Origin of the sequence: Nocardiopsis sp. N85, from assembly GCF_028882275.1 — a bacterium.
Taxonomy (GTDB): domain Bacteria; phylum Actinomycetota; class Actinomycetes; order Streptosporangiales; family Streptosporangiaceae; genus Nocardiopsis; species Nocardiopsis lambiniae.
The window spans coordinates 1-57,148 of the sequence record NZ_JARBUT010000031.1 but is presented as its reverse complement, the minus strand read 5'-3'; the positions used below and the strand labels follow the sequence as shown (position 1 = coordinate 57,148).

Annotated in this window: 48 protein-coding genes, 3 pseudogenes and 2 riboswitches; of the genes and pseudogenes, 38 read left to right on the top strand and 13 right to left on the bottom strand. The window is 72.5% G+C overall.

The window, feature by feature from the left end:
* Positions 1-199: 199 nt before the first annotated feature.
* Positions 200-1,603 carry an RHS repeat-associated core domain-containing protein gene (locus PWG71_RS27860; RefSeq protein ID WP_274813036.1) on the top strand — a complete coding sequence of 468 codons (1,404 nt, stop codon included), beginning with the start codon at positions 200-202 and terminating at the stop codon, positions 1,601-1,603.
* 35 nt (positions 1,604-1,638) lie between these two features.
* A complete protein-coding gene (locus PWG71_RS27855; protein ID WP_274813035.1) occupies positions 1,639-2,148 on the top strand; it encodes a hypothetical protein in 510 nt (169 codons plus the stop codon).
* Positions 2,149-2,352: 204 nt separating this feature from the next.
* On the opposite strand, the gene PWG71_RS27850 is transcribed toward PWG71_RS27855, so the two are convergent.
* Together PWG71_RS27850 and PWG71_RS27845 are read right to left on the bottom strand one after the other, a co-directional pair.
* Positions 2,353-3,450, bottom strand: coding sequence for an IS1380 family transposase (locus PWG71_RS27850; RefSeq protein WP_274813034.1), 1,098 nt, complete (start codon positions 3,448-3,450; stop codon positions 2,353-2,355).
* Complete coding sequence (locus tag PWG71_RS27845; protein WP_274813033.1) at positions 3,386-3,814, bottom strand: hypothetical protein; 429 nt, start codon at positions 3,812-3,814, stop codon at positions 3,386-3,388. Before PWG71_RS27845 ends, PWG71_RS27850 begins: the two co-directional genes overlap by 65 nt.
* A gap of 472 nt (positions 3,815-4,286) precedes the next feature.
* On the opposite strand from PWG71_RS27845, the pseudogene PWG71_RS28900 reads away from it, so the two are divergent.
* Positions 4,287-4,658 (top strand): annotated as a pseudogene (locus PWG71_RS28900) (transposase family protein); the annotation flags it as partial.
* Positions 4,659-4,949 (top strand): annotated as a pseudogene (locus tag PWG71_RS28895) (integrase core domain-containing protein); the annotation flags it as partial.
* A 710-nt stretch (positions 4,950-5,659) separates the two neighbouring features.
* On the opposite strand, the gene PWG71_RS27835 reads toward PWG71_RS28895, so the two are convergent.
* From PWG71_RS27835 to paaK, 4 genes are all read right to left on the bottom strand, one after another.
* Complete coding sequence (locus PWG71_RS27835) at positions 5,660-6,061, bottom strand: RidA family protein (RefSeq protein WP_274813030.1); 402 nt, start codon at positions 6,059-6,061, stop codon at positions 5,660-5,662.
* A gap of 19 nt (positions 6,062-6,080) precedes the next feature.
* Positions 6,081-7,322 (bottom strand): MFS transporter, encoded by a 1,242-nt coding sequence (locus PWG71_RS27830; protein ID WP_274813029.1) that lies wholly within the window; start codon positions 7,320-7,322, stop codon positions 6,081-6,083.
* A 93-nt stretch (positions 7,323-7,415) separates the two neighbouring features.
* Entirely contained in the window at positions 7,416-7,889 is a 474-nt protein-coding gene (locus PWG71_RS27825) for an RrF2 family transcriptional regulator (RefSeq protein WP_274813028.1), read from the bottom strand.
* A gap of 274 nt (positions 7,890-8,163) precedes the next feature.
* Positions 8,164-9,525 (bottom strand): phenylacetate--CoA ligase PaaK, encoded by a 1,362-nt coding sequence (gene paaK / locus PWG71_RS27820; RefSeq protein WP_274813026.1) that lies wholly within the window; start codon positions 9,523-9,525, stop codon positions 8,164-8,166.
* 248 nt (positions 9,526-9,773) lie between these two features.
* Between paaK and PWG71_RS27815 the strand changes: the two genes are divergently transcribed.
* The 10 genes from PWG71_RS27815 to paaI all read left to right on the top strand — a co-directional run bounded on the left by PWG71_RS27815 (position 9,774) and on the right by paaI (position 17,901).
* Positions 9,774-11,009: a thiolase family protein gene (locus PWG71_RS27815; RefSeq protein ID WP_274813025.1), complete on the top strand. Its 1,236-nt coding sequence runs from the start codon at positions 9,774-9,776 to the stop codon at positions 11,007-11,009.
* An 11-nt stretch (positions 11,010-11,020) separates the two neighbouring features.
* The gene (locus tag PWG71_RS27810; protein WP_274813024.1) at positions 11,021-11,779 is read left to right on the top strand and encodes an enoyl-CoA hydratase/isomerase family protein; all 759 of its coding nucleotides are present in this window, start codon (positions 11,021-11,023) and stop codon (positions 11,777-11,779) included.
* Positions 11,776-12,675 carry a 3-hydroxyacyl-CoA dehydrogenase family protein gene (locus PWG71_RS27805; protein WP_274813023.1) on the top strand — a complete coding sequence of 300 codons (900 nt, stop codon included), beginning with the start codon at positions 11,776-11,778 and terminating at the stop codon, positions 12,673-12,675. The genes PWG71_RS27810 and PWG71_RS27805 overlap by 4 nt, the downstream gene beginning before the upstream one ends.
* Positions 12,676-12,679: 4 nt before the next feature.
* Entirely contained in the window at positions 12,680-13,468 is a 789-nt protein-coding gene (locus tag PWG71_RS27800) for an enoyl-CoA hydratase/isomerase family protein (RefSeq protein WP_274813022.1), read from the top strand.
* A gap of 152 nt (positions 13,469-13,620) precedes the next feature.
* Positions 13,621-14,613, top strand: coding sequence for a 1,2-phenylacetyl-CoA epoxidase subunit PaaA (gene paaA, locus PWG71_RS27795; RefSeq protein ID WP_274813020.1), 993 nt, complete (start codon positions 13,621-13,623; stop codon positions 14,611-14,613).
* Complete coding sequence (gene paaB / locus PWG71_RS27790; protein WP_274813019.1) at positions 14,610-14,942, top strand: 1,2-phenylacetyl-CoA epoxidase subunit PaaB; 333 nt, start codon at positions 14,610-14,612, stop codon at positions 14,940-14,942. The genes paaA and paaB overlap by 4 nt, the downstream gene beginning before the upstream one ends.
* Before the next feature lie 40 nt (positions 14,943-14,982).
* A complete protein-coding gene (paaC, locus tag PWG71_RS27785; RefSeq protein WP_274813018.1) occupies positions 14,983-15,861 on the top strand; it encodes a 1,2-phenylacetyl-CoA epoxidase subunit PaaC in 879 nt (292 codons plus the stop codon).
* On the top strand, positions 15,855-16,376 hold the full coding sequence (gene paaD / locus PWG71_RS27780; protein ID WP_446725109.1) for a 1,2-phenylacetyl-CoA epoxidase subunit PaaD: 522 nt from the start codon (positions 15,855-15,857) through the stop codon (positions 16,374-16,376). Before paaC ends, paaD begins: the two co-directional genes overlap by 7 nt.
* Positions 16,377-16,378: 2 nt before the next feature.
* Positions 16,379-17,479: a 1,2-phenylacetyl-CoA epoxidase subunit PaaE gene (gene paaE, locus PWG71_RS27775; RefSeq protein ID WP_274813016.1), complete on the top strand. Its 1,101-nt coding sequence runs from the start codon at positions 16,379-16,381 to the stop codon at positions 17,477-17,479.
* Positions 17,476-17,901 (top strand): hydroxyphenylacetyl-CoA thioesterase PaaI, encoded by a 426-nt coding sequence (gene paaI, locus PWG71_RS27770; protein ID WP_274813015.1) that lies wholly within the window; start codon positions 17,476-17,478, stop codon positions 17,899-17,901. The genes paaE and paaI overlap by 4 nt, the downstream gene beginning before the upstream one ends.
* Before the next feature lie 108 nt (positions 17,902-18,009).
* On the opposite strand, the gene PWG71_RS27765 is transcribed toward paaI, so the two are convergent.
* On the bottom strand, positions 18,010-19,668 hold the full coding sequence (locus tag PWG71_RS27765; RefSeq protein ID WP_274813014.1) for a catalase: 1,659 nt from the start codon (positions 19,666-19,668) through the stop codon (positions 18,010-18,012).
* Positions 19,669-20,670: 1,002 nt separating this feature from the next.
* Between PWG71_RS27765 and lhgO the strand changes: the two genes are divergently transcribed.
* The 3 genes and pseudogenes from lhgO to PWG71_RS27750 form a co-directional block, all read left to right on the top strand.
* A complete protein-coding gene (gene lhgO, locus PWG71_RS27760; protein ID WP_274813012.1) occupies positions 20,671-21,885 on the top strand; it encodes an L-2-hydroxyglutarate oxidase in 1,215 nt (404 codons plus the stop codon).
* 266 nt (positions 21,886-22,151) lie between these two features.
* Positions 22,152-24,452, top strand: a complete 2,301-nt coding sequence (locus PWG71_RS27755) for a serine/threonine-protein kinase (protein ID WP_274813011.1) — start codon at positions 22,152-22,154, stop codon at positions 24,450-24,452.
* A gap of 449 nt (positions 24,453-24,901) precedes the next feature.
* Positions 24,902-25,240, top strand: a pseudogene (locus PWG71_RS27750) (ADP-ribosylation/crystallin J1); the annotation flags it as partial.
* 331 nt (positions 25,241-25,571) lie between these two features.
* On the opposite strand, the gene PWG71_RS27745 reads toward PWG71_RS27750, so the two are convergent.
* A complete protein-coding gene (locus PWG71_RS27745; protein WP_274813010.1) occupies positions 25,572-25,748 on the bottom strand; it encodes a hypothetical protein in 177 nt (58 codons plus the stop codon).
* Between the two features lie 275 nt (positions 25,749-26,023).
* On the opposite strand from PWG71_RS27745, the gene PWG71_RS27740 reads away from it, so the two are divergent.
* The 4 genes from PWG71_RS27740 to PWG71_RS27725 all read left to right on the top strand — a co-directional run bounded on the left by PWG71_RS27740 (position 26,024) and on the right by PWG71_RS27725 (position 30,587).
* Positions 26,024-27,127 carry an LLM class flavin-dependent oxidoreductase gene (locus PWG71_RS27740; protein WP_274813009.1) on the top strand — a complete coding sequence of 368 codons (1,104 nt, stop codon included), beginning with the start codon at positions 26,024-26,026 and terminating at the stop codon, positions 27,125-27,127.
* A complete protein-coding gene (locus PWG71_RS27735) occupies positions 27,124-27,744 on the top strand; it encodes an FMN reductase (protein ID WP_274813008.1) in 621 nt (206 codons plus the stop codon). The genes PWG71_RS27740 and PWG71_RS27735 overlap by 4 nt, the downstream gene beginning before the upstream one ends.
* A 359-nt stretch (positions 27,745-28,103) precedes the next feature.
* Complete coding sequence (locus PWG71_RS27730; RefSeq protein ID WP_274813007.1) at positions 28,104-28,772, top strand: maleylpyruvate isomerase family mycothiol-dependent enzyme; 669 nt, start codon at positions 28,104-28,106, stop codon at positions 28,770-28,772.
* 432 nt (positions 28,773-29,204) lie between these two features.
* The gene (locus tag PWG71_RS27725) at positions 29,205-30,587 is read left to right on the top strand and encodes a cellulase family glycosylhydrolase (protein WP_274813006.1); all 1,383 of its coding nucleotides are present in this window, start codon (positions 29,205-29,207) and stop codon (positions 30,585-30,587) included.
* Between the two features lie 60 nt (positions 30,588-30,647).
* On the opposite strand, the gene PWG71_RS27720 is transcribed toward PWG71_RS27725, so the two are convergent.
* A complete protein-coding gene (locus tag PWG71_RS27720; protein ID WP_274813005.1) occupies positions 30,648-31,244 on the bottom strand; it encodes a flavin reductase family protein in 597 nt (198 codons plus the stop codon).
* Positions 31,245-31,313: 69 nt separating this feature from the next.
* On the opposite strand from PWG71_RS27720, the gene PWG71_RS27715 reads away from it, so the two are divergent.
* A complete protein-coding gene (locus tag PWG71_RS27715) occupies positions 31,314-32,279 on the top strand; it encodes a threonine ammonia-lyase (RefSeq protein WP_274813004.1) in 966 nt (321 codons plus the stop codon).
* Positions 32,280-32,362: 83 nt separating this feature from the next.
* Here the strand turns inward: PWG71_RS27715 and PWG71_RS27710 are convergent, their stop codons facing one another.
* Positions 32,363-32,539, bottom strand: coding sequence for a hypothetical protein (locus tag PWG71_RS27710; protein WP_274813002.1), 177 nt, complete (start codon positions 32,537-32,539; stop codon positions 32,363-32,365).
* A gap of 198 nt (positions 32,540-32,737) precedes the next feature.
* Entirely contained in the window at positions 32,738-34,168 is a 1,431-nt protein-coding gene (gene purB / locus PWG71_RS27705) for an adenylosuccinate lyase (RefSeq protein WP_274813000.1), read from the bottom strand.
* 132 nt (positions 34,169-34,300) lie between these two features.
* Here purB and PWG71_RS27700 point away from each other — a divergent pair, with 132 nt between their 5' ends.
* Complete coding sequence (locus PWG71_RS27700; protein WP_274812999.1) at positions 34,301-35,686, top strand: sensor histidine kinase; 1,386 nt, start codon at positions 34,301-34,303, stop codon at positions 35,684-35,686.
* Positions 35,653-36,336, top strand: a complete 684-nt coding sequence (locus tag PWG71_RS27695) for a response regulator (RefSeq protein WP_274812998.1) — start codon at positions 35,653-35,655, stop codon at positions 36,334-36,336. Before PWG71_RS27700 ends, PWG71_RS27695 begins: the two co-directional genes overlap by 34 nt.
* A gap of 61 nt (positions 36,337-36,397) precedes the next feature.
* On the opposite strand, the gene PWG71_RS27690 is transcribed toward PWG71_RS27695, so the two are convergent.
* On the bottom strand, positions 36,398-37,108 hold the full coding sequence (locus PWG71_RS27690; RefSeq protein ID WP_274812997.1) for a nuclear transport factor 2 family protein: 711 nt from the start codon (positions 37,106-37,108) through the stop codon (positions 36,398-36,400).
* A 248-nt stretch (positions 37,109-37,356) separates the two neighbouring features.
* Between PWG71_RS27690 and PWG71_RS27685 the strand changes: the two genes are divergently transcribed.
* The 11 genes from PWG71_RS27685 (at position 37,357) to PWG71_RS27635 (ending at position 49,521) form a co-directional block, all read left to right on the top strand.
* Positions 37,357-38,286 carry an oxygenase MpaB family protein gene (locus PWG71_RS27685; protein WP_274812996.1) on the top strand — a complete coding sequence of 310 codons (930 nt, stop codon included), beginning with the start codon at positions 37,357-37,359 and terminating at the stop codon, positions 38,284-38,286.
* Positions 38,287-38,434: 148 nt separating this feature from the next.
* On the top strand, positions 38,435-38,968 hold the full coding sequence (locus tag PWG71_RS27680) for a GNAT family N-acetyltransferase (protein ID WP_274812995.1): 534 nt from the start codon (positions 38,435-38,437) through the stop codon (positions 38,966-38,968).
* Between the two features lie 308 nt (positions 38,969-39,276).
* Positions 39,277-40,767 carry an aminopeptidase P family protein gene (locus PWG71_RS27675; RefSeq protein ID WP_274812994.1) on the top strand — a complete coding sequence of 497 codons (1,491 nt, stop codon included), beginning with the start codon at positions 39,277-39,279 and terminating at the stop codon, positions 40,765-40,767.
* 348 nt (positions 40,768-41,115) lie between these two features.
* Positions 41,116-41,247, top strand: a complete 132-nt coding sequence (locus tag PWG71_RS27670; RefSeq protein WP_274812993.1) for a hypothetical protein — start codon at positions 41,116-41,118, stop codon at positions 41,245-41,247.
* Between the two features lie 351 nt (positions 41,248-41,598).
* Entirely contained in the window at positions 41,599-43,818 is a 2,220-nt protein-coding gene (locus PWG71_RS27665; RefSeq protein ID WP_274812992.1) for a polyprenyl synthetase family protein, read from the top strand.
* Positions 43,819-43,896: 78 nt separating this feature from the next.
* A complete protein-coding gene (locus PWG71_RS27660) occupies positions 43,897-44,535 on the top strand; it encodes an ABC transporter ATP-binding protein (RefSeq protein ID WP_274812991.1) in 639 nt (212 codons plus the stop codon).
* A gap of 2 nt (positions 44,536-44,537) precedes the next feature.
* A complete protein-coding gene (locus tag PWG71_RS27655) occupies positions 44,538-45,431 on the top strand; it encodes an ABC transporter permease (protein WP_274812990.1) in 894 nt (297 codons plus the stop codon).
* 34 nt (positions 45,432-45,465) lie between these two features.
* Positions 45,466-45,669: riboswitch (cobalamin riboswitch) on the top strand.
* Between the two features lie 54 nt (positions 45,670-45,723).
* The gene (locus PWG71_RS27650; RefSeq protein ID WP_274812989.1) at positions 45,724-46,599 is read left to right on the top strand and encodes a nitrite reductase; all 876 of its coding nucleotides are present in this window, start codon (positions 45,724-45,726) and stop codon (positions 46,597-46,599) included.
* The gene (locus tag PWG71_RS27645) at positions 46,596-47,261 is read left to right on the top strand and encodes a precorrin-8X methylmutase (RefSeq protein ID WP_274812988.1); all 666 of its coding nucleotides are present in this window, start codon (positions 46,596-46,598) and stop codon (positions 47,259-47,261) included. Before PWG71_RS27650 ends, PWG71_RS27645 begins: the two co-directional genes overlap by 4 nt.
* Complete coding sequence (locus tag PWG71_RS27640) at positions 47,258-48,775, top strand: precorrin-2 C(20)-methyltransferase (protein WP_274812987.1); 1,518 nt, start codon at positions 47,258-47,260, stop codon at positions 48,773-48,775. The genes PWG71_RS27645 and PWG71_RS27640 overlap by 4 nt, the downstream gene beginning before the upstream one ends.
* Positions 48,760-49,521: a cobalt-precorrin-4/precorrin-4 C(11)-methyltransferase gene (locus tag PWG71_RS27635; RefSeq protein ID WP_274812986.1), complete on the top strand. Its 762-nt coding sequence runs from the start codon at positions 48,760-48,762 to the stop codon at positions 49,519-49,521. Before PWG71_RS27640 ends, PWG71_RS27635 begins: the two co-directional genes overlap by 16 nt.
* A gap of 349 nt (positions 49,522-49,870) precedes the next feature.
* Here PWG71_RS27635 and cbiE read toward each other — a convergent pair whose 3' ends face one another.
* Positions 49,871-51,103, bottom strand: coding sequence for a precorrin-6y C5,15-methyltransferase (decarboxylating) subunit CbiE (gene cbiE / locus PWG71_RS27630; protein ID WP_274812985.1), 1,233 nt, complete (start codon positions 51,101-51,103; stop codon positions 49,871-49,873).
* 27 nt (positions 51,104-51,130) lie between these two features.
* Positions 51,131-51,281: riboswitch (cobalamin riboswitch) on the top strand.
* Between the two features lie 37 nt (positions 51,282-51,318).
* On the opposite strand from cbiE, the gene PWG71_RS27625 reads away from it, so the two are divergent.
* The 3 genes from PWG71_RS27625 (at position 51,319) to PWG71_RS27615 (ending at position 56,674) form a co-directional block, all read left to right on the top strand.
* Positions 51,319-53,409, top strand: coding sequence for a VWA domain-containing protein (locus tag PWG71_RS27625; protein WP_274812984.1), 2,091 nt, complete (start codon positions 51,319-51,321; stop codon positions 53,407-53,409).
* The gene (gene cobO / locus PWG71_RS27620; RefSeq protein ID WP_274812983.1) at positions 53,409-54,023 is read left to right on the top strand and encodes a cob(I)yrinic acid a,c-diamide adenosyltransferase; all 615 of its coding nucleotides are present in this window, start codon (positions 53,409-53,411) and stop codon (positions 54,021-54,023) included. Before PWG71_RS27625 ends, cobO begins: the two co-directional genes overlap by 1 nt.
* Positions 54,024-54,100: 77 nt before the next feature.
* On the top strand, positions 54,101-56,674 hold the full coding sequence (locus PWG71_RS27615; protein ID WP_274812982.1) for a cobyrinate a,c-diamide synthase: 2,574 nt from the start codon (positions 54,101-54,103) through the stop codon (positions 56,672-56,674).
* Positions 56,675-57,148: the final 474 nt, after the last annotated feature.

Here is a 57,148-nt window from a genome sequence, read left to right as displayed (position 1 = left end):
TCGGTGCCCACCGGTCGGGCCAGGAACACGTCGTCGTTGAAGTACAGGTAGTGCTCCGACAGCGTATTGGCACTCCTACACCTACGACACCACCGGTAACCGTATCCAGGAGATCCACCACCACACCGACGGTGGAGAGACCGTCCGTGACTACACCACCCCCGAAGAGGGGGAGGGCCCCGCCCACGCCGTCACCCGTGTGGACCAGCAGGGCATCGGCGGGGCCACCGAGCACGTCTACGACTACGACGCCGCGGGCAACATGGTCCGCCGCACCACGGGTGAGCACGACCAGACCCTGGAGTGGGGTCCGGAGGGCGAACTCGTCCAGGTCACCGACGGTGTGGACAAGACCGAGTACGTCTATGACGCCGACGGTGAGCGCCTGCTGCGCCGCGCCAACGGCGCCACCACCCTGTACCTGCCGGGGACCGAGATCACCTGGGACCCGGCCGCCGGAACCAAGGAAGGCACTCGCTACTACACTCACGCGGGTGAGACCGTCGCGATCCGCGAGAACGACAACACCCTGCACTGGGTGTTCTCCGACCACCACGGCACGGGTCAACTGACCGTGAACGCGATGACCAGCGAGATCGTCCAGCGGCGGATGACGGTCTTCGGCGAGGACCGAGGTGTCGTTGGACAGTGGCCGGGCGAACGGGGATTCGTCGACGGCACCATCGACGCCACCACAGGCCTGACCCAGCTCGGAGCCCGCGCCTATGACGCGGCCTTGGGCAGGTTCATCTCGGTCGACCCCTTGATGGATCTGACGGATGCCCAGCAGATGCACGGGTACGCCTACGCCAACAACAACCCGACGAGCCTCACTGACCCGAGCGGGCTGATGGTGGCTGATAGCCCCGGGGGGAGAACCCCTCGTCCTCATCCGGGAACCCAGTTGCAGCATGACAAGTGGTGGTGGAACTACCAGAACACCAACGCGGGTCGCCCCGCTGTTCTGGAGCAGGGGCGCAATAGGTACCGTCAGGTGACAAGCGTCCCCAACATCGTCTGGAGCGCGCAGACGTCCAATCCCATTCCGACGTATAAGCCTGTGAATTATACTCTGTCCCCGCAAGAACAGGCGCTCCAGAACGCATCAGATCTGGGATCCCGTGTGTCCGGTGCTGTAGGGAATTGGTTTGAAGAGCGATACATGGTCGATTGTTCGCTCAATTGGTGGAATATTCTGGGCGATGCGTCTTTGGTCATGAGCTTCATTCCTGGGCTTCAGTGGGTAGGGTTTGGCCTAGGTTTGGGTGTGGGTGTTGCTAAGCTTTTCAGTCCCGGTCAGAGTCGGAGAGATGGGGCTTGGGATATCGCAGGGGCTCTGCCTTTCGGTATTGGCAGGGGTGCGAGGTTTGTTGCTAGGAGTTCGATTAGCAGCAAGATCTCTGACTTTGTTTCCTACAGGGATAGCAAAAGGAAGCCTAATAGTCAGGCTGTAAGGAACAGGTTTGAGTCCCTCAGGGGGGATATAGCCACGGTCACGTACAAGCATGATGTCGTCCAAGAGACTGTTTCGATGATCGGATCTGCGCATGATTTTGTGACCGCATCCAGGGCAGTCGAGGATCCGGGATGGAGTTGGGGGTAGGGTCCGCCCTATGTTCCTGATGGGGAAGTGTGTAGATGGAATATAAGTCTCAGGTTTCATTTTTTTCTGATTATGGAACTCGGCGCCTGAGTGAAATCCTTTGGGTGAAAGTTTTCCCGCAGCTCAGAGGGTTGGGGGCGCTCCTGGGGAAGATGCGGAGGGATGCCCGATTCAAGGGCGTCAACATTCGGGATGCGAAAGAGCTCTTCTTCTTGGATATGGTCCTGACCCTGCTTTATGTTCTTCCCCTCATCCTAGTTGCTGAGATTCTTTATCAGACTGCGCCGGATGCTTTCTTTCTGGGGGGAGACAGGGAGTCTTATTTCTTGCTCGCCTTCTTTTTTGGCGCTCCTGCCATGGGCGTTACTTTTGTCATGGTTTTTGAATCGGCCAGAGCTTTTTTTCTTGGTTTGATTCGAGGTGGCGAGGGAAATATGTTCTCTCTTGGGGGGAGGCCTTACCTGATTCTGCATACTATTTTCACGGCCTTTGTTCTCTGTGGTTTTGTGGTCGCTCTTTCTGGGTTTCTTGGGTCTGATTCCTGAGTGCTGATCCTTCTTGTTTTACCTGGGGTTTAACTTCGATTCGTCAAGGGGCTGATCGCGTCTTCTGATCCGGCAGCTTGCCCCGGTTTGTCCATCCGGTTGGCGCAGGGGCCTTCGCATGCGCTGCGGGGGCGTCGGGTTCCACAGACCCGAGGAGTGATGCGGTGCTCTCCTTTCGGGTGTTGTCGGGGTGGTGGCCGGCCGTCAGGAGAGGGCCGGAAGCCGGGTGGCCCGCTGCCAGGCCGTGGTGAAGGCTTTGGCCCAAGGCCAGATGCGGTCCAGGTGCAGGGTGCGCGTGCGGGCGTGGCTGGTGAGCCGGGCGGGCAGGTGGTACAGCTTCATGCGGATCGTCTCCGGCTCCGCGGCGCCGAGTTCGGGCTCGTCGTGCAGGAGAAGGAGGCGCATCCATACGTCGAGGTCGGCCGCGATCGTGGCGGCCAGGATCCAGGCTGCGTTGAGCTGCCAGGACTTCGAGGGCAGCAGCCCCAGGCCGATCCGCTTGATCGCTTTGACACGGTCCTCGACCTCGGCGTGATCACGGTAGAGGGCGTCGACGAACCACACCTGCCCGGAGCCGGGCACCCCGGAAAGTCCCTGGTGGGCAGGGATATTCGTAGCGATGATCTGGTAGCGCCAGCCGGTGCGCTTCTCGAAGGCGGTCAGCTTCTTCACATCCCGGCGCGAGGGTTTGACCCGGCGCACGATCAGCTGCATCCCCTTCGGCCAGCCGGTCAGGTCGCGGACTCCGGTCAGCTCGGCGACCTGGTAGGACAGCCACTCGCCGTCCGATCCCTTGATCTCGTGGACCTCGCCGTCCTGCCGCAGCGCGGCCGTCCACACTTCCTCGGGTAGCAGCGCGATGGCCTGCTCGTCCGGGGCGTTGATGGCCCAGCCGGTCACCCAGCGCACCCGGCGTCGGCTGGTGGTCAGGGTCTGGAGGTGGTCCAGGACGTCGTGGCTGAAGGCCGCGCCGTCGATCCGGATCAGCAGCTTCGACCACGGCGGCAGCGGGAGCTGCCGCAGCGCGGCGGCCAGAACGCTCTTGTGGTCGGCGACGTCGTTGGGCGGGGCGTTGCCGGGCCGCAGCAGCATGGCGACGCACTCGCGGGTGTTGGCCACCCATGCCCCCAGCGGCATATGGCCGAAGTTGCCCTTGAAGGTGCCCGCCGCGCCTTCCTTGCGGCTGGTGCAGGTGACGATGGTCGCGTCGAGGTCGAGGACGTACCAGCCGGTCAGCTCACGGCCGCACACCGTGATCCAGGGGAAGCCGCCGGGGCGCAGGGTGAGCAGTGTCCAGACCACGCGGCGTATCACGGCGCGGGCCGCGCTCGACGCGGGCGGCGACCGGGCCGTCGATCGCGGCCAGGGCACGGCGCAGGGTGCTGTCCGAGGCTGGCCGCCCGAACACCGGCCGCCAGTGGTACTGGAGTCGCTCGGCCTCCAGGGCGTTCGTCGCGCCGAGCACGATCGCGCAGGCCAGCTGGACCAGCACCAGGCCCCGATCGCGCCAGCCCGGTCCGGTGCCTTTGGGCAGCGCCGCGCTCAGCGCGGCGGCCAGGCCGACACGGTCGGCGATCTTGCGCAGCAGCACCACACCCGCGTGACCGAGCAGGTTCTTGCCGTCGGCCCGTACGGCAAGCCGGTGGTCCCATTCGGTAGTCTGCACCTGTTGGGTGCCTCTTCTTCGCGACGGTTTTGATCTAGACAGTCCAGATCATCGCAGGTGGGGGCACCTTTCTTGCTGCCTGGGTGTCAGGTCATGGCCGCAGCTGAACACATGAGGTTAAGCTTGACTCTGTCGGTCATCTTGAGATTTGGTGCACCCAGTGAGGTGATCTCAACGAGTTTGGAGACCGGGAGGAAAGCCGCGAACGACAGAAAAGTGACGTCGGGGTGTGAACCGTTGTTCCCCTGACACGAGCGTGGAGCCCCAGGTAAAAGGCGAGGTGACGAAACCGTGCCGGACCTGAAAGGCTCCACGTGGTTCCCTATACTGCCACCCTCGACGTGCCCAAGGACCAGGGCGGTTTCAAAGTTGATCTTCTGGCCGCGGCTCCGCCCAGCAGGGCATGCCCCGTGATCGATGCACCGCGGACCCAGAACAGCGCATGAAGGCGGGCGCGGCCCCATGACCTGTGATGATGGGAGTTCTCTACGCTTCCGTCACCACGTGCCGAGGTACCGCGCCCGTGTCCCCAGTCTCCCCTACCCTGGCCCTGCTCGACCACCCCGCAGCAGCACACAAAGCCCTGCACGGCCAGGTCGATGCCCTGCTCCGAGCGTTCGCCGGTGTGCCCGATTCCCGCCGACCCTGCGGTGTGCGCTTTCGCCTGCCGACCGTGCTGGGCCTGGCACTGCTGGCCGTGACCTGCGGAGCGGTCGGCTTCGACGAGATCGCCGAGGTCGCCGCCGACCTGACTCCCGAACTGCGAGCCGGGTTCGGGCTGGTGCGCTCCGCCCCGTCGGCGGCGACGTTCCGTCGGGTCATCAACGCCACCGATCCGCTCGCTCTGGACGAAGCGGGGGCGGTGGCCTCGGTCGGCACCACCGGCGATTCCTATGACAACGCCTTGGCCGAGGCATTCCACTCGTTGTTCAAGGCCGAGCTGATCCGCAACCGCGGGCCGTGGAAGAGTCTGGACGAGGTCGAGATCGCGGTGGCCGAGTACGTGGACTGGTTCAACCACCGCCGCCTGCACGGCGAGATGGGCCTGGTCCCGCCGGCGGAGTTCGAGGACGACTTCTACGGGCAGCGGGCCGGGTCAACCGAAGGCGAAGCGTTGGTTCCGAGCCTCCAATAAACCAGGCACGAAACACTGAGTGTGGAGTGGGCAGGTGATCCTCATCAGATTCTGGCTGCGGTCGACCACGGCCGGGACCTCACCCCAGGAGACCTCGACCTCGTGGTCGAGTGGGACGAGCGGACCCAGTGAGGCGGCGAGCACCGCTCTCCGTTCCTCCGCTTCCCGGATCGGCTGTCAGTGGGGGTCGGTGGAGGTGACCGAGAGGATGCGGTCGGCTCATGCCCGTGCTCCTTCGCGTTCGGTGAGGAATCGGTCCAGCGGTCGAACAAGGTCGCCAGGGCGTGCCCGTGCCGTGACGTCGAACAAGGGAACCGCCTCTCACGTCCACCACCGTCGGCGAGCGACACGGTGACCGGCTTGTCGGCCCCTGCTCGACGCCCGGAGTACGAATCCGCTGGACAACGCCTTGTGGGCCGAATCGCCCCACCCCGGGGATGCGTTCGGCGCGAGAACCTGGCAGGCTTCCACCACGGTGTGACCGGGTGGGAAGCGCAGCCTCGCGGGGCCAACGACACCCACCCGGCGCACGGTCACCGCCTCGCGAGGCGATGGCGAGGCCCTCACCTCCCCGGTCGAGCCGACGAGTGAACGCTCGGAGGCCGTACGGCCGGCGCCACGGGGACCACGCCCCGCCCCACACCCCGCACGACGACGGCCGGAAGGACATGGCGGGCCTGCGCCGCGCCCCTCCGGCCGATCTCCTTCCCTCAGCCCCGGTCGCGAACGGCGATCGCGTCGACCTCGAAGAGCATCCCCGGCAGGGCCAGGGCGGCGACGCCGAGCAGGGACTGCGTGGGCGGCCGGGTGCCCCAGGTCCGCTCGATGCGCGCGGTGAGCACCCCGAGCCGGTCGAGGTCGAGCCCCACGACGTAGGTGCGCAACTGGACGACGTCCCGCGGGCCGACCCCGCCGGCGGCCAGGGCGGTCTCCAGGTTCTCGAAGGAGCGCTCCACCTGCCGGGCGAAGTCGTCGGGGGAGACGACCCCGCCGTCGGCGTCGGAGGCGTACTGGCCGGCGACGAACACGAATCCCTCGGTGCTCGCCAGATGGCTGTAGCCGAACCCGACGGGGTCGTGCAGGGTGGCCGGGTTGATGATGGTGTGGCTCATGGTTCTCTTCCTTCTTCTTTCATTCTCGATGTCGAGGTCGGCCGCGCGGCGGTGACGTTCGAGGGAGTGCCGGGCCGCGGGCGGTCAGCAGGAGCAGCGCCGCCGCGAGGAGGATCCCGGCGAGGGCGAGCACCCCGGTCGGATTCGTCATGGTCAGGGCCAGCCCTCCGAGCAGGGCACCGAGGGCGATGGCGGCGTTGAAGGCCGCGACGAACAGGGAGGTGGCGGGTTCGGCGGACTGCGGGGCGACGGTGAGCATCCACGTCTGGAGGCCGACCGAGACGCCCCCGTAGGCCAAGCCCCACAGGCCGACCACCAGGAGGGCCGCCCACGGGGTGTGACCGACCGTGGAGAACAGGAGCATCGTCAGCGCGAGCGTCGCCGCGATGGTCCACAGCACCCCGCGCACGTGATCGGCGCCGAGCGTCCCCGCGATGAAGTTGCCGACCAGACCGGCCACACCGAACAGCAGGAGCGCTCCGCCGACCGCCGTGGCGGTCATGCCGGTCTCCTCGTGCAGCAGGGGACGGACGAAGGTGTAGGCGGTGAAGTGCCCGGCCACTAGGAGCAGGGTCAGGATCACGCCGAGCCGGACCCCGCCGTCGCGGCCGAGCAGCAGTCCCCCCAGGTCGGCCGGTCGCAGCGACCGTTCGACGGGCAGGGACGGCACGGCGGCGAGCACCCCGGCCAGGGCGATGAGCCCCAGTAGACCGGCCGCGCCGAAGGGGAGGCGCCACCCGTGCGCCTCGGCGAGCAGCGTGCCGAGCGGCACCCCGACCACCGAGGCGGCGGAGACCCCGCTGAAGATGACCGCCGTGGCCCTGCCGACGTGGCGCGCCGGCACCAGGCGCGGCGCCAGACCTCCGGCGACGGCCCAGAAACCACCGATCGCCGCGCCGATCGCCACCCGGGCGGCGAGCACGGCCGTGAGGCTCGGGCCGACGGCGGTGACGACGTTCCCCGCGATCAGCAGCACGAGCAGGCCCGCCAGGACGAGGCGCCGGTCGAGGCGGCCGATGACGGTCGCGGTGAGCGGCGCGGACACCGCCGCGACGATCCCGGGGACGGTGACCGTCAGGCCCGCGCGGGCCTCCTCGATCCCGAGGTCCCGGGCCATCGGGGTGAGAAGGCCGACGGGCAGCAGTTCGGTCGTCATGAGGGCGAAGATGCCCAGGGTGAGGGCTCCGACGGCCGACCATCCACGGGCTCCGCCCGGTGCGGTCCGCGCCGCCACCGGGGGCGAGGACGGTTCCGGGCTCATCGGATCCTCCTATCAAAGAGTTCCCGGATATTTGATATCGATGATATGTCCATGCCAAGGCCTCCTGTGAGGGGGAGTGGATCGGGGAAGGTCCTACCGGAGCCGCTCGCGGGTGGCCTCCGGGGCCGCCGGGTCACGCTGTTCCACGGTGCGGCGGACGTCGGCGATCGTCTGCTCGGCCAGCGCCGTGCGCCAGGCGAGTTCGGCCTTGCGCATGGCCTGGGAGATCGTGCAGGTGCGCCGGTAGTCGACGTCCGGGCGTCCGCCCGGCCCGTCCTTGAGGATCTGGCGGCAGCGGAAGGCGTCCTCCGGGCCCTCGATCGCGGTGACGACGTCCAGCAGGGTGATCGAGGCCGGATCGCGCCCGAGCCGGAAGCCGCCGCGCGGTCCCGTCGTGGAGATGAGGATGCCGGCCCGGGCCAGGGCCTGGAGGTGCTTGCTCAGGTAGGCCGTCGGCAGTGAGAAGACCTCCGCGAGCCGCGCTGCGGGCACGGCGTCACCGGGGTCGGTCCAGGAGAGGTTGACGCAGGTGTGCAGCGCCCACTCGACCCCTTCGCTCATCTTCATGATCCCGGATGTTATATGTCCTGAATGGCTCGTGGCAACAGGCCGTGCGCCCGTCTTCTCGGCCCGTACGTTCCTTCCGCCCCGTCGGTGGTCCCGGGCCACGCGTTCTTTCGAGTCCGACGGGCCCGGCACCCCCCGGCACCCCCCGGCGCACGGTCCCACCCCGCGCACGGCGACGGCCCCGCCCCCACCCGCCGTGGCCGCCTGCCGCCGTACGGAGGGGGAGCGGGGCCGACACGGGTCACACGCCCCGCGACGCCCTACGGCGTCACCGTCACTCCTTGGGGCGGTTGTCGATGATGCGGCGGAACTTGCCCACCGACCGCTCGATCTGCTCCGGGTCCACCACGTCCACCGTCACGCTCACCCCGACCCGGTCCTTCACCGTCGCGGTGATCTCCCGGGCCAGCGCCTCGCGCCGGTCGGCCGTGCAGTCCGGCGCCGCCTCGATCCGCACCGCCATGCGGTCCAGGCGCCCCTCCTTGGTGAGCACCAGCTGGAAGTGCGGCGCCAGCCCGTCCAGGCCCAGCACGATCTCCTCGATCTGGGTCGGGAACACGTTCACCCCGCGCAGGATGATCATGTCGTCGCTGCGCCCCGTCACCTTGTCCATCCGCCGCATCGGCCGGGCGGTGCCCGGGCGCAGCGTGGTCAGGTCGCGGGTGCGGTAGCGGATGACGGGCATGGCCTGCTTGGTGAGCGAGGTGAAGGCCAGCTCGCCCTCCTCGCCGTCGGGCAGTACCTCGTGGGTGATCGGGTCGAGCACCTCGGGGTAGAAGTGGTCCTCCCAGACGTGCAGGCCGTCCTTGGTCTCCACGCACTCGTTGGCCACGCCCGGACCCATGACCTCCGAGAGCCCGTAGATGTCCACGGCGTGGATGTCGAAGCGCTCCTCGATCTCGGTGCGCATCTTCTCGGTCCAGGGTTCGGCGCCGAAGATGCCGATCTTCAGGGACGTGGTGCGCGGGTCGATGCCCTGGCGCTCGAACTCGTCCATGAGCGTCAGCATGTAGCTGGGCGTCACCATGATGATCTCGGGCTCGAAGTCCTGGATCAGCTGGACCTGCTTGGCCGTCTGCCCGCCCGAGGCCGGGATGACCGTGCAGCCGAGCTTCTCGGCGCCGTAGTGGGCGCCGAGGCCGCCGGTGAACAGCCCGTAGCCGTAGGACACGTGCACCTTGTGCCCCGGGCGGCCGCCGGCCGCGCGGATGGAGCGGGCCACCACGGTCGCCCAGGTGTCGATGTCCTCGCGGGTGTAGCCCACCACGGTGGGCTTGCCGGTGGTGCCGCTGGAGGCGTGGACGCGCGCCACCCTCTCCTGGGGGACCGCGAACATGCCGAACGGGTAGTTGTCGCGCAGGTCGGTCTTGGTGGTGTGGGGGAAGTGCCGCAGGTCCGCGAGTTCCTTCAGGTCCTCGGGGCGCACGCCGACCTCGTCGAATTTCTGCTTGTACAGGGGCACGTTGGTGTAGGCGTGCTCCAGGGTCCACCGCAGCCGGTCGAGCTGGAGGGCCCGCAGCTCGTCGACACCCATGCGCTCGGCCGGATCCAGGGTCTCGGGGGCGGGGCCCTCTCCGAGACGGGGGGTGCTACCGGTGACACCGGTCGACCGCCGGATGGTGTCGTGGCTCGCCATATGAGACTCTCCGTGTGCGAGTGCGCGGTGGGGCCGCCGGGCCGACGCCCGGGAGGGTGGTGCGGGGGTGCGCCGCGCGTTCGAGGTGGGTGTCGGCCCGCTCTGGGGTGGGTCGACTTGCTTACTGACCGAACGTTCGGTTACTAATGCATTAAGTCAGTCTCCGAGATCCGTGTCAAGGAGACCTGTCGGTCAGTTCACTGTCGACGGTGGCGCAGGCCACCGTCAACCATCATGGGAGGCCGTTCGTGAGCGACGTCTATGTGGTCGACGGGGTCCGCACCCCGCAGGGTCGTTACGGCGGCGCCCTCGCCGCGGTCCGCCCCGACGATCTGGCCGCCGTCGTCATCGCCGAGGCGGTCCGCCGCGCCGGGGTCCCCGGGGACGCCGTCGACGAGGTGATCCTGGGCGCCGCCAACCAGGCCGGCGAGGACAACCGCAACGTCGCCCGCATGGCCGCCCTCCTGGCCGGACTGGACCCGCGCGTCCCCGGCTACACCGTCAACCGCCTGTGCGCCAGCGGCCTGACCGCCGTCTCCTCCGCCGCCCAGGCCATCCGCGCCGGTGAGGCCGACGTCGTCGTGGCCGGCGGCGTGGAGTCCATGACCCGCGCCCCCTGGGTGATGGCCAAGCCCGGCACCCCCTGGGCCAAGCCCGGCGAGGTCGCCGACACCTCCCTGGGCTGGCGCTTCACCAACCCGCGCTTCGCCGCCCACGACGCCGACGTCCCCGCCGACGCCTCCCCGGACGACCTGCGCTACACCCTGTCCATGGGAGAGACCGCCGAGGAGGTCGCCGCCCTGGAGGGCATCACCCGCGAGGAGTGCGACGCCTTCGCGCTGGGCAGCCACACCAGGGCGATCGCCGCCGCCGAGGCCGGTCGCTTCGACCGCGAGATCGTCCCCGTGACGGTGACCGGCCGCAAGGGCGCCACCCACGAGGTCACCGTCGACGAGGGCCCCCGCCCCGACACCGACGCGGCCACCCTCGCCGGGCTGCGCCCGGTGTTCCGCAAGGGCGGCATCGTCACCGCCGGTAACTCCTCCTCCCTGTCCGACGGCGCCTCCGCCCTGGTCCTGGCCTCCGCCTCGGCCGTCGAGCGCCACGGCCTCACCCCGCGCGCCCGCGTCGTGGCCTCCGCCTCGGCCGGTGTGCCCCCGCAGATCATGGGCCTGGGCCCGGTCCCCGCCACCGAGAAGGTGCTGGCCCGCGCCGGCTGGACCCTGGACGAGGTCGGCTCCGTCGAACTCAACGAGGCCTTCGCCGCCCAGTCCCTGGGCGTCATGCGGCAGCTCAAGCTCGACGCCGCGCGCGTCAACGCCGACGGCGGCGCCATCGCCCTGGGCCACCCGCTGGGCAGCTCCGGCGCCCGCATCCTCGTCACCCTCCTCAACCGCATGGAGCGCGAGGGCAGTGACCGCGGCCTGGCCACCCTGTGCGTGGGCGTGGGCCAGGGCGCCGCCCTGCTGGTCGAGCGGGTCTGAGGGGACGCACCGTGACCGGACACGAAGAGAAGAACGACTTCACGACCCTGCGCGCGGAGTGGCGCGAGGACCGTGTCGTGGTGGAGCTGCACCGCCCCGAGGCCCGCAACGCCATCAACGGGGCGATGATCGCCGAGCTGCACGAGGTGTGCGCGCGGATCGAGGCCGACCCCCGGCCGCTGCTGCTCACCGGCCACGGCACCGTGTTCGCGGGCGGCGCCGACATCTCCGAGCTGCGCGAACGCGGCCGCGAGCAGGCGCTGGCCGGAATCAACAGCCGCCTGTTCGAGCGCCTGCACCGCCTCAAGGTCCCCACCGTGGCGGCCGTGGACGGCTGGGCACTGGGCGGCGGCGCCGAGCTCTCCTACGCCTGCGACATCCGCATCGCCACGCCCACCGCCGTGTTCGCCCAGCCCGAGCCGGGTCTGGGCATCATCGCCGGGGCCGGCGCCTGCTGGCGGCTCAGGGAGCTGGTGGGCGTCTCGGTCGCCAAGCAGGTGCTGCTGGGCGGCTACCGCCTGGACGCCGAGGCGGCGCTGCGCCACGGCCTGGTCGCCGAGATCGTCCCCTCCGAGGAGCTGCGCGCGAGCGCCCACGCCCTCATCGACCGGATGGCCGCCTCCTCGGCCATGGCCCTGCGCATGACCAAGATGGTGGTGGACGCCGAGGGGCCCCACCCGCTGGCCGACGACCTGACCCAGGCGGTGCTGTTCGAGACCGCCGACAAACACGACCGGATGACCCGGTTCCTGGAGAGGAAGAAGCGTTGAGCACCACCTCCGCCGTTCCCGGCGGCGCGGCCGACACCGCCGTTCCCACGCTCGTCGCCGTCATCGGCGGCGGCACCATGGGCGCCGGTATCGTCCAGCAGTTCCTCACCGCGGGCGCCTCGGTGACCCTGGTCGAGGCCACCGCCGAGGCCGCCGAGGCGGGCCGAGGCCGGGTCGCGGCCGGTCTGGCCGCCTCCCGCGAGCGCGGCAAGATCGACGGTGGGCCCGACGTGTACCTGGCCCGGCTGGCCACCGTCACCGACGCCGCCGACATCCCCGCCGGGACCGGCCTGGTCGTCGAGGCCGTGCCCGAGAGGCCCGAGCTGAAGATCGCCGTCCTCACCGCCGCCGAGGCGGCCGTGGGGGAGGAGACCGTGCTGGCCTCCAACACCAGCTCGCTCTCGGTCACCGAACTGGCCGCCGCGCTCAAGCACCCGCGCCGCTTCCTGGGCACCCACTTCTTCAACCCGGTGCCCGCCTCCAAGCTCGTGGAGATCGTCACCGCCCCGGACACCGACCCCGCAGTCACCGAGGCGGTGCGCGGCTGGGTCGGCGCCCTGGGCAAGACCGAGATCGTGGTCCGCGACGCCCCCGGGTTCGCCACCAGCCGCCTCGGCGTCATGCTCGGCCTGGAGGCCATCCGCATGGTCGAGGAGGAGGTCGCCTCCCCGGCCGACATCGACACCGCCATGGAACTGGGCTACCGCCACCCCATGGGCCCGCTCAGGCTCACCGACCTGGTCGGCCTCGACGTGCGCCTGGCCATCGCCGAGTACCTGGCCGCCGAGTTGGGAGACCGGTTCGCCCCGCCGGAGCTGCTGCGGCGTATGGTCGCGGAGGGGAGGCTCGGCAAGAAGACCGGACAGGGCTTCCACACCTGGAACAAGGGAGAGTAGGGCGTTGAGCGAACAGAGGGCGGCGGAGTTCTCCGAGTCCGACGGGGTGGCCGTGGTGCGGCTGAACCGTCCCGCGCTGACCCGGGAGGTGAAGGAGGAGCTGCTGGCCGCGCTGGGCGAGGCCACCGCCTCCACCACCGCCCGCGCGGTGCTGCTGCTGGGGTCGGACAAGGCGTTCTGCGTCGGCCAGGACCTGGCCGAGCACGCGCGCATCCTTCGGGAGGGGACCGGCCAGGCCTTGAACACCGTGCGCGAGCACTACAACCCGATCGTGCTGACCCTGGAGTCGATCCAGGTGCCGGTGGTGGTCGGCATCGGCGGTGCCTGTGTGGGCGCCGGGATGGGCTTCGCCCTGGCCGGGGACGTCCGGGTGGCGGCCCGCAAGGCCAAGTTCGGCACCGCGTTCACCGGCATCGGCCTGGCCTCGGACTCCGGGCTGGCCCACCGCCTGGTGACCTCGCTGGGGCAGGCGCGCGCCATGGAGCTCATGCTGCTGGGCACCGTGTTCGGCGCCGACCGGGCCCTGGAGCTGGGCCTGGTCACCGAGGTCGTCGACGACGACGCCTGGGAGAAGCGCGCCCGCGAGTTGGCGGCGGTCCTGGCGAGCGGCCCCACCAGCGCGTTCGTCGCCGCCAAGCGCGAGGTGCGCGCGGCGGCCGAGGGCGGCCGTCCCCTCCCCGAACTGCTGGAGGAGGAGGCCGACCTCCAGAACCAGCTCGGGCTCACCGCCGACCACGTGGGGGCCGTCGACGCCTTCCTGGACAAGCGCACGCCCACCTTCACCGGTCACTGACCCGCGACGGGCCGGCGCCGCCCGGCCCGTCCACGGCGGGTCGGCGGTGTCCGACCTGCCGTGATCTCCGCCCGCCCGGACTTGACCCGGGCGGGCGGATCCGTGGATACTAATTACTGACCGAACGTTCGGTTATGAATGGGGAGCGAGCAATGACCGTGACGCAGGAGGCCCGACCCGGTGCCGACGACGCGTTCCAGGCCGATTTCGACGCCAAGATCGCCGCCGATCAGCGCATCGAACCGCGCGACTGGATGCCCGAGGCCTACCGCAGGACCCTCGTGCGCCAGGTCTCCCAGCACGCCCACTCGGAGATCATCGGCATGCAGCCCGAAGGCGACTGGATCGCCTCCGCGCCCAGTCTGCGTCGCAAGGCCATCCTCCTGGCCAAGGTCCAGGACGAGGCGGGCCACGGCCTGTACCTGTACGCCGCCGCCGAGACCCTCGGAGTGGACCGCTCCGACCTCACCACGCGGCTCATCGAGGGCCGCCAGAAGTACTCCTCGATCTTCAACTACCCGTCGCTGAACTTCGCCGACGTCGGCGTCATCGGCTGGCTGGTCGACGGCGCCGCCATCTGCAACCAGGTCCCCCTGTGCCGCAGCTCCTTCGGCCCCTACGCCCGCGCCATGGTGCGCATCTGCAAGGAGGAGTCCTTCCACCAGCGGCAGGGCTACGAGCTGCTCATGCGCATGATGGAGGGCACCGAGGGTCAGCGGCGGATGGTCCAGGACGCCGTCGACCGCTGGTGGTGGCCGTCCCTGATGATGTTCGGCCCGCCCGACGCCGACTCGCCCAACACCGCCCAGTCCATGGCCTGGCGCATCAAGCGCGACACCAACGACGACCTGCGCCAGAAGTTCGTCGACATGAGCGTGCCCCAGGCCGAGAAGCTCGGCGTCACCCTCCCCGACCCCGAACTGGCCTGGAACGACGAGCGCGGCCACTACGACTTCGGCGAGCCCGACTGGGTCGAGTTCAAGCAGGTCGTCTCCGGCGCCGGCCCCAAGAACGCCGAGCGCATCGCCCGCCGCCGGGCCGCCCACGAGAAGGGCGCCTGGGTGCGCGAGGCCGCCACCGCCTACGCCGCCAAGCAGGCCGCCAAGGCCCGCACCACCACGAACCTCCAGGAGGCCTCGGCATGAGCAACGACACCACCGCCACCACCGGGGGGACCGCCTCCGGCGCCGCCCGCCCCGAATGGCCCCTGTACGAGGTGTTCGTCCGCGGCAAGCGCGGACTCAACCACGTCCACGTGGGCTCCCTGCACGCCCCCGACGACACCATGGCGCTGCACAACGCCCGCAACCTGTACACCCGCCGCAACGAGGGCGTCAGCATCTGGGTGGTCCGCGCCGAGCACGTCACCGCGTCCAGCCCCGACGAGAAGGACCCGTTCTTCGCGCCCAGCGGAGACAAGGTCTATCGCCACCCGACCTTCTACCCCATCCCCGAGGACGTCCCGCACATCTAGGCGACGGACCGGGACGACGAGGCTTCGAGGAACAGAACACATGAGCGGCGACAACATTTTCACCGGCCTGGTCGAAGAGCACCAGGGCGACGCCCGCTGGGCCTTCGGCACCGGATTCACCGACGCCCTGGCCGGCGTCGACACCACCCTCCCCGCGGGGGTGGACGGCGCCGATCTGGCCCTGTACTGCCAGATGCTCGGCGACGACGCACTGGTGCAGGCCCAGCGGCTCGTCCAGTGGGTCACCGACGCCCCCGAGCTGGAGGAGGAGGTGGCGCTGGCCAACATCGCCCTGGACCTGCTCGGTCAGGCGCGGCTGCTGCTGGCCCGCGCCGGCCAGGCCGACGGCACCGGGCGTGACGAGGACGCCTTCGCCTACCGGCGCGCGGCGCACGAGTTCCGCAACGTGCGGCTGACCGAGGCTCCGCGCGGCGACTTCGCCCATGCCGTCGTCACCCTGCTCGTGCTCTCCGGCCAGCGGCTGGCGCTGTTCGGCCGGCTGGCCGACAGCACCGACCCCGTGCTCGCCGCCATCGCCGCCAAGGGCGTCAACGAGCTGGCCTACCACCGCGAGTACGCGGTCTCCTGGGCGCTGCGCCTGGGCGACGGCACCCCCTACTCGCACGAGCGCATGGTCGAGGCCGTCGCCGACGTGTGGCCGCTCACCGGCGAACTCTTCGCCACCCACCCGGTCGAGGCCCGCCTCGCCGCCCAGGGCGCGGCCGTGGATCCCGCCACCGTCCGCGACGAGGTCCACGCCGTGCTGACGCGGGTGTTCACCGAGGCCACCCTGGCCGCGCCCGCCCCCTTCCCCGAGGGGACGGTGGCCGGGCGCGACGGTCGGCACACCCCCGCGCTCGCCCCCCTGCTGGACGAACTCCAGAAGGTGGCCCGAGAGCACCCGGAGGCGACGTGGTGACCGCGACACCGGTCCGGGACGTCGAGCGCGCCCGCGCCGCGGCGGCCGCCGTCACCGACCCCGAACTGCCCATGCTGACCCTCGCCGACCTGGGCATCCTGCGCCGGGTGGAGATCGACGAGGAGGGCACCGTCCAGGTGTGGATCACCCCCACCTACTCGGGCTGCCCGGCGCTGGCCGAGATGCGGGTGGACGTGGACCGCGCGGTGCGCGCCGTAGGGTTCGACGCCGTGCGGGTGCGCACCGAGCTGTCCCCGGCGTGGACCACCGACTGGATCACCGACGAGGGCCGGCGCAAGCTCACCGAACACGGCATCTCCCCGCCGGGGGCCGCCCCCCGCCGTGCGGCCGGGCCCGTCCCGCTGACCCTGCTGCCCACCCGGACCGTCCCGCACTGCCCGCTGTGCGGATCGTCCGACACCGAGGAACTGTCCCGGTTCGGCGCGACCTCCTGCAAGTCGCTGCACCGCTGCCGGGCCTGCCTCGAACCGTTCGAGCACGTCAAGGAGATCTGACCGTGACCACACCCGTCACCGACGCCCCCGCGGCCCCGCGTCGCGGGTCGGTGTTCCACCGGCTGCGCGTGGCCGCCGTCGAGAAGCTGTGCGACGACGCCGTCGCCGTCACCTTCGACGTGCCCGACCACCTGGCCGAGGAGTTCGCGTTCACCCCCGGGCAGTCGCTGACCCTGCGCCGGGAGGTCGACGGGGTCGAGGAACGGCGCAGCTACTCCATCTGCGCCCCGGTGGGCGAGGCCCCCCGCGTGGGTGTGCGCCTGGTCGCGGACGGCCTGTTCTCCACCTGGCTGGTGGAGGAGGTGCGCCCCGGCGAGGAGATCGAGGTGGGCGCGCCCACCGGCCGCTTCTGCCCCGACCTGACCGCCGCCGGGCGGCACGTGATGATCGCCGCCGGATCCGGCATCACCCCGATGCTGTCCATGGCCGCGTCGTTGCTGCGCCGCACCGACTCCCACGTCGTCCTGCTGTACGGCAACCGGCGCAGCGACACGGTGATGTTCGCCGACGAGCTGGCCGACCTCAAGGACGTGTTCGGGCCGCGCCTGGAACTGGTGCACGTGCTGTCCCGGGAGCCGCGCGAGACCGAGCTGTTCACCGGACGCCTGGACGGCGCCAAGCTCGACGCGCTGCTGGACACCATCGTCGCGGCCGACGCCGCCGACCACTGGTGGCTGTGCGGGCCCTACGGGATGGTCACCGACGCCCGGCGCGTCCTGGCCGAGCGCGGGGTGTCCGCCGAACGTGTCCACCAGGAACTGTTCTTCGTCGAGGGTGCCGAGCCGCCGCCCCAGGCCCGCCACGACGAGCCCGAGGTGGACGGCCCGTCCAGCGAGGTCACCGTCGTCCTGGACGGCCGCACCACCACGCTGACCCTGCCGCGCGGGGTGCCGGTGCTGGACTCCGCCCAGCGCTACCGGCCCGACCTGCCCTTCGCCTGCAAGGGCGGGGTGTGCGGGACCTGTCGGGTCAAGGTGTGCGGCGGCGAGGTGCGCATGCTGCGCAACTACGCCCTGGACGAGGCCGAGCTGGCGGCCGGGTACGCGCTGTCCTGCCAGGCGCTGCCCGAGACCGACACCGTGACCGTGGACTTCGACTCATGAGCGGCGACGGCGTCGGCGGGACGCGCAACGAGGCCGCCTGGACGATGTTCGAGGCCGACCGGGCCTCCAAGAACCTGGGGATGCGCCTGCTGAGCGCCGACCCGGGGACCGCGGTGGTGGAGATGGCCGTGGGGCCGCTCATGGTCAACGGGCACGGCATCGCCCACGGCGGGTTCGTGTTCACCCTCGCCGACACGGCGTTCGCGTGCGCCTGCAACGTGGACGGGCGCGGGGTGACGGTGGCGTCGGGGGCCGACATCACGTTCGTCGCGCCGGTCCGTGAGGGCGACGTGCTGGTGGCCACGGCCCAGGAACGGACGGTGTTCGGACGCAGCGGCGTCTACGACGTCACGGTGCGCCGGGGCGAGGAGGTCGTCGCCGAGTTCCGGGGGCGCAGTCGCACCCTGCCCGGCCGCACCTGACCCGCGCACGCACGTCGGGGCCGCCCGGGGGATCCCCCGGGCGGCCCCTCGCGCCTCCCGTTCGCCTTCGGTCGCGGGCCTGTCCTTCGACGGTCCTCGCGGGCGGTGTCAGCGCTCGACGACGTGCCGTTCGTTGGGGACGCAGTGGGTCATGGTCAGCCCCGAGACGTCCCGGGGACCGTTGGCGCCGAGGTCGGCCAGACGCCGGCGGTCCTCCTCGGTGAGGTCCTGGCTCTGGAGCGGCTCCAGGTGGGCGACGTCGTCGGGGCCGATGCCCAGACCCTTGCCCACGCGCAGCCCCAGGTCGTCCTCCACCAGCAGGAAGTGCCAGACCATGCGCTCCTGGATGGGCCGGTCGCACTGGGAGAGCAGCGTCGTGAAGTTGTGCACGAGGTCGTCGCGCTCCCACTGCTCCATCAGCAGGTAGCGCTGCCCGGCCTGCCGGTAGTCGTTGGTGCGCGGGATGCGCTTGCGGGTGAGCCTGCCCGTGATCTCCGGGCCCTGCTCGTCGTGCGTCGGGTACTGCCCCTCGCGCAGGCCGCCGGTGATGGACGGCTCGTAGTTGACGTGCGGGTTCTCGCCGGCCGTGTCCTGGTGGTACGTCATCAGGCCGTCGCGCTGGTTGGTGCGCACGTTCGCGTTCTTGGCCTGGTTCACCGGCAGTTGCAGGTAGTTGGGCCCCACCCGGTAACGCTGGGTGTCGCTGTAGGAGAAGGTGCGACCGACCAGCATCTTGTCGTCGGAGAAGTCCAGGCCGTCCACGAGCACACCGGTGCCGAAGGAGATCTGCTCGTTCTCGGCGAAGTTGTTCGACACGTTGCGGTCGAGCACGATCCGCCCCACCGGCTTGGGCGGGAAGTCCTGTTCCGGCCAGGTCTTGGTGTCGTCCAAGGGGTCGAAGTCGAGTTCGGGGTGCTCGTCGTCGCTCATCATCTGCACGAGCAGTTCCCACTCGGGGTACTCGCCCCGGTCGATGGCCTCGTGCAGGTCCCTGGTCGCGTGCCCGGTCTCGGTCGCCTGGACGTTGGCGGCGTCGGCCTCGGTCATGCTGCGCACGCCCTGCTTGGGCATCCACGTGTACTTGACCAGGACGGTCTCGCCCGCCTCGTTGACCCACTTGTAGGTGTTGACGCCGAAACCCTGCTGGTGCCGGTAGTCCGCCGGGATGCCGCGCGGGCTGAACAGGTTGACCAGCATGTGCATGCACTCGGGGGTCTGCGACATGAAGTCGAAGATGCGGTTGGGCTCCTGCCGGAAGGTCACCGGGTCCGGCTTGAGGGCGTGGATGACGTCCGGGAACTTGATGGCGTCGCGGATGAAGAACACCGCGAGGTTGTTGCCCACCAGGTCCCAGTTGCCGTCCTCGGTGTAGAACTTGATCGCGAACCCGCGCGGGTCGCGGGCGCACTCGGAGGAGTCCCGTCCACCGATGACCGTGGAGAAGCGCAGGGCGATGTCGGTGCGCTTGCCCTTGCCCTGGAAGAGCTTGGCGCGCGTGTACCGCTCGATCGGCTCGTCGCCCCACGCGCCGTAGGACTCGAAGTACCCGAAGGCGGTCACACCCCGGGCGTGCACCACCCGTTCGGGGATGCGCTCCCGGTCGAAGTGGCTGATCTTCTCCAGGAACTGGTAGTTCTCCAGGGTGGCGGGCCCCCGCTCGCCGACCGTTCGCTGGTTCTGGTTGTCGTGGACGGGATGCCCCTGGCGGTTGGTGAGCACCTCGCGGTCGTCCCCCGACCGCGGTCCCTGGCTGGATACGTCCGTCATGCGAGTGGTCCCCCACCTCTCGTCGTGTCCGTTCTCCAAGGCCCCCTGCCCACTATCGGGCGGAGGGATTCACCCGTGGGAGAGAAATGGACGAGTTCTTGCCCATCGGAGGTGGTGACCGGGAGCGGACGGCGTCGGGGACGATCCCCGGGGACACCCGGTAGGTCTCCGACATCGGACAGGGGTTTTACCGGGGCACTGGGGCGGGTGTGGACACGGAGGTGCCCGGGGGCGCCGTCGGGTGGGGACGGCGCGCTCCCGGGCACAGGCCGAACCCATGTCCCCCAACATGGGCCCAGCGGGCGCGGCCGGGCTGCACGGGGTGCGGTCCGGCCGCTGGGAAGGCGAACGTGGCGGTCGGGTACGTGCCGGAAACCCCCATCGCCGGCACGAGCGCTCACGTTCGCGCATGGTCTCGCTGTCACGCTCTCGGATCCCGCTGCGGGTTCCGTCCGCGTTCACCTGAGAGAACGCCCCGGAAGGGGTGGATGTTCCCGGCTAGCACGTTTCATGAGAGATGTCCAGGTCACACTTTCGTACCCTCGCCCCCGCACGCACCGGCCGGACGCCCGTCCCGCCGGTGATCCGGTTCTGCCCGGGCGCCGGCCCCTCGATGATCCTCCGCCGAGGCCGAAGCCGTGAGGCCGGGGAAGGAGGCGTGCACCGTGCGGACCGAGGCCGCGCGCGTCGGTGTGCGCGAAGCGCGTTGTAGCGTCGTGCGCACCGGATCCCCACGATCGAGGCAAAGGCCGTTCATGCGCACTCGCGTTCTCGTCCCCCCGCCGTGCGGCGACACCGTGGTCGTCGAACCGGCGGGTGGGACGCCGCCGTCCACGCTCCACCCGGCCCGTGCCCGGACCGAGGGGGGACCGTCCGAAGGGACCCGGGGCGCGGTCACGGTCCGCGCCTCCCGGATCTCCGGGGCGGCCCGTTTCCACACCCGTGTCGAGACCGACGCCCCGCACCCGGGCGCCCCGACCGATGGGGCGGGGGCGGACGGCCGTGGCTGACCGGACCGTCGGCATCGTCGGCGCGGGCATCGTCGGACTCGCCGTCGGCCGCGAGATCGGCCTGCGACGCCCCGGCACCCGCGTCGTCGTCTTCGAGAAGGAGGACCGGGTCGCCGCCCACCAGACCGGCCACAACTCCGGGGTGGTCCACGCCGGCATCTACTACGAGCCCGGCGGACTCAAGGCGCGCCTGTGCACACGCGGCCGCGACCTGCTGCGCGGGTACTGCGCCGACCGGGGTCTGCCCTACGAGGAGTGCGGGAAACTCGTCGTCGCCGTCACCGAGGACGAGGTGGCGCGCCTCGACGCCCTGCACACCCGGGCCGACGACAACGCCGTCCCCGGGCTGCGCAGGATCGGGCCCGAGGAGATCGGTGAGATCGAGCCGCACACCATCGGCCTGGCGGCCCTGCACTCACCGCGCACCGCCATCACCGACTACCCCCGGATCTGCGGGTCCTTCGCCGAGGACATCGCCGCCGCCGGAGGGGAGATCCGGCTCGGTGCCCCGGTCACCGCCGTGCGACCCGACGGTGCGGGGCTGCGGGTCATCGCCGGCGGAGAGGACACGCGTGTGGACGAACTGATCGTGTGCGCCGGCCTGCACGGAGACCTCGTCTCCCGGGCCGCCGGGGACGAGGTCGGCCCGCGCATCGTGCCGTTCCGCGGGGAGTACATGCTGGTGCGCCCGGAGAAGGCGCACATGGTGCGCGGTCTCGTCTACCCCGTGCCCGATCCCCGTTACCCCTTTCTCGGCGTGCACTTCACCCGACGGGTCTCCGGGGACGTCGAGGTGGGCCCCAACGCCGTCCTCGCGTTCGCCCGCGAAGGCTATCGGCGTTCCGACATTCGCCTCTCCGATCTGGGCGACATGTTCACCTGGCCCGGTTTCTGGGCCATGGGGCTCCGCCACTGGCGCACCGGGATCGGCGAGATGTACGGGTCGTTCTCCACGCGCGCCTACATGCGGGCGGCACGTCGCTATGTCCCCGACATCGGACCGGCCGACGTGGTGCGGGGCGGGTCGGGCGTGCGCGCCCAGGCCCTGGACCGCGACGGCTCCCTGGTCGACGACTTCCGCGTGCACCGGTTCGGCCGGGTCACCGCCGTGCGCAACGCGCCCTCGCCCGCGGCCACGTCCTGCATGGCCATCGCCGAGCACATCGTCGACATCGTGCACGGCGGGAACGGTCGCCCGCCCGTCTGACCCTCCGTGCCCCCGTCGAGCCGCGGCGCCACCCGCCGCGCGAGCGGGGCGTGCCGCGCGAACGTCCGCCGGCCTCCGGGTACCGGAGCGCCGGACCGGACGAGGACGGCCGACGGCGCGCCGAGCACACCTGGACCGCGCGGTCGAACGGGAGCGGGACCCGGCCGCGAGCGGTGGCCGACCGATGTGAACGGTTCCGGTGAGGGGGGCGTCACAAACGTCGAGACGGGTCACCCCGTGCGCGACGTCGAAGAGCCGGAGACCGTATGAGCACCTCCCTCACCCCCGAACCGGGCCTCCCCGAACCGGGCGCCCCCGCCGGACCGCCGGTCGGCCTGACGCCCCTGCTCGCGGGCGATCCCCGTTCTCTGGGCCCCTACCGGCTGGTGGGCCGGATCGGCGCGGGCGGGATGGGCGCCGTCTACGGCGGGATGGACCCCTCGTCCGGGCGCTGCGTCGCGGTCAAGACCGTGCACGTCCGGTACGCCCGCGAACGCCGCTACCGGGAGGCGTTCGCCCGCGAGGTGGGCATGCTGGCCCGCGCCCACGGCATCGGCACCGCCGAACTCTACGCGGCCGACGTCGACGCCACGGTGCCCTGGCTGGCCTTCGAGTACATCCCCGGCCGTGACCTGCGCGCCCACGTGCGGGCCTTCGGTCCCCTGGAGGGGGAGATGCTGCGGGCGTTCGCCGTCGGCACCGCCGAGGGTCTGGCCGCACTGCACGCCGCCGGGATCGCCCACCGCGACATCAAACCCGGCAACGTGGTGCTGTCCCCGACCGGACCCAAGATCGTCGACTTCGGTATCGCCACCGAGATCGGCGCCGACCGCTCCACCGACCGTTCCGCCTCCTACGGCACCCCGGGTTGGGTGGCGCCCGAACGCTACACCGGGGTCACCGCGGCCCCGGCCGCCGACGTGTTCGCGTGGGGAGGACTGGTGGCCTTGGCCGCCACCGGCCGCGATCCCTTCGGGCAGGGCACGCCCCAGGAACTGCGGGCCCGGGTCGAGGCCGGGGACCACGACGTCGACGGGGTCCCCGAGACCCTCCGCCCCCTGGTGGAGGCGGCGTTGTCCGTGGACCCGGAGGCGCGTCCGCGCGCCGTGGCGCTGATGCGCGACCTGCTGCCCGAACCGGCGGAGGTCGGCCTGGCCGGTGAGGAGCGGGTGCCGGCCGCACGGACCCTGCGGGCGCTGCTGGACGCCCACTGGCGCGGTGTCGACGCCGCCGGACACGACCCGCTGCGCTGGGCGGGCGCGCTCGGGCTGACCTCGGCGGTCGGCCTGGCCGGTACCGCCCTGCTCTCCGGGACCGGCACGGGGACCGGGGGAGCGGGAGCGGCGGCCGCGGGGACCGCCGGAGGGGCCGCCACGACCGGTACCGCCGCCTCCGGAGCCACGGCGAGCGGCGGCGTGATCACCGGCCACACGGCCACCGGGGCCGCAGCCGGAACCCAGGGCGGCGGAGTACTGACCACCGTGGCCGGCTCCAAGGTGGCGACGGCGAGCGCCGGTGTGCTCCTCGCGGGGGGCCTGGCCACCGGGGGCTACCTGATCTACGACCAGGTCGCCGGCGGCCCGGAGGAGGTGGTGCTCACCGCCGCCGGGGTCCTGGAGGAGGGGGAGGGGTTCACCGCCCGGGTGGAGCGTTCACCCGTCGGCGGAGGCGGGCCGGTCGTCGAGGAGTACGCCTATTCGGCGGAGGGGCGGACCTTCCTCATGAGGGGAGAGGCGATGGGGGAGGGGACGGTCGCCGCCGCCGTCCATCGCGGCGAGCTGTACGTGTACGCCCCGCGCACGGAGGACCTCTCCATCGGGACCTGGTACGACTCGGCCGGGAGCGTGCCGGTCGACGCGAGCGTGACCGCCGACTCCGTCTCGTCCGCCCTGGTGACGAATCCGCTGCGGGCTCTGGCCGAGTCGGGCCGGGTGACGAGGGAGGAGGGGGAGGGCGTGTACTCCGGGCCGACCACGCTCGGGATCCTGGACGGGGGCGTGCTGACCGAGTCGGAGGCGGTCGGTCGGGTGGAGGTCGGCGGCGACGGAGCGCCGGTGCGGGCCGAGTACACCACCGACCGGTGGGAGGTGCGGATCGACTTCACCGCCACGGACGGGCCGGTCGTGGTGGAGGACCCGCAGCTGTCGTCCGTCGGGGACGGGTTCGGCTGGGCCGCTGTCCACGCGCCGGTGTGCGGGAGCGTGTCCATGGCCGGCCGGGAGTGGGACGTCCAGGCCAGCGGTTGGGAGGTGGACTGCGAGTACGCGATGGGGGTGTCGGAGATGATGAACGACGCCGAGTTCTACGGGGAGAACGCCGATCCGGGGCGTGCCGAGGTCCTGCGCGGCTACAGCGGGACCGGCGGTACCACCTGGCTGGTCGACGAGGCGATGGCCTGCTCCATCTTCCGTCGTGACCTCGGCGGGACGATCGAGGGGCGCACCTTCTTCCTCTCGCCCTGCACGCCGGTCACCGTCGTGGGCGAATCCGACGAGGACCCGCTCTTCTCCTTCGTGGAGGTGGAGTTCGGGGGCAGGACCCTGATCGACTACCACGAACGGGCCTGACGGGCCGAACGTGTCGGGGGCCGCCGCGCGGTGGCGGCGACCCCCGGACACAGGCCGGGCCCGCGTCCCCCAACGCGGGCCCGGCGGGCGCGGCCAGAAGCACTGAGTGCGGTCCGGCCGCTGGGAGGCGAACGTGGCGATGATCTCGTGTCGGAAACCCCCATTGCCGACACGAACGCGCACGTTCGCGCATGGTCTGTGATGTGGCGCCTCGGGGACCTTCAGGGTGGTGTGCGGGTGTTCGGGGTCTGCGGGGTTCTTCGGTCCGGGGTTTCGGGGCGCTTCATAGAGGAGAACGCTTCGTACAGGTGAGGTGTTCCCCGTGAGAACGCGGATTTTCGCGCCGCCCGGTAAAAAGCCGGTGCGGACAGGGCCACGGAATCCCTAAGCTCCCCTTCGCGCGGGTTCCCGCGACACGAACGGAGAAGGTGATCGGTGTGGCCGGGGTCATGACGCTGTGGCGTCCGACGGGTCCGGAGGAGCTCGCGCTGGTGCGCGCCTCGGGGTGGCGGGAGTGGCCGCCGCGCCTTCCGGAGCAGCCGATCTTCTACCCGGTCCTCAACGAGGACTACGCGGTGCGCATCGCCCGCGAGTGGAACCTGCCCCGGGACGGTGAGGGGCACGTGACCCGCTTCGACGTGGACGCCGACTTCGCCGCCCGCTATCCGGTGCGCCAGGTGGGCGGGAGCACGATCCTCGAACTGTGGGTGCCCGCCGAGGAACTGGCGGAGTTCAACGCGCACCTGGTGGGACCGATCCGCCTGGTGCGGTCCTTCCTGCCCGAGGACCCCGAGGGCGTGCGGGGTCGAGGGCCCGACCCGGGGGAGGCGGACACGCCGGGGTCCCGGACCGTCGAGTTCGGGGACCAGCGGGCCTGATCCGGATCGGGCCCGCCGGCGCGTCGTCGACCCCGGCGTCCTCGACGGGACCGTTACCGCCGCGTTCCCGGACGTGATCCGGGCGGCACGGTCGGCGAGGTGGGGGCGAAGACCGGCTGCCCCGTCCGGTTCCGGGGCGCAACGGGCCGGGGCTCGGCGTTCCGGGGTACGGGACGTCTGGGGACGGTGCCTTCACGGCCGTGTCGACGCGATGTCGGCACGGCCGTCCGTGCGTTCGGGCTCAGGCCTCGCCGAGGCGCAGCGCGGGGGCCAGGTCGGGGTCCAGGCTGCTCAGCGTCATCATGACGTCGGCGAGCGCGTCGCCCAGGACCACGGGCTGACGCGTGTCGTCGGTGGTGTGTTCGCGGTCGTCGGGTCGGTGGTGGGGAAGCCGCCGGGGGTCGAGGGTCACGGACATGCGGTTTCGGGCGCGGGTCGAGGGCGCGCCCTCCTCCTTCGGTGTGTTCGACGTCCTCGTCGTCCGGCCGACCATGACTCCGGGTGACCGGATCTGTGTCGGCTTTACCAGGAATAGCAGGTGCGGATGACATTCTGCGGATACGGAGAGTGCCTGTGGATGAACGGGGTCGGTCGTCACGGACACACGAGGGGAATAGGCGACCGGTCACCGTGGTTCGGGCATGGTAGTTTCTGGGGAAACTACTTCTTGGAAAGCTACTTCGGGAGCAGGCCATGCAGTTCGGAATCTTCTCGGTCGGCGACGTGACCACCGACCCCACCACCGGACGGACACCCACCGAGCACGAGCGCATCAAGGCCATGGTCGAGATCGCGCTCAAGGCCGAAGAGGTCGGGCTCGACGTCTTCGCCACCGGTGAGCACCACAACCCGCCGTTCGTGCCGTCCTCGCCGACGACCATGCTCGGCTACATCGCGGCCAGGACCGAGCGGATCGTCCTGTCGACGGCGACCACCCTCATCACCACCAACGACCCGGTGAAGATCGCCGAGGACTACGCCTTCCTCCAGCACCTCGCCGACGGCCGGGTGGACCTGATGATGGGTCGCGGCAACACCGGACCCGTCTACCCCTGGTTCGGTTACGACATCCGTGAGGGCATCCCCATGGCCCTGGAGCACTACAACCTGCTCCACCGACTCTGGCGCGAGGACGTCGTGGACTGGGAGGGCAGATTCCGTACACCGCTCCAGGGCTTCACCGCCACCCCGCGTCCCCTCGACGGCGTCCCGCCGTTCGTCTGGCACGGCTCCATCCGCAGCCCGGAGATCGCCGAGCAGGCCGCCTACTACGGTGACGGCTTCTTCCACAACAACATCTTCTGGCCCGCCACCCACACCAAGAAGCTCATCTCCCTGTACCGCCGCCGCTACGAGCACTACGGCCACGGCAAGGCAGACCAGGCCATCGTCGGCCTGGGCGGGCAGGTGTTCATGCGCAAGAACTCCCAGGACGCCGTCAAGGAGTTCCGGCCCTACTTCGACCACGCTCCCGTCTACGGCGGCGGCCCCTCCCTGGAGGAGTTCACCCGCGAGACGCCCCTGACCGTCGGCAGCCCGCAGCAGGTCATCGACCGGACCCTGACCTTCCGTGACATGTTCGGCGACTACCAGCGTCAGCTCTTCCTCATGGACCACGCCGGACTGCCGCTCAAGACCGTCCTGGAGCAGCTGGACCTGCTGGGCGAGGAGGTCGTCCCGGTGCTGCGCGAGGAGTTCGCCGCCAAGCGACCCGCCCGCGTCCCCGACGCACCCGTCCACGCCTCTCTGCTCGCCGCCAAGCGGGCCGAGGAGGAGAACCCGGAGGTCCCGGCATGACCGTCCGCCGCATCGTCACCGTCTCGGCGGGGCTGAGCACCCCGTCGTCCACCCGACTGCTCGCCGACCGGCTCACCGCCGCCACCGAACGCGCCCTGGGCGACAAGGGGATCCGTGCCGAGGTGCGCACGGTGGAACTGCGCGAGCTCGCCCACGACGTCATGAACGCCATGGTCACCCAGGTGCCCACCGGCGAGCTGCCGGGCGTGCTGGCCGACGTGGCCGACGCCGACGGGATCATCGCGGTCACGCCGGTGTTCAACGCCTCCTACAGCGGGCTGTTCAAGTCGTTCTTCGACGTGATCGAACCCGGTGTGCTGGACTCCGTCCCGGTGCTCATCGGGGCCACGGGCGGCAGCCCGCGCCACTCTCTGGTGCTGGAGCACGCCCTGCGGCCGATGTTCTCCTACGCCCGCGCGCTGGTCGTCCCGACCGGGGTGTACGCGGCCTCGGAGGACTGGGGCTCGGGCGACGGGGGCGCCCGTGAGCTCAACGAGCGCGTCGAACGGGCCGGCCGCCAGTTGGCGCTGTCGGCCGCCGACCACGAGAAGCGCGACGACGATCCCTACGGGGAACCGGTCGCCTTCGCCGACCTCATGTCCGGCCTGGGCACCTGACCCGCCCCGCGCGGCCCCGGGCCCCGGCTCGGCGGCCCGGGGCCGCGTTCGGGGCCGCCCGACCGTCAACGGCGCGCCCGCCCCGGCCGTCCGCGCCTTCCCGCGGGCGCCGGATCCCACGCGCCGGGCCGCCGACCTCGCCCGTCGGGCCCTCTTGCTCTCCATCGTCCGACAGGGGGGACGGTCCGGAGCGCGACGACCGGTGCTCCGCCGTGGATCGCGCGTCAGGCCGGCGCGACCTTCTCCGGCGCGCTCGGAAGGTGGGGGATCCCGGCTCGGAGGACCGGGTCGCACCCCTCGCCTTCGCGAACGGACTCCCGGCCCCCGCGATCCGAACGGTGTTCGGTAAAGTGGCCCGCATGGATTCCGTGCTCATCTACAGCGAGGTCCAAGGGCGCCTGCTCGCCCTGGCCGACGAACTCGACGCCGCAGCCCTGGACACCACCGTCCCCGCCTGCCCGGCGTGGACCGTGCGGCAGACCTACGCCCACCTGGCGGGACTGTGCGTCGACGTGGCCGCCGGAACCTTCACCCCGCCCGCCACCGACGAGGTCACCGCCCGCCAGGTCGCCGAGCGGGAAGGGCGGGACATCGCCGCCCTCTGCGACGAGTGGCGCGCGGCGACCCCCGCCCTCCTGGACCTGCTGGGCACCGAGACGCGCCTGCGCTACCGGCTGCCCGCCGTGGACGTGTGGACCCACGAGAACGACATCCACGGCGCCCTGGGCATGGCGCCCGCCACCGGCCACGCCGACGCCCTGCTCGACTTCGCCCTGACCGGCCTGGGTCGGGCCTGGGCGGGGCGGACACCCGGGCTCACCGTCACCGCCACCGACGTCGACCGTTCCTGGACCATGGGGGAGGGCGACGGCCCGCACTGGCGCGGCACCGCCTTCGAGCTGTACCGCGCCCTCATGGGCCGGCGCACCCCCGGACAGATCGCCGCCATGGACTGGGCCGGGGACCCCACGCCGATCCTGGGCGCCCTGTCCCTGCTGCCCGCCGCCGAGGAACCCCTCGGCGTCTGAGCCGGCCCCCGCGATGGCGTGGCCCTCCGTCCCCGGCGACCTGCGACGGTGGCCGCGCCGCCCCGGGGGCGGGGACGCGTGCCGGGCACGGGTCCCCGACGAATCGGTTTCCCCTCCGTTGCGCCACCGCGCCGTCGGTGTTAACTTCTCCACATCGTTCTGGGAGCGCTCCCGTAAGGGGGCGTCCACGAACGAGAGGGACGCGACCCGTTCGTGTTCCGGCGGTGGTGTCGGTGCCGAGACCCCGTTCCCCGCCCCCTCACCAGGGTTCGCGGCCGTGCTCCGGTCCCGCCTTCGTCGCGGGTGTCCGGAGTCGCCCCGTCCCGTGATGCCGCACTGTTCCCGTGCGAGATGACAACGTTGTCTTTGTGGTTCGCACCGTCTTGACGCAAGAAGACAACGTTGTCCTTCACTTCTGAGGAGAAACCCCCCATGCTCCAACGTCTGTCCGTGGCCTTCGTGGCCCTGATCGGGATCGTCGCCCTCGCCTTCGCGTGGGTCGCTCCCGGTGCGCCCTCCCCGGCGCACCTCACCGCCTCCGGCCAGGCCGACACCGGCTTCCGGATCGAGAACGGCCGTCTCGTCGACGCGGCCGGCAACGACTTCGTCATGCGGGGCGTCAACCACGCCCACACCTGGTACCCCCAGGAGACCGGCTCCCTCGCCGACATCAAGTCGCTGGGCGCCAACACCGTTCGCGTCGTGCTCAGCAGCGGCGACCGGTGGACGGAGAACGGCGTCGCCGACGTGGCCGCGGTCGTCGCCGACTGCAAGGCCAACCGGTTGATCTGCGTGCTGGAGGTGCACGACACCACCGGCTACGGAGAGCAGGCCGGGGCCGCCACGCTCGACCAGGCCGTCGACTACTGGGTGCGCGTCCAGTCGGCCCTCCACGGCGAGGAGGACCACGTCCTGGTCAACATCGGCAACGAACCGTACGGCAACGACCAGCGGACCGTGTCGAACTGGGCGGCGGACACCTCCGCCGCGATCGACCGGCTGAGAGACGCCGGGTTCCACCACACCCTGGTCGTGGACGCGCCCAACTGGGGGCAGGACTGGTCGCACACCATGCGCGACGGCGCCGCCTCCGTGTTCGCCTCCGACCCGGACGCCAACACCGTCTTCTCGATCCACATGTACGGCGTCTACGCCCAGGAGTCGACGGTGGTGGGCTACCTGGAGCACTTCGTCGACGCCGGACTGCCCCTGATCGTCGGCGAGTTCGGGTTCGACCACAGCGACGGGAACCCCGACGAGGACGCCATCCTGTCGCACACCCGCCGGCTCGGGCTGGGCTACCTCGGCTGGTCGTGGAGCGGCAACAGCGGTGGCGTCGAGTACCTGGACCTGGTGGAGGACTTCGACGTGAACCGCCTCACCCCGTGGGGCGAGCGGCTCTTCCAGGGGCCCGACGGCATCGCCGAGACCTCCGTCGAGGCGCCGGTCTACGGTGACGGCGAACCGACCGAGGAGCCGACCGAGGAACCCACGGAAGGGCCCACGGAAGGCCCCGGCGAGGGTGACTGCGAGGCCGTCTACACCATCTCCCAGGAGTGGTCGGGCGGGTTCCGGGCGGACGTGACCGTCACCGCCATCACCGACCTGAACGGGTGGACCGTCACCTGGACCCACGCCCCCGGCCGGCACGTCGCCCACGCCTGGAACGCCGAGGTCACCGCCGACGGCGCGAACGTCACCGCCACCCACCTCCCCTACAACGGGACGCTCGCCGCGGGGCGGTCGACCACGTTCGGCTTCATCGGTACCGGTGAGGGGAGCCCGCAGGTCCCCGCGCTCACCTGCGTCTCCTGACGCCCGTTCCGACTCCGGCCGCGCGGAACCACCCCGTCCGCGCGGCCGGAGGCCGATCCCTCAGGGGCGGTAGGGGAGGCGGTCGACGGCGTGCACCTCGCCCAGCGTGGACCACTCGTTGCGCCCCAGCCGGGCCAGCGGCCGCAACCGGGTGACGTCGGGCAGGCCGTCCTCTCCCAACGCGGCGGTGTCCGCGGCCACGTGCACCACCCGGCCGAACACCACCGTCGAGGTGCCCAGCCCCACCGTGGAGTGGAGCACGCACTCCAGTGCCACCGGGGAGGCCGCCACCCGGGGCGGGCGCACCACCGCGCTCGCCTCCCGCCCGATCCCGAGGGCGTCGAACTCGCCCACCTCCGGCGGATAGGGGGTCCCGGTGGCGTTGACCTCCCTCCACAGCGGCTCGGAGGCCAGGTTCACCACGAACTCGCCCGTCGCCTCCACGTTGCGCAGCGAGTCCTTGCGCCCCATCGACGTGAACTGCACGATCGCCGGATCGCCGCACGCGATGGTGAAGAAGGAGTGCGGGGCCAGGTTGTCCACCCCGTCGAGGGAGGTGGTGGAGACCCACGCGATCGGCCGGGGCACCACCACCGCGGTCATCATCCGGTAGAAGGCCGGGCCGGGCAGGTCCTCGGGAGTCCATTCGGTGCGCATGACCCCCGATTATCCACCGTGCGCCCCCGGTTCCGTGACGACGACCGATCCGGTGGGCATACCACCGGGATGGAACTGGTCACCGAAGACGACATCCGCGCAGCGGCCGCCCGCCTCCGAGGGGAGATCGTGCGCACCCCCTTGACCGCCGGGCCGGCCCAGGGCCCGCCCTTCCTCCTCAAACCCGAGAGCCTGCAACCGACCGGCGCCTTCAAGCTGCGCGGCGCCACCAACGCCATCGCCCTGCTCGATCCCGCCCGGCGCGCCTCGGGCGTGATCACCCACTCCTCGGGCAACCACGGCCAGGCCCTGGCCCACGCCGCCGCCCGCTTCGGCGTCCCCTGCACGGTGGTCGTTCCCGAGGGCGCGCCGAAGGTCAAGGTGGACCGGATGCGCGCCCGGGGCGCCCGCGTGATCATGGTCCCGCCCGACCGGCGCGTCGAGGTCGCCGAGGAGACCTCCCGTGCCGAACGCCTCGCCCTGATCCCGCCGTTCGACGACCCCACCGTCATCGCGGGCCAGGGCACGGTGGGCCTGGAGATCCTCGAACAGTCGCCGGAGGTGGCCACGATCGTCGTCCCGGTCGGCGGGGGCGGGCTGGCCTCCGGGGTGGCCACGGCCGCCCTGACCGTCCACCCGCATCGGGTGCGGGTCATCGGGGTGGAACCGGAACTGGCCGCCGACGCCGCCGAGAGCCTGGAACGGGGCCGTCGGGTCGCCTGGGATCCCGAACGCACCCACCGCACCATGGCCGACGGGGTGCGGGTGTGCCTGTCGGACCTGACCTTCGAGCACCTGCGTCACCGACTGGACGGGATCGTCACCGTCACCGAGGACGAGATCGCCCGTGCCGTCGCCCACCTGGCCCTGGGAGCGCGCGTGGTGGCCGAACCCGCGGGGGCGCTGGCCGCCGCGGCGATCCTGGCGGGCCGGGTGCCCACCGTGCCGGGGCGGCCGGAGGCCACCGTCGCGGTGGTCTCCGGCGGCAACATCGACCCGGCCCTGTTCACCCGGATCCTCGCCGAACACGGCTGAGCACGTCCCCGCCGAGGAGACGGTCCGGGCGGCCCTGGACTTCCCGGCCGCCCCGGGTGAGTCGACGGCCCGGCCGGGGCCGGTCAGGCCGTGGTGCGGGTCCGCCCACGGTCGTCGGCCTCGCCGCGGGCCCGCTCCTCGCGGTCCTCGCTGCGGCGCAGTGCCATGTCGGTCAGGGCGGCCACGCCGAAGGCGAGCACGATCCCGATGATGAGCAGCAGGGTCCACAGGGCGGTGCCGAAGGAATCGGGGTCGGTCAACGGAACCTCCAGGGGGTACGGGACGCCGACACCCCCAACCGTAATAGGCGTTAACTTTCGGACCCAGTGTTCGCGAGGGTGAACTGTGCCATAATCCGCCGGATTCTGGGGATCCGTCGGTTCCGCGCCGAGCCCGCACACGACGAAGGGGGCCGGGATCGCACGCGATCCCGGCCCCCTTCGGAGCATCGAAGACGATCAGAGGATGGACCCCGGCGCGTACCCCGCCGCCTCCGGGCGCTCGGCCGTGATCGCGTCGATCCGGGCCACGACCGCCGCGACCTGCTCGGCCGCCGCGCCCGTGAACGTGATCCGGTCCGCCAGCAGCGCGTCCAGCTCCGCCCGGTCCAGCGGGAAGCGCTCGTCGTCGGCCAGCCGGTCCAGCAGCCGGTTGCCCACGCCCTCCTGGCGCATCGCCAACGCCGAACCCACCGCGTGCTCCTTGATCAGCTCGTGCGCGGTCTCCCGGCCCACGCCCGCGCGCACCGCGGCCATCAGCATCTTGGTGGTCGCCAGGAACGGCAGGTACCGGTCCAGCTCCGCCGAGATCACCGCGGGGAAGGCACCGAACTCGTCCAGCACCGTCAGCATCGTCTCGACCAGACCGTCGAAGGCGAAGAACGCGTCCGGCAGCGCCACCCGGCGCACCACCGAGCACGACACGTCGCCCTCGTTCCACTGGTCGCCGGCCAGCTCCCCGACCATCGACGCGTACCCGCGCAGGATCACCGTCAGCCCGTTGACCCGCTCGCACGACCGCGTGTTCATCTTGTGCGGCATCGCCGACGACCCGACCTGGCCCTCGGCGAACCCCTCGGTGACCAGCTCGTGCCCGGCCATCAGACGGATCGTCCTGGCCAGCGACGACGGACCCGCCGCCAGCTGCACCAGCGCCGTCAGCACCTCGAAGTCCAACGACCGGGGGTAGACCTGGCCCACGCTGGTGAACCGGTGCGCGAACCCCAGATGGGTCGCCACCTCGTCCTCCAACCGGGACAGCGCCGTCCGGTCGCCGCCCAACAGGTCCAGCATGTCCTGGGCGGTGCCCACCGGGCCCTTGATCCCGCGCAGCGGGTACCGGGCGATCAGCTCCTCCAGCCGCCCGTACGCCACCAGCACCTCGTCGGCGATCGACGCGAACCGCTTGCCCAGCGTGGTGGCCTGCGCCGCCACGTTGTGGGACCGGCCCGCCATCACGGTCTCGTCGTACTCGGCCGCGAGCCGGCCCAACCGCGCCAGCAGCGCCACGGTGCGGTCGCGCACCAGCAGCAGGCTGTCGCGCACCTGCAACTGCTCGACGTTCTCGGTCAGGTCGCGCGAGGTCATGCCCTTGTGCACGTGCTCGTGCCCGGCCAGGGCGTTGAACTCCTCGATCCGCGCCTTGACGTCGTGGCGGGTGACCCGCTCACGGTCGGCGATGGACCCCAGGTCCACCCGCTCCAGGACCTTCTCGTAATCGGCCACCACGCCGTCGGGGACGTCCACGCCCAGACGCGCCTGCGCGCGCAGGACGGCCAGCCACAGTCGCCGCTCGGCGACCACCTTGTACTCCGGGGACCACAACCGGGTCAGCTCCGCCGAGGCGTATCGGGCGGCCAGGACATCGGGGATAACGGGTTTCGCGCTCACGTTCGTCCACCCTACCGTCCTGAGCAGGGACGCCCGCGCCCCGGAGTCGCCCGACGGGGTGGGGCGGTCCCCACCCCCGACCCGGTGCCCCGGCCGATTCCCCCGGGCGCCCCGACTTCCTAACGTGAGGGCATGACCACCGGAACCGTGCGACCGCGCACACCGAACACCCTCATCGGGGCGCTGGCCCGACCTCGCTTCCTCCTCACCCCCTGGCCCTGGCGGGCCCTGCTCCACTCGGTGGGCACCTCCGTCGTGGGCCTGGCCGTCATGGTGATCACCGCACCGATCTACTCGCCCTGGGCGATGGTCCTGGGCCTGGTGATCAGTCGCCCCTGGGACACGATGGAGATCGGCCGGCCCTCCGTCATCGGCCTCCTGGTGGGGCTGTTCATGATCGTGGTGTTCGCACCGCTGGTCGCCCTCCCCGTGGGCGCCCTCGAACGCCTCCGCCTGCGCACCGTCTCCGCGGGCCCCTTCAACCACGGCCACCGCGAACCGCCGCCCGGCCTGTGGGGGTGGGTCAGGACCCGCTACACCGAGAGCGCCACGTGGCGCGAGGTCGCCTACATGTTCCTGCTCATGCCCCTCTCCCTGCTCGTGATGATGATCCTGAGCGGTCTGGCCGGCGCGGCCGCCGTGACCGCGCTGGCGCCGCTCCTGATGCGGGACACCCCCGACGCCATCATCGACCTGGGCTTCCACACCGTCACCACCGTCGAACAGGCCGTACCCCTCGTCTTCCTCAGCCCGCTGGTCGTCGTCGTCCTCCTCTACGCCTCGGGGATCCTGGCCCAAGGGCACGCCGTGATCGCCCGTGCCCTGCTCGTCGGCCCGCCCAAGGAGGAACTGCGCGCCGAACTCACCGAGGTCACCGACTCCCGGGCCCGCCTCGTCGACGCCTTCGAGTACGAACGCCGCCGCATCGAACGCGACCTGCACGACGGCGCCCAGCAGCGCCTGGTGGCGCTCAACATGGACCTGGGCATGGCCCGCCTGGACCTGGAGGAGGGCTCCGAGGCGGACCGGCGCGTCGTCGCGGCCCAGCGCAAGGCCGACGACCTCATCACCGAGCTGCGCGAACTCGTCCGCGGCATCCACCCGCGCGTCCTCACCGACCGCGGACTGTCCGCCGCCCTGGGCGAACTCGCCGACCACTCGCCCGTCCCCGTCACGGTTCGGACCGACCTGCCCCGCCGGCTCCCCTCCCACGTGGAGGGCACCGCCTACTTCGTGGTCGCCGAGGCGCTCACCAACGTCTACAAGCACACCGAGGCCGCCACCGCCACCGTGCACGCCTCCCTGCTCCCCGGCCCCGGCGGCGACACCCTGGTCGTGGAGGTCACCGACCACGGTCCCGGCGGCGCCGACCCCGGCCGCGGCAGCGGCCTGACCGGGATGCGGGACCGGATCGCCGTCATGGGCGGCACAATGGACCTGTCCAGCCCTCCGGGAGGGCCCACCCGCATCCGAGTGGAGCTGCCGTGCACGATCGACCGGACGGACCCGGTGAGGTGACGCCCGTTCCCACCGTGCTCGCCGAGGACGGGGTGCTGCTGCGGGAGGGGCTGATGGGCGTCCTCGAACGCTTCGGGTTCCCCGTCGTGGCGGCGGTCGGCGACGGTGACGACCTCCTGAAGGCCGTCGACGAGCACCGGCCCGGCCTGGTCGTCACCGACATCCGCATGCCCCCCGACTTCACCGACGAGGGACTGCGCGCCGCCGTCGAACTGCGTCGCCGCCACCCCGGCCTGTCCGTGGTGGCGCTCAGCCAGTACGTCGAACTCAGCTACGCCTCCGACCTGCTCGACTCCGGTGACGGTCGGGGCGTGGGCTACCTGCTCAAACAGCGCGTGGGCGACGTGCGCGAGTTCGCCTCCGTGCTGCGCCGGGTGGTGGAGGGCGCGACCTTCGTCGACCCCGAGGTGGTCCGCCAGCTCCTGCGCCGCCGCTCCGACCCGCTGGAACGGCTCACCCCGCGCGAACGCGAGGTCCTGGCCCTGATGGCCGAGGGCCACTCCAACGGGGCCATCGCACGAGAGCTGGTGGTCAGCGACGCCGCCGTCGGCAAACACGTCGGCAACATCCTCGCCAAACTCGACCTGCCCCCCGACGAGGACGTCCACCGCCGCGTCCAGGCCGTCCTGGCCTACCTGCGCGGCAGCTGACCGGCCCGCGACCGGGGCCGGCCCCGACGGTGATCCGTCGGAGCCGGCCCCGGGCCGGGGGTCAGTCCTTGCCCGTCCAGTCGATCGCCACGACCGGCTCGTCACCGACCACCCACGCGTCGTGCCGGGGCGGGACGAACGCGGTGCAGCCGGCGGTCACCTCCTCCTCGGCGCCGTCCTCCGGCCGCACCCGGAGGGTGCCCGACAGGAGCAGAACGGTGTGCGTGAGCTCGCACAGGTCGGTGCCGGCCCTCTCGCGCATGTGCTCCGACCAGCGCCATCCCGGCTCCATGGTGGTCCGGACGACGTTGTGGCCGCCGATCCGCACCATCTCGGCGTGCCCGTGGTCGAAGGACTCCCGCGTCTCGGACGCGTCGAAGTCGCCGACCTGGACCCGGTCCGCCTCCTCCTCGTCCCAGGCCTGCACGGTGACCTGGTGCGCGATCCCCCCGTCGCGCAGGTCCATCATCGTGCTGCTCATGACCATGTTGCCTTCGGGGTAGACGCACCGCTCGGTATAGGCGACGTGGTCGCCGTCGCTGACCACCTGGAGGATCTCGTGCCTCATCTCCCGCTCGCACAACTCGCGCACGACCGGGGCGATGGCGTCCTTGCCGTGCCACACCGCCGGCGAACCCGGCGGGGTCCGCTTGTCGAACATCTCCATCTCGGCGTCGTCGGTGAACATCGCGATCAGGGTGTCGGCGTCCGACTCCTCAAGGGCTCGCCGGTACGCGTCGGCCTCGAAGGAGATCGTTTTCTGTGCGGACATGTCCCACTCCTCGTACGAAGGGAAAGGTCGCGGGCCGCGGCACCGAGGGGCTGTCCCGGGGGCGTCCCACCACACCAGGTTGCGCCCCATGTGGGTTCTCCGGGTGTCAAGAATCGGTCCGTTCTCGGCAAGAGGCGTGACGGCCGGGGCGCCGAGGGGGCGGCCCGGCCTCCCCGTATCGTGGTCGTGCGGGCCGCCCCGCACCCGGCCCCGGCGCGAGACCCCCGCGCAGCCCTGGAGGAGAGCCGATGAGACCGACCGTCGCCGCCCCCGAGAGCGTCACCTGGACCGTCCACCTGGACCGCGCGATGTGGGTGGCGGGTGTGCGCGCCCTCATGCTCCAGGCCCTCCACCCGGTGGCCATGCGGGGTGTCTGGCAGCGTTCGGACTTCCGTTCCGACCCCACCGGCCGGCTCCTGCGCACCGCCCACTTCGTCGCCGTCACCACCTACGGCTCCCCCGAGGAGGCCGATCGGCTGGGCGAGCACGTGCGCCGGGTGCACCGGTCGCTGTCCTTCACCGATCCCGACACCGGACGCCGCCACCGCGTCGACGAACACGACCTGCTGGTGTGGGTGCACTGCGCCGAGGTCACCTCCTACCTGGAGACCGCGGTGCGCGCCGGGGTGCCCCTCACCCCCGCCGAGTGGGATCGCTACCTCGACGAACAGTCGACCACCGCCACCTACGTCGGCCTGTCCCGGGACGACGTGCCCCGCTCGGTCGCCGACATGCGCCGCTACCTGGCCTCGGTGCGACCCGCCCTGCGGGTGACCCCCGAGGCGAGGCTGGCGGTCCGGTTCCTGCTGTGGCCCAAGGTCCCCGACCACCTGGCCGCGCTGGCCCCGCTCAAGCCCCTGTGGTTCCCCGTCGGCGCCCTGTCCTACGCCACCCTGCCCGACTGGGCGCGCCGCGAGTACGGGGTCCTGCCCTCGCTCCCCGGCGCCGGGGCGGCGGCCACCGCCGGTCTGCGCGCCCTGCGCCGCGGACTCGACGTCGTGCCCGAGCGCTACTACAACCTCATCTTCGACGAGGCCACCGTGCGCAGCGCGGAGGAGGCCAGGGAACGCCTGCTCGCCGCCGGGTACCGGGTGGAGAACGGGTTCCGCGCACTGCGTTCGCGCACCCGCTTCCGCCCCCCGGAGGTGCCCGCTCCGAGGTCTCCGGCCGACGCCTGAACGCCTGGTCGGGCACCGGCCGGACATCCGGGAGGACCGCCCGCCGGACGTGACCGATCACGCGTGGCCGTGTTCCGTGACGGTGGATAGCATTCCCGGCGGGCGCCCGCCGAGGGGCGATCGGTCACGTGGACGGGAAGAGGCGGCGATGACACGGCCGGGAATCGAGGGGACGATCGGGACGACCGGCGTCGACGGGGTGCGCATGCTCACGGTCCGCCACGACGATCCCCGGGTGGAGGGACTGCTCGCCGGACTGTCGGAGGAGTACACCGAACGCTACGGTGCCGAGGGCGCCGCCAACGAGCTGTCCCGCTACCCCATCACCGAGTTCGCCGCACCCCACGGCCGGGTCGTGCTCGCCGAACTCGACGGTGGGATCGTCGCCGGGGGAGCCCTGCGCCCCTACCGTCCGCGACCCGGGATCGCCCCGACCACCGCCGAGTTCAAGCGGATCTGGACCTCCTCCCGGCACCGACGGCGCGGCCTGGGCCGCAAGGTCATGACCGCGCTGGAGGCCGCCGCCCGCGAGCTGGGCTACCGCGACGTCATCCTGTTCACCGGGCCCAACCAGCCCGAGGCCGTCGCGCTGTACGAGCGGATCGGATACCGGTGGGTGGACCCCGCCACCATCGACGACCTGCCCTACTCCAGGGCCATCCCCTTCGTCCACGGACTCTGACCTCGCCCTTCGGTCCCCTCCTGCCCGAAGAGGAGAGCGCGGGACCACCCGCCGGCGGTCCGGGGCGCGCCGACGTCCGCTCGGGGGCCGACGCGCGCCGGTACCCACCTTCGCCCGCTCCCACCTGCGCCGTTGATGGTAACGAGGGCATAACACGGGGTGTCCGTGCGTTATGGGGTTCGCTATGTCCGCGTAACGGTCACGGCACCGACCGTCCCCCTACGATGGGCGGCGAAGGCCGTCACCGGCGGCCCCGTTCGGCCGTCCACCCCACGGCCACCGACGACCACGACGAGGAGAGTCACGACGTGAGCGAGCAGCAGCGCCCCGGAACCGACCCGAGCACCTTCGTGTTCACGCCACGCAAGAACGGCCAGGCGCAGACGGTCTCCGACGAGCTCGCCGCGTGGATGAGCACCGGGTGGGCCGACACCGCCCGCCGCGACCTCGACCCCATCGAGCAGGCGGAGCACACCGCCCGCCGCCGCGCCGCGCTGGGCACCGCCTTCCCCGGTGAGCGCCTCGTCATCCCCGCCGGGCGACTGCTCACCCGCTCCAACGACACCGAGTACCCGTTCCGCGCAGCCTCGGACTACGCCTACCTCACCGGCGACACCTCCGACGGCGGTTGCCTGGTCCTCACCCCGCGCGCGGACGGCGGCCACGACTCCGTCCTCTACCTCAAGCCGCGCTCCGACCGCGAGAACGGCGAGTTCTGGCTCGGCGGCTACGGCGAGCTCTGGACCGGTCGCCGCAACAGTCTGTCCGAGGCCGCCGACCTGTTCGGCGTGCCCACCGCCGACGTCACCACCCTCACCGACGTCCTGCGCGCCACCGACACCGCCGTGCGCGTCGCGCGCGGCCACGACGCCGAGCTCGACGCCATCATCGACGAGGTGCGCGCCGACGTCGACGAGGAGGCCCGCGCCAAGTCCGCGACCCTGGACGAGGAGTTCGCCATCACCCTGGCCGACCACCGTCTGGTCAAGGACGAGTGGGAGATCGCCCAGCTCCAGCTGGCCGTCGACGCCACCGTTCGCGGTTTCGAGGACGTCGCCAGGACGCTGCCGCAGGCCAAGGACACCTCCGAGCGCTTCATCGAGGGCACCTTCTTCCTGCGCGCCCGGGTGGAGGGCAACGACGTCGGTTACGGCACCATCGCCGCCTCCGGCCCCAACGCCACCACCCTGCACTGGACCCGCAACGACGGACCCGTCCGCGACGGCCACCTGCTGCTGCTCGACGCCGGAGTGGAGACCACCGGCCTCTACACCGCCGACGTCACCCGCACCATGCCGGTCTCGGGGACCTTCACCGATGTCCAGCGCAAGGTGTACGACCTGGTGTACGCCGCCCAGGAGGCGGGCATCGCCGCGGTCGCCCCGGGCGCCCCGTTCATCGCCTTCCACCAGGCCGCCCAGCGGGTACTGGCCGAGGGCCTGATCGAGTGGGGCCTGCTGGAGGGCCCGGTGGACCGCGTCCTCGAACTGGGGCTCCAGCGCCGCTACACCCTGCACGGCACCGGCCACATGCTCGGCCTGGACGTGCACGACTGCGCGGCCTCCCGCCAGGAGGTCCACCTGTACGGCGACCTCGAACCCGGCATGGTCCTCACCGTCGAGCCCGGCCTGTACTTCCAGGCCGACGACCTGACCGTCCCCGAGGAACTGCGCGGCATCGGCGTGCGCATCGAGGACGACGTCCTGGTCACCGAGGACGGCCGCACCGTCATGTCGGCGGCCCTGCCCCGCTCCTCCGCCGAGGTCGAGGCCTGGCTGGCCGAGCGCCTGCCGCGCTGATCCGACCCCGGGCCCACGGCCCGACTCCGGCTCTCCGGGCCGTCCTTCCGTCCCCCCGGGAGGGCGGCCCGGCCCTTGTCCCGGATTCCCCGGGCGGGTGTCGAATCCGGGACCCGTCGTCATCCTTGCGAACCGTCCCTCCGGGTGGTCACGTGGAAAGACGACGAGAAGGAGCCGACATGCGCTACGTCCTCCTGCCGCACGACACCGAACCCGCCGAGGGGGGATCCCGCAGGAGGAGGTCGAGGCCGTACGGGAGGCCTTCGGCGCCTACGGGCGTGCCCCTGGAGGCCGCCGAGGTCCCGGCCCGGCCGCGCCCCCGCCCGCCTGGACGGTCGAGGACGCCCGGTGCGCGCCCACCTGCTCCGCGCCCCGGGCCGCACGGCCGAGGCCCGCGCCGCCTACGACCGGGCGGTCTCCCTCACCACCGACCCGGCCGCCCGCGCACGCCTGGAGGACGAACGCGCCTCCCCGGGGTGATCCGGCGGCGGCCCGGTCCCGGAGCCCGGGTGCGGCCTTCCGCCCCGGACGAGGACGGTGCCCCCGGCACAGGCCGCCGAGGTGGGGCCCACCGGACGGTGGACCTTGGTCCCTCAGGGGACGAAAAGCGTTTCCCGGGGATTTTTCGGATGCGAATATGTGCCTTTTGTGATTTTCTTTCCCGTGCTCTTATCCGTGCCTTCCAGATTTTCTGTATCCCTTGTGAAAAGCGTCGTTTCCCGCTCCCCGGCCTGCCCTAACATCCGACTGTCATGAGGAAACGGCCTCGGTCGCCGCTTTTCGCGCACCGGGTCCACGACGCGGCCCGACGGGCCGTGGACAGGGGTGGACATGATTCGCTCGTCGGTGGAGCCGACGCGGACCTCCGCGACCGCGCACCCGGACGGGACCACGGCGGAACGGCGCGGCGGTGCGGAATGGTGGTGGTTCAACGCACGGCTGGAGACCGACGGCGGACCGGTCGGCCTCGTGGTCGCCTTCCTCCGGCACCGCTTCTTCGACCCGGACGGCGCGCCCGCGGACTCCCACGCCGTGCTCTGGGCGCGCAGCGGCCCCGCCGCCGCCCACGGCGTCGAATCATGGATGGACACCGGCTGTCTGGAACTCCTGCGCGCCGCGACCGCCGCCGACCGCGACACCGATCCCCGCGTTCGCGACGCCCTGTCGGAGACCCTGCTGCGAGAGGGCGCCCTGCGGCCCGATCGGGTCCTGTCCGCCCCCGTCCGCACCGGCGGCGACCGGCTCGACCTGGACTTCGGGGTGGCCGTGCTCCGCGAGGACGGCGACGACCACGTGATCGAGGCCGACGGCGCCACCGGCTTCTCCCTCCGCCTCACCCCGCGCAAACCCGCCCTGCGCAGGTCCCTGCCCGGGGCGGGAAGGTGGTCCCCGCCCGACGCCGTCCGCACCCGCGTCCACACCGTTCCGCGCCTGGAGGTCCGGGGCGTCATACGAGACGGCCGGCGGGCGGAGCGGGTCACCGGGGACGGCTGGTACGAGCACATCACCGCGGACCCCTGGCACCGGGCCGACCGCCCCGGCCCGGCGGCCGATCCGGTGTGGACCTGGGCGGGACTGCGCCTCGACGACGGCCGGGAGGTGGAGGTCCACCGCACCGGGCCCGCCGAAGCCGGCGCGACCGTCGTGGCGATCTCCCCCGAAGGAGAGCCGGTGACCGCCTCCGCGCGCGTGACCGGCCGGGACCCCTGGACCTCCGTGTCCAGCCTCAACACCTACCCGACCACCTGGGAGGTGGACGCCCCCGACCTGGGCCTGCGGCTGTCCGTGCGGTCCTGGTTCCCCCGGCAGGAGATCCGCTCCCTGGTCCTGGGGCCGGGCATGCTCGCCGCGCACGTCGACGCCGAGGGCGACCTGGCCGGGAGGCGGGTGCGCGGCCACGGAGTGTGGGAGGAGCATCCCGCCAACCGGATCGGCGACTTCGAGCGGCATGTCACCAGGGTTCGTGAGGTGACCCGTGCGGAGATCGACCGCCTCTACCCGCCGCGCCCCCAGGACACCCCGCTGAGCGCCGCCGGCTGTGAGGACCTCCCCGAACGGCTCGATCCCGGCTCCGTGAACGACCTGCACGCCTCCCTCATCGAGCCGATGCGCCACGCCACCGAGGGGCTGGGCAAAAGCTGGCGCTCCTACGTCACGGTGGCGGTGATCGAGCTGTGCGGCGGAGACGGCGAACTCTACCGGCCCCTGCTGGCGGCCACGGAACTCCTCCACACCGGCTGCCTGGTCGTCGACGACGTCCAGGACGGATCACCGCTGCGCCGGGGGCGTCCGGCGGCGCACACCGTCTTCGGCGCCCCCGCCGCCATCAACGCGGGGACCGCCGCCTACTTCGCGTTCGACCGGGTGCTCGACGAGGTGCTGCCGGACGACGACGCGCTGCGGCTACGGGTCTACCGGACCTACCTGTGGGCGTTGCGGGCGGGCCACGCCGGCCAGGCCCTCGACATCGCCGGGCACCGTTCGGCCATGGACCTGGCGGTCGCCACCGGGAACGCGCGGCCGCTGCTGAACCGCATCCGCACGACGCACCGCCTCAAGACCGCCGTCCCCGTCCGGGGGGTGGCCGAGATGGGGGCCCACATCGCGGGCGCCGACGAGACCCTGCTGCGGGCCCTGGGCGACTACTTCGAGGCCGTCGGACTCGCCTACCAGATCAGCGACGACGTCATGGACCTGCGCGGCGTCACCGCGCGCTCCTCCTCGGGCGGCAGCGAGCGCACCAAGCACACCGCCGAGGACCTGCGCGCGGGCAAGGCCACCATGCCGCTGGCCCACGCCGTGACGCTCCTGCCCGCGGATCGCGCACGCCGGATCTGGGAGACCGTCCGGGACGGCTGCGAGGACCGGGACACCATCGCCTCCGTGGTGGCGGAACTGGAGGCGTGCGGGGCCGTGGCCGCCTGCGACGAGGAGGCCGCACGCCTGGTCTCGGAGGCCTGGGAACCCCTTCAGGACCTGCTGCCCGCGGGATGGCTCACCGCGCAGATGCGCGCCCTGGGCACCTACGCGGCACGCCGTGAACCCGAGTGATCCCCGTGCGCCGGGGCGGTCCCCGAGCGGCCGCCCCGTAACGATTCCCGGCCCCGACACCATCGGAGGTGCCCCGCCGTGCCCACGACCACCCTCACGGTCACCGACGTCCACAAGTCCTACGGCCGCCGCGCCGTGCTGCGCGGCATCGACATGCGCGTCCCCCCGGGCAGCCTGGCCGGGGTGGTGGGGGAGAACGGGGCGGGAAAGTCGACCCTCCTGCGCATCCTCGCCGGGCGCCTGTCCCCGGACCGGGGCACGGTCGAGCACCCCGACGAGGTCGGTTACTGCCCCCAGCGGGCGGTCCTCAACCCGGCCTTCACCGTCGCCCAGCACCTGCGCTTCTTCCAGGTCGCCTACGACCTGCCGACTTTGGACCGCGCCCGCGAGCTCACGGAGGACCTCAACTTCACCGACTACCTCGACCAGCCGGTGGGCACGCTCAGCGGGGGGACCCGCCAGAAGCTGAACCTGACACTCGCCCTCATGCACGATCCGCCGCTGCTCCTGCTGGACGAGCCCTACCAGGGATTCGACTGGGAGACCTACGAGCGTTTCTGGGAGCTGGCCGCCGGGCTGGCCCGGCGCGGACGCTCGGTCCTCGTGGTCTCCCACATCGCCTTCGACACCGCACGCTTCGACATACTGTGGCGGATACGCGACGGGGTGCTGGCGGAGGGGACCCGCGCGGCCTCTCCCCACGGGGCGGGGGCCTGACCGTGCGACGCGCCTGGACCCGTTACGCCACCGCCACCCGGTACGCCCTCGTGGAGCATCTGCGCAACCGGCTCGCCCTGCTGCTGGTGGTGTTCTTCATCCCGGTCTGGATCACCCTGGTCTACCTGGTGATCGCCGACGCCGACGTGCCGTTCCTGCTGCGCGCCACCGACGAGACCCTCGTCGTCCACGGCAACCACGTCAGCAAGATCTCCGGGGCGATCAACGCGGTGACGCTGATCGTCGGCTTCATGATGTTCATCGTCACGTTCCGGTCGGCGGAGTTCGACGAGCGACTGGCGGTGGCGGGGTATCCCCGCGCCCACCTGCTCGCCGCCAAGCTGACCGCCCTGCTCGCCTCCGCCGCCCTGGTGTGCGCCTACGCGCTGGCGGTCATCCACCTCTACTGGTCGCCGGAGCGGCCGGTGGTGCTGTGGCTGTCGTTGCTGGGGGCGGCCCTGGCCTTCGGGGGCATCGGGGTGATGCTGGCGTCGGTGCTGCGGGGCGAACTGGAGGGGATGTTCTGCATCATCATGCTGTCGATCATCGACATGGGGCTCCAGAACCCGGTCTCCAACCCTGCCTCGGACAGCGGTGTGGTGGCCTTCCTGCCCACCTACGGGACCATGCAGACGTCGGTGGCGGCGGGCTTCGGCGGGACGATGCCGGTGGCGCATCTGTTCCTGGGGCCGCTGTGGTTCGGGGGAGCGGTGCTGGTGGCCGCGGTCGCCTTCCGGCTGCGCACTCGGGACCGGCGGCGCTCCCTGCTCGCCCTCCCGGCCCGCGTGTCCCGCACCCTTCCGGGGGCCGCCCTTCCGCCCGACCCCGCCCGCACCGGCCCGACGGACCCGTCGGCTGTGCCGGGGGCCGACGCCCCGGGCCTGCGGCCGGGGTGAAGGCAAGACCGCTGGTCGGAGCCGTAGGTGGACGTTGTACGCTCTTCGGGCCAGTCGTACTCCACTTCGTGGGGCAGGGAACCCGGTGCGAATCCGGGACTGACGCGCAGCGGTGAGGGTGACGGGCGGGCACGCTCCGGGACTTCCGTCCCGGGCAGCCACTGGGGCATCGCCCCGGGAAGGCGCTCCGCACCGGCCGACCCCGAGTCCGAAGACCTGCTGGCGCTGGCGGTCACGGGCCGCCAGGTCACCCGCGGGCCCCGCGTACGGGCCCCCGAACCGAAGGACGTGCATGTTCCCCGCGGACGCCCCCGCGCCCCGCACCCGGCGCGACCGCTGCCCCGGTGCCCTCAGACCCTGGAGGGCCGAGGACGGCCTGCTGGTCCGGCTCCGCCTCATCGGCGGACGCCTCCCGGCACGGTCCCTGACCGCCCTGGCGGCCGTCGCCCGGGAGTACGGCTCCGGGCGAGTCCACGTCACGGGGCGGGCCAACCTCCAGGTGCGCGCCCTGCCCGAACGGGACGGGCGGCTCACCCCGGACGCGCTCCGCGCCCTGGAGGCGACCGGGCTGCTGCCCTCGCCCACCCACGAACTCGTCCGCAACGTGATGGTCTCCCCGCTCACCGGCCTGGAGGGCGGGCGCGCCGACCTGCGCCCGGTCGCCGCGGCCCTGGACGAGGCCCTGTGCTCGGCCCCGCACCGCGCCGCCCTGCCCGGCCGCTTCCTGTTCGCCCTCGACGACGGACGCGGCGACCTCGTGGCGCGCACCTGCGACCTCGGCCTCGTCGCGCTCGACGATCGCACCGCCCGGCTGCGGATCGGTGACCAGCACGGCCCGGTGGTCCGACTGGACGAGGCGGCCGACGCCCTCGTCCGGCTCGCCGACGCGTTCCTGGAACGGCGCGGCGACGGCCCCGGAGCGCCGTGGCACGTCGCCGAGCTCCCCTTCCCGTTGTCCGCCCCCGAACCGCCCGACCCGCGCCTGCCGGACCCCGCCCCGCCGCTCCCGTACGGCCCGCTGCCCTTCGGCGGACGCCACGTCCACGTGCCCGAGGAGGGCCTGGGCCGCGCCGACGCCGACGCCCTCGCCGAGGAGGCCCTCGCCGCCGGCGGGGAACTCGTCGTCACGCCCTGGCGCGGCGTCCTCGTCCCCGGGACGGCGCGGTGACCGCCCCCCGCCGGCCGAACCGGCACTACGGGTACATCGACGACGGCCCCGCGATCTACGTGGACTCCTTCGCCCTCATCCGCGAGGAGGCGCGTCTGGGGCACCTGCCCGCCGACGCCGAGCGTCTCGCCGTGCGGATGATCCACGGCACCGGACAGGTGGACCTCGCCGCCGACCTCGTGGTCCACCCCGATCTGGTCAGGGCCGCCCGGTCCGCCCTGCGGGCGGGCGCGCCCGTGCTGTGCGACGCGACCATGGTCGCCACCGGTGTGACCAGGAGCCGCCTGCCCGCGGACAACGAGGTGCTGTGCCTCCTGGGCGACGACCGCGTCCCGGGCCTGGCCCGCCGCTGGGGCACCACCCGGTCCGCCGCCGCGGTCTCCCTGTGGGAGCCGCGGCTGGAGGGCGCCGTCGTCGCCTTCGGCAACGCGCCCACGGCGCTCTTCCACCTGCTGGAGATGCTGGTCGACGGAGCCCCGCGCCCCGCGGCGATCGTCGGCTGCCCGGTCGGGTTCGTCGGCGCCGCCGAGTCCAAGCAGGCCCTGGAGGAGTTCGCCGACCGCCACGGCGTCGACATCCCCTACGTTCTCGCCCGCGGCCGCCGAGGCGGCTCCGCGATGGCCGCCTCGGCCCTCAACGCCCTCGCGAAGGAGGAGGAGTGACCGGCAGATTCCACGGTGTCGGGGTCGGCCCCGGCGATCCGGAGCTGATCACCCTGAAGGGCGCGCGCCTCATCGCCGCGGCCGACGTCGTCGCCTACCACTGCGGCCCGGGCAAGGAGTCCAACGCCCGCCGCACCGCCCGGGACCTCATTCCGTCGGAGGCGGTCGAGGAGAGGCTCGTCTACCCGGTGACCACCGGGACGGCCGACCACCCGGGCGGCTACCAGGGGGCCCTGGCCGACTTCTACGAGGAGTCCGCCGCCCGCCTGGCCGCCCACCTCGACGCCGGGCGCGACGTCGTCCTGCTCTCCGAGGGCGACCCGCTGTTCTACGGGTCGTACATGTACATGCACGACCGACTGGCCGAGCGGTACGGGGCCGAGATCGTCCCCGGGGTGCCCGCCCTCGCCGCCGCCACCGCCGCCGCGGCCGCCCCCCTGGCCCGCCAGACCGACGTCCTCACCGTCCTGCCCGGGACCCTGCCCGAGCCGGAGCTCGCCCGTCGCCTCGCCGACACCGACGCGGCCGTCATCATGAAGCTCGGCCGCACGTTCCCGGCCGTCCGCCGCGCCCTGGAGGCGGCGGGCCGGCTGGAGCACGCCGTGTACGTGGAGCGCGCCTCCATGGAGGGCGAGCGCCGCCTGCCGGTGGCCGAGGTGGACCCGGACGCGGTGCCCTACTTCTCCCTGATCCTGGTCACCGGGGACAGCCGCAACGGCACCCGCTCCCGGAACCGGGACGCGGCGGAACCGGCGGCCGATACCGGACTCCCGGCGTCCGCGGAGGAACTGCTGGTCGTCGGCCTGGGCCCCGGACCCGACCGCTGGCTCACCCCCGAGGTCCGGGAGGCGCTCGCGGGGGTGGACCACGTGGTGGGCTACGGGCCCTACGTCGCCAGGGTCCCCCAGCGACCCGGGCTGATCCGGCACGCCTCGGGCAACACCGTCGAGCTCGACCGCGCGCGGCTCGCCCTCGACCTGGCCGCCAAGGGTGAGCGCGTCGCCGTCGTCTCCGGCGGCGACGCCGGGATCTTCGGCATGGCCACCGCCGTGTTCGAGGCCGCCGAGGACCCCCGGTACCGGGACGTGTCCGTGCGCGTCCTGCCCGGGGTGAGCGCCGTCCAGGCGGTCGCGGCACGGGCCGGCGCCCCCGTCGGCGGTGACTTCGCGGTCATGAGCCTCTCGGACCGACTCAAACCGTGGGACGTCATCGAGCGCCGCCTGCGCGCCGTCGCCGACGCCGACCTCGCCCTGGCCCTCTACAACCCCGCCTCGCGCTCTCGCACCGGGCAGATCGCCACCGCGCGACGCGTCCTGCTGGAGCACCGCGACCCCGACACGGTGGTCGTCGTGGGGCGGGACGTGGGCCGGGACGGGGAGGACCTGACGGTGACCACCCTGGGAGGGCTGGACCCCGCCGCCGTCGACATGCGCTGCCTGCTCATCGTCGGCGCCTCCGGTACCCGGGTCGCAGCCTCGGGCCGTGTCTGGACCCCCCGGTGGGTGAAGCCGTGACCGTCCACTTCGTGGGGGCCGGCCCCGGTGCCGCGGACCTGCTGACCGTGCGCGCCACCCGGATGCTCGGCGCGGCCGACGTGGTGCTCTACCCCGGGACGTACCTGGACCCGGACGTCCTGTCCCACTGCGCGCCCGGGGCCGACCTGGTGGACACCCAGGGCCTGGACCTGGACGGCATCACCGACCGGCTGGTCGTGGCGCACCGGGCCGGGCACGACGTCGTCCGGCTGACCTCCGGCGACCCGTCGCTGTACTCCGCCCTCGCCGAGCAGACCCGCAGGCTCGACGCGCACGGGGTCCCCTGGGACGTCACTCCCGGCGTGCCGGCCTACGCCGCGGCCTCGGCCCTGGTGGGCCGGGAGCTGACCGTGCCGCTGGTGGCGCAGTCGGTGGTGCTCACCCGGACCCGGGCGCGCTCGACCGCCATGCCGTCGACCGAGTCCCTGGCGGCGTTCGCCGCGACCCGGGCCACCCTGGTGCTGCACCTGGCGATCACCCGGGTGCGGGCGCTCATGGAGGAGATCGCGCCCGAGTACGGCGGGGACTGCCCCGTGGTCGTGGTCCACCGGGCCAGCCAGCCGGGTGAGGCGGTCCTGCGCGGGACGGTGACCGACATCGCCGACCGGGTGGAGGAGGCCGGGTTCCGGCAGGCCGCGGTCATCCTGGTGGGGTGGGCCCTGGACCCGCGGGGCGGCGGTGACTCCTACCTCTACGACCCGGCCCGCCCCAGGCCCGGCGGGTAGCCTCGCGGTTCCGGCCCGCGAGGGCGTTCCTGCCGGTCGCCCCGGATCGGACCGCCCGTTCCGGGCCCGCCCACCGTTCCCCCTCGGAGGCCCGCCCGGGCGCACCGGCCTCGAACGGGGGGCTCCGTGCGGCCCGTCGACGTCAGGGCGCCGGCGCGTTCCCGGCCCGGCCGTCGCCGGGCACCGCGTGGCCGCACGGCTTCACGGGTCCGCCCCTCGGCACGGTGCGGTCTCGTCCGGGAGTGGCGCGTCCCCGGTCCGGGCACCGCACGGCTTCACGGGTCCGCCCCTCGGCACGGTGCGGTCTCGTCCGGGAGTGGCGCGTCCCCGGTCCGGGCACCGCACGGCTTCACGGGCCCCAGGACCACTGGGTGACCGTGCGCGCGGGCGTCCACCCGGTGAACCCGCCGATCGGAGCGGCCGTCTCGACGGAGATCCGGGTCAACTCCCCGCCGTGGTCCCGGTGCGCCTCGGCCAACAGCCGCTCGGTCTCCAGGGTCACCCCGTGCACCACCAGGCGGCCCCCCGGGCGCAGCGCCCCCAGACAGGCCTCCAGCACCCCGGGCCGCGTGGCGCCGCCGCCGACGAACACCGCGTCGGGTCCGGGCAGCGCCGACAGCGCTTCCGGGGCGCGCCCGGTGACCACGCGCAGCCCCGGCACCCCGAGCCCGCCCGCGTTGCGTCCGATCCGCGCGGCCCGCTCGGGGTCGGCCTCCACCGCCGTCGCCGTGCACGTGGGGTGCGCGCGCATCCACTCGATCCCCACCGACCCCGCACCGGCGCCCACGTCCCACAGGTGCAGACCCGGGGCGGGTGCCAGCCGGGCCAGCGCGGAGGCGCGCAGGTCCCGCTTGGTGATCTGTCCGTCGTGTTCGTACGCGTCGTCGGGCAGCCCGACCGCCAGGCCGTAGCCGGGCGGGCCGACGAACTCCAGGGCGAGCACGTGCAGCGCGGGCACGGACCCGGGGTCCACCCGGGACCATCCGTCGGCCGTGCCCTCCAGACGCGACTCGGCGTCCGAGCCCAGGTCCCCGAGCACGGTCATGCGGCTGCCCCCGTACCCGGCGCCGCTCAGCAGGGCGGCCGCGAGCGCGGGGGTGCCCGCGTCGGAGGAGAGCACCAGCAGGCGCCGGCCGGGGGAGGGCCACCGCAGCAGCAGGCGGGGGTCGCGTCCGACGAGGGTCACCACCGCGCACCGTTCCGCGGGCCAGCCCATCCGGGCCCGGGCCAGAGCCACCGAGGAGAGGGCGGGTTCCACCCGCACCGCGTCCGCGCCCAGCAGGTCGATGAGCGTGGTGGCCACACCGGACACCAGCGGATCGCCCGAGGCCAGGGCCACCACGGACCCGCCGGCGCAGGAGGCGAGCAGCGGCGGCAGCCCCTCCCGCAGGGGTGAGGGCCAGACCTCGCGGCGCTGCCCCGCCCGCTCCGGCAGCATCGCCAGGTGCCTGCGCCCCCCCAGCACCACACCCGCGTCCAGCACCGTCCGGCGCAGGCGCTCGGGGAGCCCCGGCCAGCCGTCGGCGCCGACGCCGACGACCGTGACGCGGGGTTCGGGGACGGGGCGGGTGTCGATGCTCATGGGGTGGACGCTATCGTCGAACCCTGGTGCGAGGTGCTCCGGCCTCCCCACCATCGGAAACGGTGGGAAGGGCGGCCGGGGAGAATCTGGGAAGCCGGTGAGATTCCGGCGCAGGCCCGCTGCGGTGAACCGAGCCTCCGTACAGGAGGACCCGGCAAGTCCGAAGACCGGCCCCGCACCCGTCAGACCCATGGCGAAACGAGCGGGAGCCTCACATGCCATTGCGGCCATCGCATTACCCCTTCTCCGCGATCGTCGGCTGCGACACCGAGCCGCTGGACGACCTCGGGCTCGCCCTGGTCCTGGCCAGTGTCTCCCCGGAGATCGGCGGCGTCCTGGTACGGGGGGAGAAGGGCACCGCCAAGTCCACCGCGGTGCGGGCCCTGGCCTCCCTCCTGCCGCCCGTCGAGGTCCATCGGGGCGACCGCTTCTCCGTTGACCCGGCCGACCCCGCACAGGAGTCGCCGGACGGCCCCTTCCCCTCCGACACGGCCGTGGAGAGCCGCCCGGTACGCCTGGTCGAACTTCCCGTGGGCGCCACCGAGGACCGCGTCCTGGGCTCCCTGCACCTGGAGCAGGCGCTCACGCACGGCCAGGTCGCCTACGAACCCGGCCTGCTGGCGCGGAGCCACCGCGGTCTCCTCTACGTGGACGAGGTCAACCTGCTCCACGACCACCTGGTCGACCTCCTCCTCGACGCCGCCGCGACCGGCCGGGTGACCGTGGAACGCGACGGGTTCTCCGTGGAGCACGCCGCGCGGTTCCTGCTCATCGGCACGATGAACCCCGAGGAGGGTGAGCTGCGTCCGCAACTCCTGGACCGGTTCGGGCTCACCGTCGAGGTCTCCGCGCCCTCCGACCCCGCCGCCCGCGTCGAGGTGGTCCGCAGGCGCATGGCCTACGACTCCGACGCCGTGGCCTTCACGCAGCGCTACGGTCAGGCCGAGAAGGCCCTCGCCGAGCGCATCGCGGCGGCCCGGGACACCGTCCGGCACGTCCGACTGTCCCACGCCGCCCTGCTGAAGATCGCCCAGGTGTGCGCGGCGTTCGAGGTCGACGGCCTGCGCGCCGACATCGTGACCGCGCGCACGGCCCTCGCGCACGCCGCCTGGGAGGGTCGGACCTCGGTCACCAGGGCCGACATCCGCCGCGCGGCCCTGCTGGCGCTGCCGCACCGGCGCCGCCGCAAACCCTTCGACGCGCCGGGCATCGACGAGGAGCTTCTCGACCGCGTCCTGGGAGACGAGGAGCCGCCGCCGGACGACCCCGAACCGCCGGGCGGCTCCGACGACCCCGCCCCCGGTGAGGACGGCGCCGCCGACACCGACGGTTCGGAAGAGGGCCCCTCCCAGGCCCCGGACACCGGTCACGGCGAACCGGACGCGTCCCCCGCACCGCCCCGGGGGCCGGAGGACTCCCGGGAACCGGAAGCGTCCCAGGAGCCGGAGGAGTCCCGGGAAACGGAGGCCGACGGCACGGAGCCACGGCCCACGACGGGCACCACGGTCCGGGCGAGCACCCCCTATCGCCCCCGGGCGTTCACCGTGCGGGGCACCGGGGCCGGCGCCGACGGCCGACGCAGCCGCGCCATCGGCACCCGGGGCCGCAGGATCGGCGCCGAGCCGCCCGGTCGAGGCTCGGGAGGCTCGCTCCACCTGGGGGAGACCGTCAAGGCGGCGGCCTCCCGCCCCCACGGCGGCGGTCGGGTCGGCCTGCTGCCCCGCGACCTGCGCGTCGCGGTGCGCGAGGGCCAGGAGAGCAACCTGGTGCTGTTCTGCGTCGACGCGTCCGGCTCCATGGCGGCGCGCAAGCGCATGGGCGAGGTCAAGACCGCCATCCTGTCCCTGCTCCTGGACGCCTACCGGCGCCGCGACAAGGTAGGCCTCGTGACCTTCCGGGGAACGAGGGCCGAACTGGTGCTGCCGCCGACCCGTTCGGTCGACACCGCCGCCGCCCGCCTGGACGCACTGCCCGCCGGAGGGCGGACCCCGCTCGCCGAGGGCCTGCTGGAGGCCGCCCGGGTCCTGCGGCGCGAACGCTTGCGCGATCCGAGACAGCGTCCGCTGCTCGTTCTGGTGACCGACGGCCGGGCCACCGGCGGCCGGGGTTCCGTCGGCCGCTCACTGGAGGCCGCCGACCACGTCGCCGGACTGGGTGTGGCCACCGTCGTCGTGGACGGTGAGTCCGGTCCGCTGCGGCTGGGACTGGCCGCCGATCTCGCCCTGCGGCTGGGAGCCGACCACATCCCCGTGTCCGAGGTCAGCGCCGACGCGCTGGGCGACGCCGTGAGAGAGAGGGCCGCCTGATGCCCCAGGGCAAGCCGCTCGTCGTCCCCGACGACGGGCTCACCACGCGCCAGCGCCGCAACCGACCCGTGCTCGCCGTCCACACCGGTGACGGCAAGGGCAAGTCGACCGCCGCGTTCGGGCTCGCGCTGCGCGGCTGGAACCAGGGCTGGCGGATCGGGGTGTTCCAGTTCGTGAAGTCGGCGAAGTGGCGCATCGGCGAGCAGACCGTGCTCGAACGCCTGGGCCGGCTCCACGAGGAGACCGGTGAGGGCGGCCCGGTGGAATGGCACAAGATGGGCTCGGGCTGGTCCTGGAGCCGCCGCCAGGGCAGCACGGAGGACCACGCCGCGGACGCGGCCGAGGGCTGGGAGGAGATCAAGCGCAGGCTCGCCGACGAACGGCACGACCTGCTCATCCTCGACGAGTTCACCTATCCGATCCACTGGGGCTGGGTCGACGTCGAGGACGTCGTGGCCGCCCTGCGGGACCGGCCGGGCCGCCAGCACGTGGTGATCACCGGCCGCCGCGCCGCCCCCGAACTCCTGGAGGTGGCGGACCTGGTCACCGAGATGACCAAGGTCAAGCACCCGATGGACGTGGGCCGCAAGGGCCAGCGGGGGATCGAGTGGTGAGGACCCCGGCGGCTTCCGAGCCGACGGGGACGTCCCGGCCGGCACCCCCGGTACGGCCGACGTCCCTGCCACGACTGATGGTCGCCGCCCCCATGACCGGGCAGGGCAAGACCACGGTCGCGACCGGGCTGATGGCCGCCCTCCGTGACGCCGGACACGTGGTGAGCGGCCACAAGGTCGGCCCGGACTACATCGACCCGGGCTACCACGCCCTGGCCACCGGTCGCCCCGGACGCAACCTCGACCCCCACCTGGTCGGTGAGGAGCGGGTGGCGCCGCTGCTCCTGCACGGGGCCCGGGGCGCCGGCCTCGCCGTCGTCGAAGGGGTCATGGGCCTGCACGACGGGCGGATCGGCACCGGCGGGTTCGCGTCGTCGGCGCACGTCGCGGCTCTGACCCGGACACCGGTGGTCCTGGTCGTGGACGTGTCCCGCATGTCCCGGTCCGTGGGCGCCCTGGTGGCGGGCATGGCCGACTACGACCCGTCGATCGAGGTCGTCGGCGTGATCCTGAACAAGGCCGGTTCGGCGCGCAACGTCGCCGAGATCACCCGCTCGGTCGCTCCGCCCGTCCTCGGTGTGGTCCCCCGCGACGAGCGGATCGCCAGCCCGTCCCGCCACCTCGGGCTCGTCCCGGCGTCGGAGCGGGAGGACTCGGCGCGGGTGGTCGAACGCCTCGGTGAGCACGTCGCGAACCATGTCGACCTGGACGCCCTGCTGGAGGTGGCCCGCTCCGCGCCCGCCCTGGACGCCCGCCCCTGGCACCCGGCCGAGGAGGTGGCGGCACCGGGCGCGGGCCCGCGCCCGGTGGTCGCCGTGGCCGGAGGCCGTGCCTTCACCTTCCGCTACACCGAGACCGAGGAGTTGCTCACCGCCGCCGGCTGCGAGGTCGTCGGCTTCGATCCGCTCGGTGACGCCGGGTTGCCCGCCGGGACCCGGGGCGTCTACCTGGGCGGAGGCTTCCCGGAGGTGTACGCGGGCGAACTCGCCGCGAACCGGGGCCTGCTGGCCGACCTGCGCGACGCGGTACGGGACGGGGTGCCGACCGTCGCCGAGTGCGCGGGTCTGCTCTACCTCGCGGAGTCGCTCGACGGTCGGTCCATGGCCGGTGCCGTCCCGGCGCGCGCCCGGATGACGGAGCGCCTCACCCTGCGCTACCCCGAGGCGGTCTCGCCCCGGGACACGCTGCTGACCCGGGCGGGGGAGGGGGTGACCGGGCACGAGTTCCACCGCACCCGGATCACCCCGGAGACCGGTGCGGACGGGCCGGCGTGGGAGATCGAGGGAGCCGGGGAGGGGTTCGCCTCGCCGACCCTGCACGCGTCCTACCTCCACGTCCATTGGGCCGGGCACCCCCGGCTCGCCGCCCGCTTCGCCGACGCCGTGTCCGGTTCCGGCGCCCTCGCGGCCGACCGGCCCGCCCGGGAGGGGGCGCCGCACACGGGCGGCGGGTCCGTTCTCCCACGGACGCCACCGGCATCGGACGGCGCGCCCTCGCCCCTCCCCGACCCGAGGTCCGCTCTCTCCGGTCCGATCGGGGAGCGGCGGGCGAGGGCGGCAACGGCCCCGGAACCGCCTTCCGGGGACGCCCACGGCGCGCCGGGCCCCGTGTCCGGGCCCGCCGCGACGGACATCCCCGACACGTCACCGGTGGACCCGCTGCGCCACCACGGCGACGCCGAGACCGGCCCCGGGCTGCTCGACCTGGCGGTCAACGTGTACGCGGGCCCGCGCCCCGACTGGCTCGACCGCGCCCTGCGCGCGAGCCTGGACGACGCCGCCGCCTACCCCGACCCGGCCCCCGCGCGCGCCGCCATCGCCCGCCGCCACGGACGCGACCCCGCCGGGGTCCTGCCCACCGCCGGGGCCGCGGAGGCGTTCACCCTCATCGCGCGGCTGCGGCCGTGGCGCCGACCGGTGGTCGTGCACCCCCAGTTCACCGAGCCGCACGCCGCCCTGGAACAGGCCGGGCGCACCGTCACCACCGTGCTCTGCGAGGAGGGCGACGGCTTCGTCTTCGACCCCACCGCCGTTCCCGAGGACGCGGACCTGGTGATGGTCGGCAACCCCACCAACCCCACCGGGGTCCTGCACCCCGCCGAGACGCTGCGCGCCCTCCGCCGCCCCGGCCGCCTCCTCGTCGTCGACGAGGCGTTCATGGACGCCGTTCCCGGCGAACCCGGGTCACTGGCGGGGGAGGGGCTCCCGGGTGTGGTGGTCCTGCGCAGTCTCACCAAGCACTGGTCGATCCCCGGCATCCGGGCCGGATACCTCGTCGGTGACCCGGCGGCGGTTCGCGAGCTGGCCCGGGTGCAGACGCCCTGGTCGGTGTCCGCGCCCGCGATCGCCGCCACCGTCGCCTGCATGAGCGACGAAGCGGTCGCGGAAGCGGAGCGCCGCGCGAAGGAACTCGACGACCGGCGCATCGAGCTGGAGGCCGGGCTGCGTGGAGCGGGGATCGGGTTCGTGCCCTCCCGGGCCCCGTTCGTCCTGGTGAAGGCGGGCCAGGGAGTCCACGCGCGGCTGCGGGAACGGGGCATCGCCGTACGCCGGGCCGACACCTTCCCCGGTCTGGACGCCGCCTGGGTGCGCGTGGCCGTGCGCCCGTCCGAGACCACGCGCACGCTGCTCGCCGCCCTGTCGGCGGGGTAGCCGAGCGGCCGTGTTCCCGTTCCCGGCGGGCGGGTGGACGCGGGCACCGCCCGGGTTCTGAGCCCGTGGGCGGGGGCGGGCGGGTCGGTGCGCGGCCACAGCACCAGAAGGAGGGCGTCGACGTCGGGGGCATCGACCATGCCGGTGGGGGACCATGCCGGTGGGGGTGACGGCCCAGAACACCGGGTGGCGGTGGCGGGCCTGGATCCGTGCGGCCTGCGCGTGCTCGCGGGCGAACTCCAAGCGATGGCCGCGCAGGCGGGGCAGGCAAGGCCCTCCTCGGTGCGGTACACGCGCGGGGTGTGGCTGCCGTTCGGCCTCCCGGCCGCCCGGAGAGGCTGTGGCGGAGGGCATCGGTGGCGAGTGCGCTGCCGAGCCCGCTGCCGAGCAGGGGGAACAGGGAACGGTGGTCGCCTAATGGGACTTGCCAGGTCGGTGAGACTTGGTGCCGTAGCCGCCGGCAGGTGAGCACTT

Excerpts from the sequence above, each read along its gene's own strand:
- PWG71_RS27650 (WP_274812989.1), top strand. The coding sequence starts at position 45,724 with ATGTTCCCCGCGGACGCCCCCGCGCCCCGCACCCGGCGCGACCGCTGC.
- cbiE (WP_274812985.1), bottom strand. The coding sequence starts at position 51,103 with ATGAGCATCGACACCCGCCCCGTCCCCGAACCCCGCGTCACGGTCGTC.
- PWG71_RS27700 (WP_274812999.1), top strand. The coding sequence starts at position 34,301 with ATGACCACCGGAACCGTGCGACCGCGCACACCGAACACCCTCATCGGG.
- PWG71_RS27665 (WP_274812992.1), top strand. The coding sequence starts at position 41,599 with ATGATTCGCTCGTCGGTGGAGCCGACGCGGACCTCCGCGACCGCGCAC.
- PWG71_RS27745 (WP_274813010.1), bottom strand. The coding sequence starts at position 25,748 with ATGTCCGTGACCCTCGACCCCCGGCGGCTTCCCCACCACCGACCCGAC.
- PWG71_RS27740 (WP_274813009.1), top strand. The coding sequence starts at position 26,024 with ATGCAGTTCGGAATCTTCTCGGTCGGCGACGTGACCACCGACCCCACC.
- PWG71_RS27685 (WP_274812996.1), top strand. The coding sequence starts at position 37,357 with ATGAGACCGACCGTCGCCGCCCCCGAGAGCGTCACCTGGACCGTCCAC.
- PWG71_RS27825 (WP_274813028.1), bottom strand. The coding sequence starts at position 7,889 with ATGAAGATGAGCGAAGGGGTCGAGTGGGCGCTGCACACCTGCGTCAAC.
- PWG71_RS27730 (WP_274813007.1), top strand. The coding sequence starts at position 28,104 with ATGGATTCCGTGCTCATCTACAGCGAGGTCCAAGGGCGCCTGCTCGCC.
- PWG71_RS27625 (WP_274812984.1), top strand. The coding sequence starts at position 51,319 with ATGCCATTGCGGCCATCGCATTACCCCTTCTCCGCGATCGTCGGCTGC.
- paaI (WP_274813015.1), top strand. The coding sequence starts at position 17,476 with ATGAGCGGCGACGGCGTCGGCGGGACGCGCAACGAGGCCGCCTGGACG.
- paaA (WP_274813020.1), top strand. The coding sequence starts at position 13,621 with ATGACCGTGACGCAGGAGGCCCGACCCGGTGCCGACGACGCGTTCCAG.
- PWG71_RS27765 (WP_274813014.1), bottom strand. The coding sequence starts at position 19,668 with ATGACGGACGTATCCAGCCAGGGACCGCGGTCGGGGGACGACCGCGAG.
- PWG71_RS27680 (WP_274812995.1), top strand. The coding sequence starts at position 38,435 with ATGACACGGCCGGGAATCGAGGGGACGATCGGGACGACCGGCGTCGAC.
- paaK (WP_274813026.1), bottom strand. The coding sequence starts at position 9,525 with ATGGCGAGCCACGACACCATCCGGCGGTCGACCGGTGTCACCGGTAGC.
- PWG71_RS27735 (WP_274813008.1), top strand. The coding sequence starts at position 27,124 with ATGACCGTCCGCCGCATCGTCACCGTCTCGGCGGGGCTGAGCACCCCG.
- PWG71_RS27615 (WP_274812982.1), top strand. The coding sequence starts at position 54,101 with ATGGTCGCCGCCCCCATGACCGGGCAGGGCAAGACCACGGTCGCGACC.
- PWG71_RS27690 (WP_274812997.1), bottom strand. The coding sequence starts at position 37,108 with ATGTCCGCACAGAAAACGATCTCCTTCGAGGCCGACGCGTACCGGCGA.
- PWG71_RS27725 (WP_274813006.1), top strand. The coding sequence starts at position 29,205 with ATGCTCCAACGTCTGTCCGTGGCCTTCGTGGCCCTGATCGGGATCGTC.
- cobO (WP_274812983.1), top strand. The coding sequence starts at position 53,409 with ATGCCCCAGGGCAAGCCGCTCGTCGTCCCCGACGACGGGCTCACCACG.
- PWG71_RS27855 (WP_274813035.1), top strand. The coding sequence starts at position 1,639 with ATGGAATATAAGTCTCAGGTTTCATTTTTTTCTGATTATGGAACTCGG.
- paaC (WP_274813018.1), top strand. The coding sequence starts at position 14,983 with ATGAGCGGCGACAACATTTTCACCGGCCTGGTCGAAGAGCACCAGGGC.
- PWG71_RS27835 (WP_274813030.1), bottom strand. The coding sequence starts at position 6,061 with ATGAGCCACACCATCATCAACCCGGCCACCCTGCACGACCCCGTCGGG.
- PWG71_RS27830 (WP_274813029.1), bottom strand. The coding sequence starts at position 7,322 with ATGAGCCCGGAACCGTCCTCGCCCCCGGTGGCGGCGCGGACCGCACCG.
- PWG71_RS27720 (WP_274813005.1), bottom strand. The coding sequence starts at position 31,244 with ATGCGCACCGAATGGACTCCCGAGGACCTGCCCGGCCCGGCCTTCTAC.
- PWG71_RS27715 (WP_274813004.1), top strand. The coding sequence starts at position 31,314 with ATGGAACTGGTCACCGAAGACGACATCCGCGCAGCGGCCGCCCGCCTC.
- paaB (WP_274813019.1), top strand. The coding sequence starts at position 14,610 with ATGAGCAACGACACCACCGCCACCACCGGGGGGACCGCCTCCGGCGCC.
- PWG71_RS27755 (WP_274813011.1), top strand. The coding sequence starts at position 22,152 with ATGAGCACCTCCCTCACCCCCGAACCGGGCCTCCCCGAACCGGGCGCC.